This window comes from Mesobacterium hydrothermale (assembly GCF_035818635.1).
Lineage (GTDB): Bacteria > Pseudomonadota > Alphaproteobacteria > Rhodobacterales > Rhodobacteraceae > Mesobacterium_A > Mesobacterium_A hydrothermale.
This window is the reverse complement of the sequence record NZ_JAYLLH010000002.1, coordinates 165517-221921: the sequence shown is the minus strand read 5'-3', so window position 1 is coordinate 221921 and position 56405 is coordinate 165517. Positions and strand designations below refer to the sequence as shown.

Here is a 56405-nt window from a genome sequence, read left to right as displayed (position 1 = left end):
GCAACATGCGCCTAGCGCTGCCCAATGCCGCCTTCATCGGCTTCACCGGCACGCCGCTTTTCAAGCAGGACGAGATTACCAAGCGCATCTTCGGCGAATATGTCTCGCGCTACGACTTCAAGCGGTCCGAGGAGGACGGGGCAACCGTCAAGCTGGTCTACGAGAACCGGGGCGAAAAGCTGGGTGTCGGCAAGACGGATCTGAACGAACGGATTGCCGAGAAGATCGAGGAGGTGGAACTCGACCCCGATCAGGCGGCGCTCCTCGATAAGCTGCTCGGGAAGGACTACGAGGTCATCACCGCCGATGAGCGGCTCGACAAGATCGCAGCCGATTTCGTGGATCACTGCGCAACGAGGTGGGAATCCGGAAAATCCCTTTTTGTTTGCATCGACAAGATCACCTGCGCCCGGATGCACCAGATGATCGTCCCGCGATGGCGGGCGAAAGCCGCAGAAGTCAGGGCGGCGGCCGATACCAAGCAAGCCCAGGCGGATAACACGGCCGACGAAAGCATGCGCGCTGTCCTCGAGGAGGAAGCGCAAGAATTGGATGCGCAGGCAACGTGGCTCGAGGAAACCATAGTCGAGATCATTATCAGCGAAGCGCAGAACGAGGTCGCGGACTTCAAGAAGTGGGGGTTCGACATCATCCCGCACCGTGCCCTGATGAAGCAGGGCTTCGATATCGGGAATGGCGAGCGCATCGATGTCGAGACGGCCTTCAAGAACCCCAAACACCCGTTCCGCGTCGCAATAGTCTGTGCGATGTGGCTGACCGGCTTCGACGTGGAATGTCTGTCGACGCTCTATATCGACAAGCCGATGAAGGCGCACACGCTCATGCAGGCCATAGCGCGCGCGAACAGGGTGTATCCTGGCAAGGACTTTGGCCTGATTGTCGACTATAATGGCATGCTAGCCAGCCTGCGGGCCGCGCTGGCTCAGTACGCGCTAGGCGATGATGGCACAGGCGGAGAAGAGATCATCGCCCCCATTGAGGAGAGGGTGCAGGCCCTCCTTGAAGCTATCGAGGCGACCGAGGCCCATTTGCGCGGCATCGGTTTCGATCCAAGCGTGCTACTCGGTTCGAAAGGCTTTATGCGCATCAAGAGTTTGAAGGACGCCGTGGAAGCCGTCTATTCGACGGACGAGGCCAAGCGGCGTTTCGAGATTCTCGCACGGCAGGTTTTCATCCGCTTCAAGGCGCTGCTGATGGAGCCCAGCGCCTGGGCATACGCCGAACGACACGACAACATCGAGGCAATCTACAAGAAGCTGACCGAGCGGCGCGACACGGCTGACGTCACAGAGCTGTTGAGGGAATTGCACCGGATCGTCAACGAAGCCATCCGGACGCAGGCGCCAGGAGACGACCAAGCCGAGGGACTGACCTTCGACCTCAGTCAGATCGATCTTGAGAAGCTACGCGATGAATTCGCAAAGAAGGTCAGACGCAAAGCGACCGCCCTTCAGGACATCCGAGACATCGTTGAACAGAAACTCGCCGAGATGCTGGCGCGCAATCCCGCAAGGATGGACTATCAGGTGAAGTACGAGGCGATCATCGCCGACTACAATCGGGAGAAAGACCGGACCACCATCGAGGAAACTTTCCGTCGACTGGTCGAGCTCGTGAACAGTCTGGACGAGGAACAGAAGCGCGCAACGAAGGAGGGGCTTGGCGAGGACGAACTCGCGCTCTTCGACCTGCTGCTCAAGGATAACCTGGACAAGACGTCTCGCGAACGGGTGAAGCAGGCGAGCCGCGACCTTCTGGCCTCCATAAAGACGCGCTTGGCCGAACTGGATCGCTTCTGGGAGAAAGAACAGACCAAGGCAGACGTCGAGGTATTCATTTTGGACGAGGTCTTCGCAAGTCTACCGTCACCTCCGTTCACGCCCGATGAAAAGAAAGCACTCGCCGAAAGCGTCTACGCCCACGTTTGGCAACAGGCCGTGAATGGTGGCTTCGCACAGGCGGCATAGGACCATTCGCTGATCGTTCGATCCGGGTTCCAGCAGCTTGGCGAACGGAACTACAAACCGCGCGCAGTACGCGTGCAATTTAAATCTCATGATTACAATAACATGGCGCTCTGAACCGGACTGTGCGCGGTTAACAGGTCTGGAGAATATCGGCCCTGAGAGAACGCATACGCGTGCTTCGCGGCTTAGCCCGGTTAACAGCCTATCCCGCACAACCCTCTAGGAAAACGGAAAAATCCGGCCGGAGCCGGATCGGGAGAACGCTTTCGCTGGGGCAAGTGGCGGAGGGGAAGGGACCGGAATCGGACGTTCTCTGGCATCTCATCCACGGCGAGAAGTTTTCCGATTTGGATTTGCATTCAATCGTCAGCGACGAGAGCCATGAGCACCGTGACGGGTTGAATTCTCCCAAACAGGACGCTTCCACCGGCAATGTCACGGATAAACGTTGTGGCTTCCGAATAGTTCAAACGGGCCATCGAGAGTGATCTTTCCAAAGCGGCCACCTGACCCTGCCAGAGTTCGACTGGACCAGCATCGGGTGGTGATTGCCTACGACGCTCCAAAGCCAGCTCTCTGTTTCTGATTTCTGCCTGAAAATGGGCGCTTACTTGCAGCGCGAAGACTGCAAGTTCTTGTCGAACATTATTCAAGACCGACGCCTTGTGCTGCTCCACCCGCGCTGCAATCTCAGCCACCTGTCGAGACCGGATCAAATTCACAACCTCCTGCTTCTCGAGAGGTACAAACGGAGTCCGCCCCTTGGCCAACGCGTTGTTGGTTGATGGGGTTATTGGCTCAAGGCACAGGTCCACGTCATCTTCTGCCAAGTCTTGCCAGCAGTCGCGTGCCTTTCGAGAGCCAACACGAATGAGCTTCGCTGGCGCTGCGATCCTCACCTTGCGCTGGAGTGCGCAAAACAGGGATTGGAGCGCATTCCGGTCGACGGTGAGTGCTCGTTTCTGCGCATCTGTCGGCGCGGATTCGAGGATCTCCTTTGCTTTGGATGTCCAAAGTTGTGGAAGCAGTTCATCCGGAAACGGATCAATCTGCGCTACCGAAATGAGCGCCAGTGGACCGATCCCTCTTGCTGGGTGCCCTTCAGGCAACCTGACGCTCGTCTGCACAACCGTCCTTGCCGTTCCGAAACCATTGAAACATGCGGCTGTGTAGCCTGCGACCAGACCATCGTGCAGTTCTTCGCCGTGATCCAAAAAGCGCAGTGGGCGTCCAGATCTTTCGCCATCTCCGGAACGCTCCCCATCGTCTGTGAAAACGGCCTTCCGAGGTGGCGCTGAGATGTCTGCTCGACGGTAGATGAATGGGACGTGCCCCGACATCCAGTTCTCTCGGGACGCGCCAGGTAGAGCGAAAGGGCTATCGCCCGCACGCCCTCTTTCGCCGACACCATGATACCAGATCGTCTGAAATCCGTAGTCGTCGACCTTGTCACGTCGATGGCCGACGTCGAAATCTCTGGAAGCGGTTATTGACTTCAGCCATGCACCGATTGCTCGCTCTTCTCGCCGTACTGGTGTATCCGTTTTGTGCGCCAGTTCAGAAAGCATCGCCGGCGCTGGACAAGGCTTCTGACGCCACCGTTCGAATTCATCAGCTGCCTGTTGATGTGTGAAAGGATTTGCTTCTTTGAAACGAGAAGGCATTCCCGTGCCGTTTCCCGTAAGTGGAGCAAGCGAAAGGGTTGCCCTGCGCCCGATGGCAGCACGCCCCAGCACTGTCTGAAGCTCAGCCAGTTCTGAGGGTGAAAGTGGTGGCAGCGGGGCGTCGAATACGCCAAGTGCCGCGACCGTGTCTGCAATTGCGGCTTCCTGAGATCCTTCGATCAGGATGCGCCAGATATCGAAAATTCGTCTCGAGCCTTTTCGGTCGCCCGTAAGGCCAATACGGTCCACCCGGCCGATCAGCTGGTCGATAGCATCAATTCCCCAAGGCAAAGAAAAAAAGATGATCCCTTCGGCCACATGGTGAAGATTGAGCCCTGCTTGCACCCAGTCGCCGACGAGTAGAAGGCGGCTCTCGCCGGACAGCAACGGTGCAAGCGTTTCCTGGATTTCGCGAAGATTGGTGACCCCTTCGACCTCCGTCGCTGCAGGGCGCCGTAGCACCGAGATGCCATCTGAGAGGAAAGGGAAGTACCTTGGAAGTGCTGCGCCCAGCATGTCTATGGTTGGATTGTCTCCACAGACAATGATGAATGCGCGATCCTGATCATGGCACCATTGCTCCGAAAGGATGTCGAGCAAGGCCTCGAGGCGACTGTCACCGGGATCTTCGAGTGACTTGATGCGTGCGGCTTCTGCCAGCTGAGCGAGAGCCCCTCCCCGTGTTGCAAGTTCTGTCAGAACCGTCCGCGCCGCTCTCGCGCTGCGCTGCAGGGCCCGTGCAGCTGTCCAGGCAGGTCCCTGGATGCCTTCGGCTGGATCTGCGTCCCCAAGCACCAAGGCAGCGATCTCATGCCGCATTCGCTCGGAAGCAAGTGGTTGCAGCCGAACCTCATGATTGCGTCTCTGCGGCAGATATTCGCCCCATTCGGAACGACCGTTCCTTATGATGCGCCGTGATGCTGCCGACTGCATGAAGCCTCGGGCCCAGTCTTCAGGGCTATCCGATCCGTCAAGAGCCGCAACTGCCGCCTCCTCGCGCTCTTGCAGAACGGCAGCTACGCTACGACCCTCCAGCCGCGCAAGCGCGGCAGCCCCCGGCTCGATCATTCGCAAGATCGGTTCGCGCCAAACAGGATCGCCAAGTCTTGGAGTGGCGGATAGAACAAGAACTTGCCGAAACTCGTCAGCTGCCTGCAAAATGACTTGAATCGCATCTCGCGGCATCGTTTGGGGCTCGTCAACAATCAAGAGATCGAACACAGCAGGATCCGCGCTTATTGTTCGCGTGCCCTGTCCAGGACGTGTCATCAGATCGCGCGGGCGCGCCAGCGTGACTGGCGACAGTTCGTCGTGAATACCATCTCCGATCGAACCGGCGATAGCAGGCATCACGTGGCCTCGGATCCAGCATTCCTCCTGCCACTGCGCCAACAGATTGTCTGGTGCAATCACGAGGGTTCGGTGTGCGGAATGTTGCCAGCGCAGGGCATTCACGATCATCAATGCCTGCACTGTCTTGCCGAGTCCCACTTCGTCCGAAATCAAGTGACGAATGTGGGCGTCTCCAAGGACCCGGCGCACAGTTGCAATCTGGTAGGGCAAGGGATCAGCGGCGACCCCGAGGGCGCCACCCAGACCAATATCGAGAGCCGAAACCCTTCGCCGCAACGCCTGCACGCAATTCACGAATCTTAGGTAGTGGTCCATCAGATGGCACTCTCAATCGGCAGGTCTCCAAGCGCGAGTTTGCGTCGAAGCGCAACGTAACGAACGGCTCTACTGGTTCGGACATCCGAAAGTCCCTTTGCCACGAACTCTCGCCAACCTTCGGTTTCCACCATTGCCTTAGGCGAAAGCCACAGCTGCAACATGGTTCGGATTTCAGAACGTCCGAGCCAACGGAGCCCGGGTCGTCTGGAGGCGTCAACATGGGTAGAATCAAGAAGATCGACCAGGTCGTCCTCCGTAAGCTCGCTATAAAAGGGCTTGATAAGTGCCGACCACCTCGCCTCCGGCAGAATGAACGGGCGGAACATCGGAAGCAGCGGGATTTCGCGCGAGCGTTCCAGCGCATCGCGCCATGAGTCTGCGGGACGGGCCATGTCCACTTCGTCGAAGGCTTCAATACCGTCCGCTTCCAATTTCTGTCGCAAGTCTTCATATGCATCGATCACCGCAAGATCGAGCTCTCCGGCCAGATCTTCAGTCCACTGCAACAGCGCTTCCGAGATGTCCGGTACAGCCTCTCGAAGGCGGACGACCAATCGCTCTCGCAGAAACTCCTGATCGTGGGCAGTCTCAATGTTCGGCAAGTCCTCGCCGGAGACCAAGCCAAGGGCGTCGGCACAACGAAGTAGCGCGCCATGCGGGGAAAGAATCGAGAGATCGATACCTGCTTCCAACCTGCGCCATCTCGCTCCGCAAAGCTGCTCGATCAACGCGGCTTCAAGCTCCTCGACCACCGACCTTCGTTGCCAGTTTCCAAGAAGGTCATTCGCTTCTGCAAGTTGCCACGCAACATTTGCGCGGGCCAATTCGATGATTCCAACGCCATTCTCGCTCGACGTCGGTTCCCGAAGTAATGCAGGAAGTGACACTCTCCTGCGGTCTCCCAAGCGAAGCCGAGTGGACTCCGATCCAGAAAGGATCAGGCCCGCCGTCAGCGCCTCGTGGTCGGCCGCATCCGGCAGTACCAGCCGGGTTCCTCCCGAACTGCGGTCACCTGCTGCCCCGAGAAGAGGCGCAACGACCGTCGCGGTGATCGAAGGGATCGCTCCTGCGTCTTCGCCGCTCCTTGTCCACTCGCCCGTCTCCCCGTCATAACGTATCTCGCGGCGAACTGGTGGAAGCGAAAACACCTTCTCCAGAAGACCCTCGGCTTCGACATGCAGTCGCAAGCCGTTTTCGTTTGCTCGCTGCCCAGCCAACTTTGTCTGGATTTCACGCAGCACCGAAGAACGTCCCGCTAACCTCGCCGGAAGGCGGTCGATCACACCTTGGACCACGAGCGCCGGCTCGTTCGGGGAAACCACTCGAATGCGGATCGGAACAGCCTCAAGCGCAAGGGGAGCAGTCACTCTGATCTCAAGTCGGCCTGTCTCGAGATCGGAGACATTTGCGTTGGCCGGCAACAATTTCACCATGGCCGGTTCAATGTCCGGCGGCTCTACTACTTCGAACTCCAGCCTGTCGTGTTCTCGACCTTCGACCGGTTCGATCACATGAAGACCAACGTCAGGTCTGATTGCCTTCCAGTCGGTGCCGCCGATACTCAGAGGATCGCCTGAGGTCACCGCTCCATTGAGAAGGAATTCAGTGTCCGCCACTCCCCGCTGCGAAACCAGAATCGGAAAGTCTTCAATGAACCTGTTTGAAGCCCCGGGCGCAGGCAAACCAGTAATCCTGAGAGTTGGAACGCGGTCTGCTATCAAGAACCCGCGGCGACGCAGGAACTCGATATCCGAGGGGTTGGATGTTTCGAGGGTCCGCGTTTCGACGCTATTGTCATCACCTGCTTGAATGAGCTGTAGAATCCTGGATTCGGGTTGAAGCTTTTCGCCTGGAAAAACAGCGTGAGCTGCAAGGCCATTGGACTCAACAGCGAAATACTCCGGTTCAAGCGGTTGCAAACGTTCCAAAGTGGTCTGTGCAATTCCCTCATCAAGATCGACAGCGTCGTCGCGGCGCAACGGAGATATCGGGAAAGGAGCAATGTTCTTCAGGACGATTTCACCACCGGCAAGGAATGCGCGAAGCGAGATCACATGAATCCCGTCAACCGCCCGTATGCGGTCACCATGTATGCGCAAAGCGGCGATCACTTCATCTCGCAGCTGGGCCGGCAACGTTGGCCCACGAATACCCAGATGTCTTGGCTCGCCATCCCTCAGCGCAAGAACAAAGCGGGATGCCGCAATCTGGGTTAGGCGTGCCGTTCTTCTTGCGACCGTCTTCCTAGCCTCAGTGATTGCTCGAAGCGCACCCCAATCCTTTCGGATATCCCGATCGACTCGCGCGAGAAAGCTCCCAGACAGCCAGCCTTCCGACTCAAGGGCAAGCAGCCTGCGAATAACCTCGAGGGCAACGTCCCCCTGAAGGAGCCAGTTCTCGAAGCGGCGACTTGCATGCCCCGCCGCAAGCGCTCTCAGGTATTCGAGCAGCCGGTCCGTATCATCGGCTGAGACTCCTGCCCTGACAGCACGTCTGAGGGCGTCTGAGAGCCAGGGCTGAATCTCAAGAGGCACCACGGAGTTGCCGATCGGCCATGAGATATGGGGGAAATGGCGTTCCCAAGGGCTGTCGCCGGGTCGCGCGAGGCGAAGCTTGTTATGTCCGAGCTCGAACAGCCGAGACAGACCGGAACGGAATGCAGGCCCCGCCTCTACCCCGAGTTCTTGAGAGAGTACCGGCCAGAAATCGGTTCCTGTGCCCCGGTATCGGTACCCCACCTCCGTTGCAGCCACCAGCAACGGAAGATAGTTCCACGACCACACTGCTCCCGCGAGTTGCGGATCCTCCTCAATCTGTCGCGAGACCGACCTTCTCAGCACTTCCAGCGCTGGCTCGTCAAGCCCGTGCTCGATAGCAAAGACCGGCAGTTGGCCCCGTGTCTGAGCAAGGCCGACAAAGCGCTTGGCAAGTACCTGATGTTGGTCGGTCAGCACATTCGCACCATACATCTTTCCATCCGAGTTCGCACAACGTCACGGAACACGATCACCACAGGGACAGTCCGAGGCAATCATCGCAAGGTTGACTACTAACTATCGGAACGTCAATCATAATTGGGAGGTGTATAGAGAGGTGCTGTGTGACTTCTGAAACTGCGCTTGCGCCCGGCCGGTACATGCCAGACGTACCGGCCGACGGCAGCACAAGAGCCATCGCAGATCTGGTCCGGCGCATCGTCCATGCGCGCCGTGGGCTCAGCCGCGCCGAAGCTGTGAATTGGGTTTTGCAGTTTCTGGATGACGTGGACCGCGCTGACGCCACGGCCCGAGTAAACGGAGTGATCGACTTGCTGTGCGAGTTGCAGGACATTGGCCACGGCACGATGCGCGACGAGCGAGTTCTGGTCAGCCTGCCGGAGCGTCGGGTTGCACTGCCGGACGGCATGATCGTGGCCCTCGGCGATCATGGCATCTCCGTCGGAACAGGTTCCGAAAAACTGTTTCCGGAAGTCACTGGAGGCACGACCGAGAGTCTGGTCGAGGTTCTAGCGTCATTTGATGAGTCCGAGTCCCTGATTGGCCACCAGGCAATCGAGCCTTTCGGGCGGTGGACTGGAGACGGCAAGATGCCTGCTCCACTGCGCAAGGCACTTTCGCTCAGCGGAACCTTCGATCCAGTCGAGCAGAAATGGTCGATAAGTGAAGAGAACACCTCCTTCCTGAATGAGTGGTTCGGCCTCGCCCCCCTCGCTTTTTCAGATCTGGACGCTGTGCCCGATGAGACCCAGCTTCGCGTGGCGAAGTCTCCTGCTGGTCTGAGAATGGTGGTCGAGGCTGGCCCCGGGAGCGGCAAGACCCATGTGGCATGCGAACGTGTCATCTCCCTTGTGGAGGGAGAGGGGCTCGCCGCATCGCGCATCCTGCTACTCAGCTTTACGCGCATCGCGGTTGCGGAACTTCGGGACCGGATCGGTCGCCGCCTGGGCGAATTACCGAACGCCGCGGCGCTGCAAGTCAGGACGTTCGACTCTTTCGCGGCGCGCCTGCTTGCAAATGCCGGTTTGGGTTTTTCAGGCAGCCATGACGCCAGCATTCGGGCTGCGACAAGACTGATGCGATCGGACAACCCGCTCGTTGCAGATGCACTTGGTCAGCTGGAACACGTGATTATTGATGAAGCGCAGGATCTCGTCGGCGACCGCAAGGAGATGTGCGAGGCGCTTCTTGCGTTGCTCCATCCCACCTGCGGAATAACGGTCTTCGGAGATTTCGCACAATCGATCTACGGTTACCAGCGCAGGGGCTCTTCGGGTTCCACGTTGCTCGCAGAAGTCGCGAAGAGCTCGGATTACGCTTGCGATCAACTTGGGCGCGACCACCGCACCCGGACGGAAGCTCTGAAGGAAATGTTCTCCTCTGTTCGCGAGACATTGAGAGGTGATCCAGTGGGTTCACGGGAAGGCTACTTTCGTGTTCGAGATCAGATCAGGAGCGCTGCGGTTGAGAATGACATCAAGAGCTTTACGGTACATCCCTCTACAACAGTCGGTCTTATCCTGACGCGTAGCCGTCGCGGCCTCTTCACTGCCGCTGAACAAATGCGCGCGGCTGGCAGACACTTCCGGCTCCGCCTGCCCGACCGCCCAATCAGGATCGAGCCATGGATTGGCGCACTTCTGGGCGGTCTTCCGCCTACAACCCGTATGTCGCAAAATGACTTTCGTTCACTCCATGAGGCACTGAGCCCGGCGCCATGGCGGAACGTTGAGGAGTGCTGGGAGATCCTGCTCGATCTGGATGCTTCGGGTCGAGATATGATTTCTGTTGCCAACATCGCCGAAGGTCTTGAGGATCCGCCCCTCGAGCTCATCAGCAACCACGAGGGAAGTTCGGGACCTTTGCTCTCGACGATCCATGCGATCAAGGGGAGAGAGGCTGAGAGGGTCATGCTGCTGCTCACGCGGGCACCATCCGGCGACCGTGTGGACTGGGCGGAGGAAGCCCGCATCCTTTATGTTGGAGCAACCCGCGCAAGCTCGGAACTGCGGACAGGGTGGATCAGCCCCAGAAAATTCTACAAGATCGGGGATCCGGAGCGCTACTGGGCCGCGCATCCCGACCATAGGATGATCGAGATCGGACTTGAGGGAGATCTCGTCGACTGGGCCGAGTTCGTGCGTTCGGGCCATGTCGTCAATGAGGCGGAAGCAATCTCGTGCATTTGGCGTGCATCGATCGATGAACCGATAGTGGCGGCCTATCCTGATACAGACGGACGTCTGGTTCTGAGGATCGGAGATCAGGACGGAGCTGCGATCGGGTGCCTGTCGCATGACTTCATCGACTTGGTCCAGGCGCTACGAAAGGTCGATCGGGATTCCGCGCTTCCAGAAGTCGTCGCGGGAATTTCTGTCGTTGGCGCGACTACGATTGTTGTGCCCGGGCGGTCCGGAGAGGCCCCGCGCCTTGCGCTCATGCCACTCCTCGGCGGCTTTGGCAGCATTCCTCGTTGAGCGATAATTCTTGTTTCTGGAGAACGTAAATGATTGATGCGCGCGACACGATCCTGGAACGGATGAAGGTTGATCTCATCGGCCCGGAGGAGTCGAATGAACTGATTTCGGATCGGCCGACTGATCGATATCTGACCGGAATCCTGTTCCCGCCTCGCACGACGATTTCGCCGGAAGATGACGACGAAGCGAGCGATGCTGACGATGCGGATGCGGTGGGGACCGCGCTGGATGGGGTTAAGGCAGCTTCAGCATTCCGACCAAGTTCGGCTGGTCTTTCCTTTGCCATCCGACCGAGCGGTTCGGCGCCCAGACTGCGGGTTCGGGTGGATGGGGCTCGTTACAGGCCCGAAAGCGCGGCCGAAGACAGCGCCGGTTCATCGAGGAAGCGGGTGCAGAGCTGGCGGCGAGATCCTCAATTTGCCGAGGTTTCACTAGAACTCGCGGAACTGCGCGAGCAAGCGGCGCCCGTCGTCAGCCTTGCAAGCCGCGGGCTTGCCGGAACGTCCTTGCACTGCCGCATCGCCCCTTGGGGTGACATTCTGCTCGTGACGCTTGCGGTGACAAACGACGCGAGGCCAACCGAAACAAGAAGTCGCGCAGCCAACGAGGAAGCAGCGCTTTTTCAGTTTTCGCTGAGTGTAGAATGCGAAGCCGATTGCAAGTTCGTTCCAAAGCCGGACAGGGCTGGATTGGCGAGCGACGAAGACGATGCCCGGGCGGCCGCCTTGCTGTATCGGGACGTCCAGCAATTCGCAGTGGGTCACACCTGTTCCGCGATGTGGGACGAGCCCGTTGATGGGACGGTATATCAGGTGAGGACCAGCTGGTTTCCGGAAGCCACCGTCCATGTCGTCAGCGCTGAAGGCGATATCGAGTTTCGGCAGGGCGAAGCTCGGTTGCCGCTTGCGGCGTCATGGCTTGCATCCGAAGACGCCCCCAGTCTCATCGCAGGGCTGAAATCGTTCGTTGCCGCCTACACAAAATGGGTTGCGAGGATGGAAGGTGCAGCGCTCGACATGCCGCAGGAGCACGTCAAACAGGCACATGTGCATATGCAGCGCTGCCGAACCGCTGAACAGCGGATGCGATCTGGCATTGCGCTCCTAGAGTCATCACCCGAGGTGCTAACCGCTTTCAGGCTCGCGAACACCGCTCTCGCGCTTCAGTACTCATGGCGCATCAATCCAACGCCTCCCGAACTGATCTGGCGCCCGTTTCAGCTCGGTTTCGCACTCCTGTGTCTGGAGTCGATTGCGAACCCCGACTCCTGTGATCGCGAGACGATGGATCTGCTTTGGTTCCCTACCGGTGGTGGAAAGACCGAGGCCTACCTTCTACTGACAGCTTTCACGATCTTCCTGCGTCGTCTCCGCGCAGCGGGGAACCCGAGCGGCGCGGGCGTGACAACGTTCATGCGCTACACCCTCAGACTTCTGACCATCCAGCAGTTCGAGCGCGCAGCTGCTTTGATCTGTGCCTGCGAGATGGTCAGCCGAGGCAAGGTCAAGCTGCAGAATATCGACCTTCCTGCACACTTCGCGACGGACATGCCAATTTCCTTGGGACTTTGGGTAGGAGAAGGTGCCACGCCAAACAACGTGTCGCAGGCAGCGCAGGTACTCGATACCGAAGCGGACAGCTCGCCGGCCCAGTTACGCAGTTGCCCATGCTGTCATGAAGTTCTCGACTGGAAAATCTCGTCGGACAAGAGCCGTGTAGAGGTACGCTGCCTCAACAAGTCATGCGATCTGGAGCGGGAACTGGCATTGCTCCCGGTCTGGACTGTTGACGAGGACATCTACCGAGAGCAACCTACATTGTTGATCTCCACGGTCGACAAGTACGCGCAGATAACAAGAAACCAGAAAACCGGCTGCCTTTTTGGCATCGGAACGCTGGCGGATCCTCCGGAGCTGGTGATCCAGGATGAGCTCCACCTGATATCAGGGCCGTTGGGCAGCCTGGCCGGGCTCTACGAGACCGCGATCGATGAAATGTGTCGCTCAAATGCGGGCGTGAGGGCCAAGATCATCGGCTCAACGGCAACAATCCGCAGAGCTGACGACCAGATCAAGGCTCTGTTTGACCGCAGATCTTTTCAATTTCCCCCGCCCGGGCTGGATCACACCAATTCGGGTTTCGCGATCGAGAATCGTGATGTTCCGGGCCGTCGCTATGTAGCCTTATCGACCGTTGGTCGCTCGGCCAAATTCACTCAACAGGCTGTCGCGGCATCTCTGCTCCAGGCAGCTACCGACGCGACGCTACCGGCAGACAGGCGCGACGGATACTGGACCCTCGTCAATTACTTCAATTCGCTCAGAGAGCTGGGTGGCGCACTCGTTCTCATGCGCGACGACGTTGCGCGCAGTATCCGGGACTATACTGCGCGGAGGCCGGGTGAGGTCGAGCGCGACGCCGGGACACAGATCGAACTCACCAGTCGTGTTCGTTCCAGCGATATTCCCAAGTACCTCAAGGATCTGGAGCGTCCGTGGAACGATCCCGACCATGTCGACATCGTTCTGGCGAGCAACATGATCTCGGTCGGGATGGATGTTTCACGGCTGGGCCTGATGGTCGTCAATGGTCAGCCAAAGACGATTGCCGAGTATATCCAAGCCACTAGCCGGGTTGGCAGAAGCCAGCAGGCACCCGGGCTTGTGATCACCTTGTTCAATGCGGCCAAGTCCCGCGATCGCAGTCGTTACGAAACCTTTGCCAGTTGGCATCGCAGTCTCTACCGCGATGTCGAGGCAACAAGCGTGACTCCCTTCGCCCCGCGTGCGCGCGATCGTGCACTTCATGCTCCCTATGTCGCATTGGTGCGCCATCTGGTTGATGGGATGGAGAACCCGGGCGCAATCGAACACCATCAAAGGGAGGCTGAAACACTCCTGGAAACTGTAATTGCCCGCATCAAGCGGATTGATCCGGCAGAGGCAGATGCTGCGCGCGCGCAACTCAACTCGTTCCTTGATGACTGGTTCGACCGACAGGGTCTGAAGAACTATTGGAACGACTATGGAGAAGCTCTTCTGACTTCGGCGGAAGCGGCAGCGGAGCGCAGGAACAGGGCTCGCTTTGCCGGGCAGAAGCCGACCCCGAACTCATTGCGTTCCGTTGAAGCATCGGCATCTTATGTTCTTTTGGCAGGCGGATCGTACAAGGGAGCAGCACAATGAAATCGATCGGAAAAATTCGCCGGAGTCAGGTTCTGACAGGCAATGGCCCCGGTGCGATAATTGACTTCAGAGGCGAGAACGGTGCGCCGGTTTCCGTGGTGGCGGCTGGTCTTGAGGCCTGGGATCAACTGGCCATCAGGAAGGGGCTTCTGAACGATCAACGCATTCATCATGAGCCACTCCAGGCGAGGCTCCAGGTGAACGGGTTCCGGTTACCTCCCGTCGGAGACGAAAAAGTTGGCAGGGAACAGCGACCACGCCTTTTGCCCGCCTACAGGTTCCCGGATTGGCATGTCTGTCCGAAATGTAACCACCTGCAGCGTAGCCGCTTCTGGAGTTCCGAGATCGGGAAACCCGAGCTTTGGTGCACTTCCTGCAGTTCCGGGCGAGGCAAGCGCATGAAGAAGGCATACGTAGTGCCGGTTCGCTTCATCGTGACGTGTCCGGCTGGCCATCTTCAGGAATTTCCCTGGATGTCATGGCCGAAGCATGCTGACTCCTGCTCCCGGAAGAAGCCTCTCAAGCTCATAGGGGAAGGAGCCGGGTTGAAGGGGCTCAAGGTCCATTGCACCGAATGCGAGGCCGAACGCGATCTGGATGGAGCCTTGTCGCCTAGCGGGTTGGGCCAGATTTCATGCGAGGGCAGATCTCCGTGGCTCAAAAAGCAGTCCGAACCCTGCAACCATAAGCCCATTGCCATTCAGCGCGGTGCATCGAACGCCTATTTCCCCGTGATGGAATCTGCGCTCGACGTGCCGCCATTCGGCGGTTCCTTCCGGGATATGTTGGAGGAATTTTGGCCGGACATCATTGCGCTGGATGACAGGGCGCAACTTCCCGACTTCGTACGGAAACGAATCCTTCCCAGATGGCCTGAGCCTGACACCAAACCGGAAGATCTGACCGCGCGGATACTGACCCTGCTGACAATGCTGGACAACAAGACCGGCGACCTGCGTCCCAACGAGCACCTGATGCTTTGCTCGGGTGGCCCGGACGGAGAAGAGTTCCCGGAGTTCCAGATCTCGCCTCAGGTGATCCCGAGCGATTTGAAGGGCGTTCTGGACCGTGTAGTCTCGGTCGAGAGGTTGCGCGAGGTCCGAGCTCTCAAGGCATTCACTCGTCTCAGTCCGTTGGAGGCCGCCGACGACAGCACTTTCGTGGCACCGCTGTCCGAGAAGAAGTTGAACTGGCTTCCGGCCATCGAGGTCCGCGGGGAAGGCATATTCGTCAACTTCGACGAGACTGCCATACGTTCATGGGAGAATGACCCGAACGTAGTCGAGAGGGCTGCAAAGGCGCATCAGGCCGCCGAGCGTGCATGGCAAGACCACAATGGCAGCGATCGCCCATTCCCCATGACGATCTCGGCGAGGTTTCTATTGGTACACACTACGGCCCACGCGCTGTCGGAGCGACTGTCACTCGACAGCGGGTACTCGACAGCATCCATCCGAGAGAGGTTGTACGTCTCGCCAGATCTTGGCGGGATGTGCGGATTTCTTCTGTACACGTCCGCACCCGACTCCGATGGAACACTGGGCGGGTTGTCACGAAAGGGACGCTCCAGCGAGATTGGCCCGATCCTGCTCTCCGCACTTCGGGATCTGGAGTGGTGCTCTTCAGATCCGCTTTGCAGTAGCGGCATCCTTTCGCTTTCCGAAGGCTCTGGGTCCGCAGCCTGTCACTGCTGCACCTTTCTCCCAGAAACCTCATGTGAGCATTTCAACCGCCACCTCGATCGCGGCATGCTGATCGGAACACCAGAGAACCCTGAACTTGGCTTCTTTCGCAAACTTCTGGGTGGAGGGTCCTGAAGATGGCACGGATGTATCCAAGGGAACTGCCACGTCATGTTCTTGAAAATCCGAAACTGTCTTCGGAGGTCCGCGTCTATGAACGCATCAGGGACAAACTGCCAAGGGATTACAACTGCTACTATTCGCGCTCCTGGCATGAAGCGGATCGCGATGGAGCCGAGTTCGACGGAGAAGCGGATTTCATCGTCGCGCATGCGGAACACGGGTTGCTGTTCCTCGAGGTAAAGGGCGGGAGGGTGAGCTGCCGTGAAGCCGATGGACAGTGGCTCAGTGAGGACCGTGACGGGTTCAAGTTCCGCATCAAGAACCCGATATCCCAGGCGCGGAGCAGCAAACACCATTTCCTGAAGCGCCTCAAAGCAAGCCGGGCGCTGAAGGGGCGTTTCATCAGAGCACGCCATGGCGCGATCCTTCCAGGCAGTGTCCGTCCGCAGCGGGCGTTGGCAGCGGATGCGCCGCTCGAAATCATCGCGTTCGGGAACGACATGGAATCCCTAGATCGCTGGATTGTCCGTCGGATGACCGAAGGCGACGACCATGGCGAAAGCGCTTTGGGGTTGGATGGCCTGAGAGCGCTGGAAGAGCTACTTGCAAGCCATTTCGAACTCAGGGCCCACATCGGACTAAGCCTTGCCGACGATGCCAGAACCATCGAGCGACTGACGAGCGAACAGGCGTGGATCCTCGACTCGCTCGCGGATAACAAGGAAATGGCGATTTCAGGGGGCGCAGGCAGTGGAAAGACAGTGCTAGCCGTTGAAAAGGCCACCAGGTCGGCAGCTGACGGGCGACGTACGCTTCTGACATGCTACAACGCGCCGCTAGCGGCCCATCTTCGAACGGTCTGTCAGGGTAATGAAGGCCTAGTGGTAGCCAGTTTCCATTCACTTTGCCGAGGCCTCGCACAAAAGGCTGGCATCGAACTGCCCTCGGATGGCGACCAATCGGTGTTCGACCACCTACTTCCCGAAGCGCTTGTGGATGCTGTCAGTAACATCCCCGATCTCGGCTTTGACACTGTCATCATTGATGAGGGGCAGGACTTCCGAGATTCCTGGTTGCACGCGCTGCGTCTCACCATCAACGAGCCGGATACCGGCGAATTCTATGTATTCTACGACGACAATCAGCGCCTGTTTTCTCCGGAAAAGGGGTTCATGGATGCTCTCCCCGCATCGTCCATCGCGCTGACACGGAATCTTCGAAACACGCGGCGGATTCATGATCTGATGACAAAATGGTATCAGGGCCGGCGAAGCATCCCTGCAGGACCTGAGGGGGAGCCGGTTGGGTCCATAGTGTGTCGCAAGGGCGAAATGGCTCCAGCGCGACTGAACGAACGGATAGCACAGCTTGTACGCTCAGGCCAAGTCAAGCCGGGACAGATTGCGGTGCTCTCTGGGACGGGTGACGCTCTAGCTGCGCTTGGCGAGAGAATCGCCGGAAATGCGACCTGTCGTGCGGATGGTGTGCGACCTGATCATATCGTCCTTGATACGGTCCGACGCTTCAAGGGTCTGTCACGTCCTTGCGTCTTCCTGATCGGGATCGAGGGCCTCACCGATCCCGAACTGATCTATGTTGCGACAAGCCGCGCAAATGTCTTGCTTGAACTCGTCGGGACAGCTGATGACATCGCGCGCCTGAAGCAAGAAGTTCAGCCCGTCGGACAGTGAAGGCCCCCCAAACAGGTTAGGTCTATCCACAGTCGAACAGGTCGTTTCGCATCGGGGCCACATCGGCCGATGACATATCCGGCTCCCCAGGATCAGTGCAGTTCTATGCGGAATTGATGCCTGAAATGGCATTCAACACGACGTCTGCGATCTGGCGTGCCAGAAAGGGCGGCACTGCGTTCCCGACCTGGACGTACTGCTGGGTCCGGTTGCCCATGAACAGGTAATCGTCGGGGAATGTCTGCAAGCGCGCAGCTTCACGTACCGTCAGGCTGCGGCACTGTAAAGGATCAGGATGTATGAAGTAGTGACCATCTTTCGAGATATGGCTGGTCACCGTGGTTGATGGCTCATCAGCTAGCTGGACTCTGAAACGATCGTTGAACTTTCCGCTATGCCAATTGCGATGATCCGGAATCAGCACGAGCGGAAAGTCGGCGGCTTTGGGGCTGTAGCCGCGGACGGCCCCAAACACGGAGGCGAAGAGGTAGCGACCAAGATCAGACGCCATATGTCCACGCGTTTCATGCTGGGCGATTGCGCGAAGTTCCGGACGCTCGAGCCAACGAAGCAGTTCATCGTTCGAGTCGCCGTAGCCCTCGCCAATCCGTGTGTCCTTGCGCCTGACCGGGGCTTCCGCCGCCATGCGCCTCGAAACGGAAGAGAATGCCTCGCGGAGCGGTTCGCACTCTTCATCGGTGTAAATGCGCGACAGTATTCTCGCAGCCTCGACAACCTCCTGCCGCCAGTCTGCCGCGCTGTCCGCCCCTCGACTGATGCCACTTCGCAGGCGCGGCATCGTACCAATCGCGTCACTGACCGTTCGCGTCCGCTCGGAGACGGCCATGCTGACGCCCGCCGTTCTGGCGGCCAGATCAGACCGTATTCCGACGATGATTACCCGGTGACGCCGCTGCGGAACACCGAACTCTTCAGCACGTACAACGAAGTCCGAGGGCCGCATCGCCTCCTGCAGGCAGGCCTTCCCGTCTGCGATCCGAATGGCCCGCAGCTCGTATTGATGGCCATGGCCACCGCCGAGGGAGGTAAGGTCCTCCATCAACATCTCGAACACGAGCCTGCTTTCGACCGTCGAGGACAGCATGCCCTTCACGTTCTCCATCACGAAGGCTGCCGGCCTGAGCTTGTCGAGCACCCGAATGTACTCGCGGAACAGGTAGTGCCGTTCATCCTCCTCCGGCACATAACCAACCTTGCCCCTGGATCGGGCCCGACCCACGAGGGAGTACGCCTGACACGGCGGGCCCCCGATCAGGATCGTGTCGTCGTACCCCGACTTCAGTTTCTCGATGGCGGCATCGATCTCTGTTGCCGCGGCCTTAGTGCCGAGCTCGAGACCGCGGGCCTCCTCGACGGCCAACCGCCATGCACCCGCATCGACTTCCGACCAGTCCGGTTCAGGAATTTCTCCCGCATGGAAATCGATGAACTGTTTCGGCAATCTGCCACGACGTGACCGGTACTCGCGCAGAAACGCGCGCAGCGTCAGCGTCAGGTGAGCCGATGCCTCTTTCTCGACCGAGATGCCGATCCGGAACGGTGAGTGTCCGTCCGCGACGAGGGATGCAAACCCCTCACCCAGTCCGCCGGGCCCGGCGAAAAGATCAACAATGCCGAAAGTCGAAGGCAAATCAGGCTCCTGACGATTTTCATCCAGCCGGTGTATACTAGGTTCAGAGGCGAAAGCCAGGATGCATATGACAGATATCGTGGATCAGCAGACCCGGTCCCGCATGATGGCAGGAATCAGGGGAAAGGACACGAAGCCCGAGCTTGTGCTAAGGCGGGCGTTGCATGCGCGCGGTTTTCGCTTCCGTCTGCATCCGAAAAATGTCCACGGGCGACCAGACCTCGTTCTGCCGAAGTATCGCGCCGTCGTCTTCGTCCATGGCTGTTTCTGGCATCGTCATCAAGGGTGCCGCCACACCACCACCCCATCCACCCGCTACGAGTTCTGGCAGGCCAAGTTCACCTCGAATGTCGCTCGGGGCGCAGCTGTTCGCACGAGGCTTCTGGAAGACGGGTGGCGCGTTGCAACGGTGTGGGAATGCGCGCTCAGGAAACCGGATCAGATTGCCGCGTCTGTAGACAGACTTTCCGCATGGCTACGATCCGAGGAATACCAGATCGAAATCGGCGACACATAGGTGCAGTAGCCCTGACACGCCCCTTGACCAGCTCCCTTCTCACCCCACCTTCGCCCCCCAGAACGACGTATGATCCGCCGCGAAATATCCGTCCTCCGCGCGGAAATACCCCTGCAGTTCGACGGTATCGCCGGCGGTGAGCGGCACCATGGTCTGCAGCCAGAGCGCCGTGGCGAGCGACTTGTGGGCGCTGGAGACTTCGCCGAAGGAGCCCCGGATTTCGGTCGTGCCGTTCAGGACCAGCCGCCCGCGCATCCGGGCCGAGGTGCTGGCATTGACCTTGTAGAGAAGGCTCGCACCGAAGAGGTAGGTGCCGGCGACCGGCGCGGTGAAGAGGTTGGTTGCGGGGTCGAACCCGCCCTGATCGTTGGCCTCGACGGTGTTGATCCCGATCTTCGTCCAGGTGGTGAGCGCGACGTAATTGTCGTAGTTGGTATAGGCCTTGAAGCGCGGGCTTTGCGGCTGGTCGACGATGCCGGTGGCGCAGTCGATGATCAGCGCGTCGCGCCAGGCAGTTCCGTCGGGGCTTACCTTCAGGCTGAGGTCGTCGGAGCCAAGGAGCCCGAGTTCTGCCCGGCCGGAAAATCCCGACTGAAACAGGAAAGACAGAACCCCGGCAGCAGTTTCCTTGTTGAGCGTGACGCGCAGATCGCCGTTGCCGCCTTCGACTGCCGTGAGCGCGGTCCAGAGCGCCCCGTTCAGCTTGGCGGAGAAAGGGTTGGCGGCGTCGGCGGTGGTGCCGAGACCCAGCCGGGTGAGGCCTTGCAGCGCGTCTGGCGTGACGCCGATCCAGGACGTGCCATCAAAAACCAGCAGCACCGCCTCGTCCTCGATCCAGACCCGCCAGCCCGTTTGCGGCGCGAGCCGCACCCACGCCCCGCCAGAAAACAGCGCCACGTCACCGTCCCAGCCGGCCCACGCCCCGGTCGCACCGGTGGCGACGATGTAGCGGTCGCCCTCAGCGGGGCTCGCCGGCGGCGCGGTCAGATCCCGATCCTTCACGGAAAGCTGGACGAGGCCATCGAGCCGGTCGAGGGCTTCGTTGTGGGTGACATGCTTCTGCGCCTGCGCGGCGGCGATATAGGGAAGCGCGAGGTTCGGGGTGGTCATGAGGGCCTCATGCGATGGTGACGGTTGTCTCGGCCGGTGTGCCGCGTCCGAGAGGTGCCGAGAGCTGGACCACGCGGATGGTCAGGGCGGTGCCCGGCATGAGCGCCGTGCCCCAGTCGGCGACCTGATCGGCGGCGGTGTAGGTGACGGACGATATGGCCGCCGTCAGCGTCCGCTTCACGCTCGCGCCGTCCAGGATGTCGATCTCCAAGGCTTCCGGCTGGTCGAGGAGCGGCACCTCGGTGGCCTCCCAGCTGTCGGCCGCCGGATCACGGGAGCGGCGGGTCCAGGAGAGGGTGATATCGCCCGACGGCTCGGAACGTGCCCCGAGATGCACCGGCGCAAACGGGCGGAGCGACGCGCCCGATGGCGTAAAGGTCAAAATCGTGTAACTCGGGTCCGACACGGGCCGCGTTGCGGGCCCCACGGCGAGGTTCCACGGCAGGCCGATCTCGCCTGTTGTGAACGGTAGCTCTGTGACGGCCGTGTCCAGCACCACGACCCACGCCCCGGCGGGCGCCGGATTGCCGATGGCGGCTTCGGTGCCGCGCTGGCCGCGCAGGAGTGTGCTCAGGCGATAGCGGCCGGGGGCGATGAGGGTGACGTCACGGGCCTGGAGGATTTCCCAGGTTCCCGGCGCGCTTTCGACAGCGAAGGCGTTGCTGCCTGCGAACAGCTGCAGGTCGGTGATGCTTTCGAGCTGGCCCCAGGGAAGGTCGATTTCGAGCACCGAACCCCGGTCCCACTGCCAAGCGGGTCCGGCGGGAAGATCGGCGGCCAGCGTTCCGATCCGCGCCCGGCGGGTGATGGTGGCGAAGCTCGCCCAGCCCGAGGTCTCGGGGCTGCGCAGAACCGCTACACTGCCCGGCCAGGGATCGGCGTCGATGGCAATGAGCGGGCGCGGCGGGGTGTGTGCGCTGGTCAGCTGCGGCAGATCGAGGATCGCCACCTGCGGCGAACCGAGCGGCACGGAGCGGGTCACGGCGGCGGCGCGCTGCGCCCCGGGCGGCAGGTCGTAGACCTCGCGATCCTGGCGGGTGGCCTCGATGCGGCGGGCAATCCCGTCGGCGATGCGGGTGAGGCGGAACTCGGTGGCGGTGCCGTCGCTGAATATCACCACGTCGCCCGGATCGAGGGCGAGGCGCGAGGGCGGCAGGGCAAAGCTCGCCCGCTCGCGGCCCGTCCAGGTCTCCATGAGCGCCCGGCGGCATCGACGCTCGGCTTCCTCCGGCGCGACCGCGACAGGGAAGCTCTCGGCAGTCACCCGCACCGCGCCGGTGGTGATGCGGCGGGCCTCGACGAGGGCGCTGTCATAATCCTCGTCGGCGCGGGCCACGCTCCAGCGCAGGACCTGGGGCAGCTCGGTCTCCTGACCGCGCGTCCGTTCGATGTCCTCGCCATTGCCAGCCACGAGATCGTCGGGCGTGATGGTGGCCACCGGCGCGGTCCCTCGCATTCGGAAGCGTATGGTGCCTTCGCTCTCGACGGCATCGAAGCCGAAGTGGCGCGCGAGCATCGAGATCGTCGCACGAGGGCTTTCGATGGCCGGGATCACGAGCCCCTCGACCACGCCCCAGAGGCCGGAGACGTCGATGTGCGCGGCGTCCATCCCGGCGGAAAGGCAGAGGTTACGCACCAGCGCCGCAAGCGACACCGCGCCGAGCCGGCCGGTGAGCCAATGGCCGAGTTTCCAGTTCGCGCCGTCGGACCAGACGTCGGTGAGCGCCGGAAAGAAGGGATGCGGGCGGGCGTCCCAGGACCAGGCGGCACATTCCGAGGTATCGACCATCGGTAGGCCGGTGACCGTGTAGACCGGGTTGTTCGCCGAGTCGGACCAATAGAGCGCCGTCGCCTCGAGATATGCCCGCTGGATCGCGTCGTCCCGCCACCCCCGCGCAAAATACGGCGCCGCGCTTTCCGACGACTTCGGGTCGTAGAAGACGTTCGGCTGGTTCGTGCCCCGGTCGATGGCCGGGCAGCCGAACTCGGTAAAACGGATGGGCTTGGACTGCGGTACCCAGTCGGAGGGTTGCAGCAGCGCGTTGCCGCCGGGCCGGTCATGGTGGCTGTTCGACCACCAGCCGCGCAGGTCCTTGGGGCGAAAGATCCATGGCGCGTCGGGCACCTGTCGCATGACCGGCTGATCGTACATCAGGAGTGGGTTCGGGCAAGGTACGGGCCAGCCGGTCGTGGGCTCGCCTGTGATGTTGGTCGCGCCCGAGCCGGAGGCGCCGTAGCTGCCCGAGCCCGATCCGGCCCAGGCCGCAAGCTGGCCGTCGGTCGTCGATGCCGCGCCCATGGGGATGCCATCGCACCACAGGCGGATCGTTCCGGTCGCAAGCGTGACGTCCCAGACCAGCTCATGTTCGTTGCCATCGAACGGCATGGACGAGACCGGAATGTCGAGGAACGCAGCCTCGGCATTCGGCCCGGTCACGCTGCCCTGTCCGACACGGTAGCGAAAGATGGTGCCGCCGTCGCGCAGGCAGAGCAGCATGCCAGTGCCGCTGCCGCCGCGCTCGAAAAGCACGCCATCAGTCGGATTGGCGGGAAGCGGTACCCGTGCGGAGAAGGCTGCATCTGATTTGCGCGTCGCCTCGCCGCCGAAATCGGCGTCGGTCAGCGTCGCCCCGCTGGTCTCGGCGAAGCTGCGGGCCGGGGTCATGGCCACGAAGAGCTCGGCCCCATCGGTGATCGGCGTGCGGAACTGCGCCGAGCGGTCGGCATCGCTGGCATAGAACCAGTCGAACCCCTCACCGCCTTCGATGTTGGCTTGCAGATAGGCGCGGTCGTAGATGGCGGGCCAGCCGGCCTGCGCGTCGAGATGCTCGAAGCCGTCCCGCCAGTCGGACAGCGGCATGTAATTGTCGATGCCGATGAAATCGATCTCCGCGTGCGTCCAGAGCGGATCAAGGTGGAAGAACACGTCACCCGAGCCATCGGCGGGCTGGTGGCCAAAGTATTCCGACCAGTCGGCCGCGTAGCTGATCTTTGTCGAAGAACCGAGGACTGCGCGGACATCGGCCGCGAGGCTCTGGAGCTGCCCAACCGCCGGATAGGTCGCGGCGCCGTCGCGGATCGTGGTCAGCCCGCGCAGCTCGGAGCCGATCAGGAAGGTGTCGACCCCGCCCGCTGCCGCGCAGAGGTGGGCGTAGTGCAGGATCATCCGCCGCCAGCCCCAGTCGGCGCCGCCGGTCCAGGAGACAGTCTCGCCAGAGACGGCAAAGTCCGAAACCCGCGCATTGCCGAAGAACGCCGCGACCTGGCTGGCCGCCGCGCCGGTCTTGTCCACCGTGCCAGCAAAGCCTGCTGCCGGCGAACAGGTGATCCGCCCGCGCCATGGCAGCGCCGGCTGGCCGAGGGTGGCGGCGTTGTCGCTGTAGGGATCCGGCAGCGTGTTCCCCTCGGGCACGTCCAAGAGGATGAAGGGATAAAAGGTGACGCGATACCCCCGCGCCTTGAGCTCCTTGATCGCCTGCACCACCGCTTTGTCATTCGGCGTGCCGCCGAAGACGGGCCGCCCCTCGGCATCTGTGGAAACGAGATGCGCCACGGCCCGGTTCACGCCGTTGACCTGCCAGACCTGCGGGGTGGTGGTCTTGGTGGCTGTCTCGACGCCGGGGCGGATGGTGCAGTTGCCCGCGCGCAGGTCGTTGCCGAACCAGCTTACCACCAGCGACACGCTCTCCACCGCCGGGGCCAACGCTTCGAGCCGGTCCAGCGAGACCAGGAAATCCGCTTGGGTAGTCTCGGCGTGCGCGTTCTCGGGCGTGGTCTTCGCGCCTTCGGTCCGCATCACCGGTTCCGTGGCATAGACGAACTCGCCCGCGCCGGGGATCATGGTAACGGCGCGGATCGCGCCCTCGGCGGTGTCGGGGTCGGCGAGCGGTCGCAAGACCTCGAAGGACAGCTGCGGGATGCGGTTGCCGAACGGCGTGAGGTCGAGCTCTTCGAATACTACGTAAGCCGTGCCGCGATAGGCCGGTGCGCCCTCGGCGCCCATCTTCGCGGCGATGAACGGGTCGGCGGCCTGCGCCTCGCCGCCCGGATACCAGCGCCAGGTGGCGGTCGAGGTATCGAGCAACTCGCCATCGGCCCAGATGCGACCGATGCCGGTGATCGGGCCTTGGCAGAGCGCGACGGCGAAGGAGGCCGAATAGCTGTATTCTGTGGTGGTCACCTTCGGCCCGCCGCCCTTGCCGCCGCCTTGCGTGCTGGTGCTGACATGTTCGGTGAAATCCGTGGCCCAGATGATGTTGCCGCCAAGGCGCATGCGGCCGAAGACGCGGGGGATCGTCGTTCCTTCGGTGGCGGAGGTCACCCGCAGGCTGTCCAGCCTTGCGCCCTCATAGCGCTGGTCGGGCTGGATGGAACCCACGATCCAGCTGTCGACAACGGAACCGGCCATGGTCCCGATCGCCCCGCCGATTGTGGCGGCGGAAATGCCAAGGATGCCGCCGCCGATCGAGGCGCCGATGGCCTGACCGGCCAGACCGAGCACGAGGGTCGCCATCAGCGCCTCCGGGGTTGCGGGTAGAGAAAGGTGAAGGCGACGCGCCGCCGCCAGGACCGGTTGAAAGGTTCCTCGATCACGCCCAGCCGTTCGCGGGCGTGAATCATCGTGCCCGTGTCGGTGAGGATACCGACATGCTTGGCAATGGCGCGCTCGCGCATGCGGAACATCAGAAGCGCGCCGGGTGGCGGATCATGCCTCCCCACCTCGATCATGCAGCCGCGCGCGCCCTCGGCCAGCACTTCGCACGGCCCGGCCTCTCCCCAATCGCGAGAATAGGGCGGGATCGGGAACGGCTCAGGCCCCAAAACTTCGCGCCAGACGCCGCGCGCGAGGCCGAGGCAGTCGCAGCCCACGCCCCTCACGCTCTGCTGGTCGTGATAGGGCGTGCCGAGCCAGGACCGCGCCGCCGCGATCACCTTCGCCGGCGCAACGGGGCGACGGATGAAGCCCGCGCTCACAGCACGCTCCCGTCATTCGCCTTCCCTTGGGAGGCGTAGCGCAGCACGGTGTCGTTTCCTGGGATATGCGGAAAGCCCCGGAAGTTGGCGGTGTTGCCGAAGCGATCGCGGCAGGTGCCGAAGGCCTTGTCGCAGCCGGCGCGGATGGTGAAGGCGTCGTTCGCGGCAATGGGGCTCGCGGGCGGTTCCAGCAGCGTGATGACCGCCTCGCCGGTGCTCGCCACCTCGTGGCGTTTCACCTCCACTGTCCGGCCAGTATTGGTGCCCGTATCCCAGGTCAGCGTTCCAAAGGTGAAGAGCCCCGTGCCAAAGCCAGAAAGCCCCGCCACAGAAAACGCCCGGTCTCGCAGCAGCACCGCCACGGAACCGCTGCCCTTCCAGGCCGGGTTCTCGAGGTCGATCCCGCAGCGCCCGTCACCCAGCACAGCATCACACCCGGCCTGGAAACTCCGCCCCACCGGCTGGTCGAGCACGTGGGCGAGCGAGCGCATCTCGGCGGTGAAGGCCACCCGCCCGCGCCGAATCTCGCCGATGGCGCCGCGTCGCATGAGCACACGCTGGCTGGTGTCGGCCCAGTTCACCCGCCAGACCTCGACCGCAGCGCCGTCCCAGAGCCCCGCGGCAATGTCGGCCTCGGTGATGACGCCCGAGCGCAGCACGCCTTCGGCATCCTGCGCGTCCACCGCCAAATCGCCCGAAGCGCGCAGTTCCGAGGCCGCAAATCCGCTCTCGGGCTCGAAGCTGGTAGCATCGAAGGAAAGCGCCTGATCATGATCGGTGAAGCCAAACACCTGGCCATCCGCCCGCGTGATCCGCCAGCACCAGGCGAGCGTCGTGGTGCCCTCGTCGAGATGCGCCTGCAGGGCTGGCGAGAGGGATTTCATCGGCAGGTTCCCGTCATGCGGTCATCGAGATCGGCGATCCAGTCGGCCCATGCCGGCGGAACCTCCGTGACGGTCTCTACAGGCGGCCGTGCCAGTCGGGCTTCGGCGTAGGAGATGCAGCCCGCATTACCAGCGCCCGTCGTTGCGGCGCAGCCGCTGAGCAGTATCATCGCCGCCGGCGCGGCCATCGCGAACCGCATCGCGGCCACGTTCGACCTTCCCGATTGTCTCTTCCATGGCATCGCATTCGGCCTCCCGTTTGCCCTGACGCTTTCCTTCCACCCGCCCCCAGGCCCGGCCGAGGACAACGCCCCCGACCGCGCCCAGAGCGGCGACCAGCCAGATCAGGAACTCAGTCATCGCCGCGGAACCCGCGCTCGATCCGGTCACGCAGGCCAATGAGACCGAGGCCGAGGAAAACGAGGCCAGCGGGCGAGGCGTCGCCGGAGCCAGCGAGCAGAGCCACGAGGCGGGAAAGTTCGCCAACCGGGCCCGTGGTGGGCAGCGTGACGGAGGCGATGCCGGTGAGAATGGCAAGGCATCCCGCCCACCATGTCAGGGATTTGGGTCGGATGTAGCGCATGGATCAGGCCTTCGGGATCAGGTTGGAGAACAAGGCGATCAGCCGTGCGAGCCAGCTGGTCGGCGGATCGGGAATGGCGGGCTTGGCGGGGCGCAGCAGTTCCAGCGCCTCATCCTCGGTCAGGCGACGGATCGGCCGCGAGAAATCCACGCGTCCCGTGCGGTCCACGGACCAGACCGGGATCGGGCCTTCCGGATAGCGGCCATCGCGGAACAGGTCGCGCTCGGCCTCCCGGCGCGGAATGATCGAAGCAGGCTTGCGCCAGTTCAGGAACGCGTCGGCAGCTGCGACGCGATTGCCGGCGTTGAGATGCCGGGTCAGCGCCGCGCGCGCGATCCCGCCGGTATTGTAGTGAAACGAGACCAGCGCATCGAACTCGTGCGGCTTGAGCGGCACGGTCACGGCGCGCAGGACGTCAGCCTCAAAGCGGGCAAGATCGGCGCGGAAGACCCGAAACGCCTCGCGGATCCCGGCTTGCGTGTCGGCGGGCATCCCGCGCGGCATCAGCGCCGGATCGGGCGGCCCGGCGGCGGCGGTGTGGCCGATGCCGAAAGTCCAGGTGCCGGTGGAATCGCGATAGGGCCCGGGCACGATGCCCTCGTGCCGGGCAAGGGCCATGAGGCCCCGGTCTGTCATGTGCATGGGGTTACCTCAGGAGCGAAAGGATCAGGATCAGCGCGGCGACCGCGAGGCCGATGCGCAGACGGTGGGCGAAGGCACCGCGCGGGTCGTCGGGCAGGCGCCGCAGGCCACGCAGGACACGGACGAGTTCAGTCATCGCTGCCCTCCCGTGCCTGGCGAAGGCGCGCCAGCACCAGCTCGATCACGGCCGGGCCGAAGACCCCGACGAGATAGGCGGCGGAACCCGCTGCCCCGCCCGCGGGGATCGCCTGCGGCGGCAGACCCAGCCAGCTGGTGATGACGGCCATGGAGAGGCTTCCCATGCCGGCCGCAATCAGCCCGCCGAGCAGGATGTGGCGCAGCGCATCGCGCAGCCGCATCTTCGTGGTCAGCGCGTTGGTGGCGCCGCCAAGCGCGCCCCATATGGCAAGGATCGCTGCGGTCGTTTCGGCAAGGTCGCGCAGCACCGTTGCGACGAAGCCGGAATTTTCGTTCATCGCCGGATTTCCAGGAGCGGGATGGAGGTGATGGAGCCGAGGCGTTCGAGATCGAGGGTGACGTCGAGTGTGTCGGTGTCGAAGCGGACGGGGACGTCGAACTCGAAGCCGGCGGTGATGGTGGCACCAGAAGCCGGAGCGGTAGTGAAAGTGACGAGGCCGGTGGTTGTGTCGACCGACCAGCCGCCTGCCTGTTCCACGCCATCGACAGCCACCGTAACGCTTCCGACCACCGGCTTGGTGATGGCCCGGGTCCAGACATGCGCGCCCGACGCGTAGGCCTTCACCAGCTGGAATGCCGTCGTCGTGCCGTCCCCGGTGCCGATGACCTGGTCGGTCGCCGAAGGCGCCTGCGACGGCAGGCACGACTTGAAGTCCGCCCAGTCCCTAAAGCGGAAGCCGTAGAGCCGCCCGTTGCGGGCCTCGAAGAAGGCAACCACAGCCGCCAGATCGTCCGCACGGCGAATGCCGTAGGCGACGTCATAGCGCCGGCGCGAGTTCGCCCAGCTGGCGTTGCGCTCCTCGTCGCCCGAGGCGAGCTCGACGATTTGCGTGCGCCGTTCCGGCCCACCCCGGGCGGCGCGGCTGATGTTGTCGGGAAACCGCACTTCGTGAAACGCCATCAGAGCCCCCGTCTGCCCAGCGACACCGCCCGGGCAATGTCGGCCGCGACTTGCGTGCGCGATTGCCGGAAGCTTTCCGCGTCGCGGGTGTTGATGTTGATGGTGACACCGCCGCCGGCGCCATAGCTCTGCGCCTCGCGGCGCGACAGCACCCGCTCGCCCCGCTGCAGGATTGCGGGCACCTCGTCAGGGCGCAGGCCGGCCCAGGTGGGACCGCCCACTGCGCCACCGGCATGCATCCGGGGTGCCCCAGCGAAAGCCATGGCCGGGACCATGCGCGACGGCGCCGGCTCGCCAACCACACCGCCCGCGTGGAAGACCCCGGCAAGGAGCCCGCCCGCGCCGCCAAGGATGCCGCCGAGGGCGCCCGCGAGCGGGCCGAGGATGAACCGCCGGGCGGCGAGCCGCGCCAGGTCGGCGATCAGCGAAGTCACCAAATCACGGAAATCCAGCTTGCCGGACTTCACGAACTCCGCCACCGCGTCCTCGGCGCTGCGGAACGCGCCCACGAGGCTCTGGCCGATATCGGCGCCGATGTCGCGGGCCTTGGCGGCGTAATCGGCCAGCGTCGCGGTGACGGCCGCCCAGCCCGTTGCAGCCTGCTCAGCCCCATCGGCGTTGGCGGCCCCGGCCGCGCGTCCTGCCTGACCCGCGGCATCCAGCGCCTCCATCACGCGGTCGGCCGCCGCCCTCGCCTCGTCAAGCGCATCCGCACCGTCCTCGCCGCTTGCGCGCATGGCGGCCCGTAGCGCATCCACCGCCGCGCGCACGCCGTCGAAGGCATGGGCGCGGGTATCCGCTGCGCGGTTGCGAAGGGTATCGGCCTGGTGGCCGGCATTGCTGGCGGCGTGTTCCAAGTAGGACGCGTAGCTCTGCGCCCCGAAGACGTCGATCCGGGCATCCGCCCCGATGCGCTCCGAGACCGCGTTGAAGGTCGGGCCGATCTGGGCGAGGAAGTCGGCCCATTTTTGCGAGAGAAACGCCATGAGCCGCAGCCAGATCGCCTCGATGTCCGCGCGCATCGCCCGGAAATCATCGACGAAGGAGGTGACGGTCACCTTGATCCCGTCCCAGACCGCTTTCGCGACATTGCCCATGAGTTCGAGCGCCTCGCCAAAGCCGCCGGCGCCACGCACGAGCTGCGTGAACTGGTAGATGAGTTCGCCCGCGCCGACGATCAGGGCGCCGATGCCGGTGCGGATGAGCGCCCCGCGCAGGACCACGAGCGCCGTGGCGAGGCCCCGCACGGACAGCGCGGCAGCGGCCAGCCCGGCGACCCAGCGGCTGGCAAGGAAGGCAGCGAACGTCGCGGCATAGGTGGTCAGGCGGCCGATATTGTCGAAGAGCCCGGCAATGGCCTGGCCGAGCGGTCCGGTGCGGCTGGCGAGTGTCGCCATGGCGTCGGCCACCGCCTCGAGCGTCGGTGCCGCGGCAACGGCAAGCTGGTTCGAGAGCCCGCGCCAGATCAGCCCGAGCCGCGAGATGGCGTCATTGGTGCGCTCGATCTGGTCGGCATCCGTCTCGGAGACCACGACCCCGAAGGCCCGTACGTCCTCCGTCGCCTGGCGCAGAGTTGCCGTGTCGATCCGGCTCATGGCGATGGAGCCTTCCTCGCCGAAGAGCTGGCCCGCGACCGCCGCGCGCTCGGCGGCGGGCACGAAGTTCTCGATCGCCGCGTTGATCGCGCCCACTCGCTCGTCGAGCGGCAAGGCCAGTAGGTCGGAGGCAGACAACCCGAGCCGCTCAAGAGCCTGCGCCGCAGGGCCGGTTCCTGCGGCAGCCTGGCTCAGACGACGGGTCAGATCCTTCGTCGCCTGCTCGATGCCGGACATGGACACGCCCGCCAACTCGCCGGCGCGCTCCAGCGTCTGGATCGAGGCGACGGTGGTGCCGAGCGACTGTGCGAGCTTGGCCTGCGCGTCGACCGTTTGCAGGCCGGACCGCACCATGGCGACACCGGCGGCCGTGGCAGCGGCGACGGCGGCAGCAGCTGCCACCCGCACCCGGCGCGCGAAGCCCGCGAGCCTTGCGTTGGCCGCTTCCATTTCTCGGCTCAAACGTCCGAAACCACTGGCGCCGGCCTCGCCGACACCCTTTAACTCGGCGCGCACCTGCCGCCCGCCGACCGCGGCGAGGCGGACGCTAACCCTCTTTTCCGCCATGCGCGTGTTCCATCTGTTCGTTGAGCTTGGCCACCATCACCGCTTCGATGACGGGCAGCAGTTCGGCCATGGCAGCGGGCGGCACGCCGAGGGCGTCGCCGAGCGCGAGCGCGGCGCTCAAGTCCCAGCCGATTACAGCACCAGGCAGCACGCGAAGCTGGCCGCCGAGGCGGCCGACCAGGTCCCAGACCTGCCAGCCCTCATGCGTGAGCGGCCGGTTCAGCCGCGTAGGGCAGTCCGGGCAGGCTTTGTCGCGGCCCTCGTAGGGCTGGCAGGCCTCGCAGTATCGCTCGCCCCCGCCGAAGGACCACTCGGCGAGAGCGCGGAGGCGTTTTTTTCCTGCTCCAGCAAGAGGCCTTTGGAGACGTAGGTCAGCTGGAAGGCCTCGAAGATCGGCCAGATGTCGAGCAGCGCGTCGATGGCCTCGGGGCTGGGGTCGATGGGATTGCCGTCGGCGTCCCCGATGCCCTCCCAGGCGAGCACCGCGCGGCGGGCCAGCGCCTTGGCGAAAGCGACGGCGCGTTCCTCGTCGGAAGCCCCTTCAGGGACAGCCTCCACGGCCGGATCGCTTCGCGTTGCCACCATCAGCGCGGTGGTCAGCGGGCGCAGCTGAACCCGGACGCCGGGGGCGAGGTCGTGCCAGCGGGGTTCGTTGGAAAGATCGAGGGTCAGCATCAGTAATTCACCACCTGATTCTTGAGGACGATTGTGCACATCTGCCCGGCCACGGAATCGGTGGCGGCCTGCCAGTCGAAGCTCGCCTGGATGCCCTGTGGTCCCTGGATTTCGACCCGGGGGCGCGGGAGGTAGACCGCGTGGGCGGTAATCGTCAGACTGACGTTGGCCGAGATAGTCCAGGAGAACTCCAGCGATGCGGCCGTCCCGTTCAGCGCCTGGTCCATCAGCGTGGTATCGGCAAAGCGCACGTCGATCTTGCCGGTGAGCGCGGCAATCGAGGGATCGGCCCCGTCGATGCGGCCATCGTTGCGGATGGTCTCGATGCGCTCGACATTGTTCGCATAGGTCAGGTCCGCCGAGACGATGTTGCCAAGCGCGGTGCCGTTGCGCTTGATCGCCCCGTTGAAATGGCCGAAGCGTTGCAGGGCGTAGCTCGTGGGCGTGCCGGCCGCCGTGGCGGTGGCGACAGTCTCGCCTTGCGCGACCAGCTTCACGTCCGCCGTCAGCAACCCCGAACGCTGCATCTGCAGGCTCAACTGATCCAGCACGCAGCCCGTGTACATGGCAAAGCGCGGGATTTCCGGCATGGCCACCTCGATCGCCATGCTCGGCAGTGTCCACGAGCCGGACTTGAAGGTGTGGGTCTTGTTCGTGGTGCCGGTGGTGGTCGACGCACCGAACGCCGCCTTCAGCCAGAAGCCGAAGGCCTCGGCGTCGAGCGGCACGGTGATGTCGCCGTCCGCCGTCACCGCATCCTTGATCGGCGCCAGCGGATCGCGGCCATAGCCGAGAAGTTCCGAGGCCAGCAGCGGCTGTTCGGCTCCGAGCGAGGCGCTGGCGAAGGGCATCTGCATGAAGCCCGAGGCCGGCGCGGTGCCATAGGTCGTCTCGAACGCGGCCGCGAGTTGCGACCGCGCCCCCTGGGCGCGTGCCATTTTGTTCTCCTATGATTTGGGGTCAGGCCAAGGGATCGGCCGTGGTGTAGTGTAGGATCACCGGAATGACCGCCGCCTTCACGCTCGCCGCCCCCTCGATGGGCAGATCGACCGGCCGCGGCGCTTCTGCCTCGAACCAGTCGCAGAGACCGCCCAGCGTTCGGTCAGCGGCAAGCGCCGTGCCGATGCTCGCGCAGAGCGTGTCGAAGGCCGCATCACGGTCGGCGCCTTGAGCCACCGCCTCGATCTCCGCCCGGTGTTCATAGTGGTAGGCGAGCGGCGACAGTGTCACCTCCGGCTCCCCCGGTTCGCCATCGCGGAGGATCACGAGGCCCTCGGCCGGCACGCGCTCGGGCAGCACTTCGCCACGGAGCGCGGTGGCTGGCAGCGCCGAGAGCCGCGCGTGCAGCGCGGCGAGGATGGTTTCGCGAAGGATGCGCATCGTCTATGCTAACTCAAACAAGGCAAATGAGGACTGGATCGTTGAAGTTTGAGAGCTGCGGGCCGTTTCACTTTCCGAGAGAGCGGACGGGTCATTGGAGGAAAGAATTCTGGCAACACGTCGAGGACTATTGGGAAGGCCTTAGCAAAGCCCTAGGTTGCTACGCCTTCTGCATCGACAACGGTCGGAAGGTCCAACCATGGTACGTCGGCAAAACACTTGCTCAGGGAGGGTTTCAGGATGAGGTGTTCACTCCCCATAAGCTGGATCATTACTCTGCAATATTGGCTCCGGGCAATGCAGAAAAATCCTACCGTCGTGGAAAGCCCTGTATACTTCTTTTCCCACTAATTACCGATACATGGCGCCTTTCGAAAAATCGCAGTGGTTCTGACGATTACGTCGAGTGGCTAGAAACAACCCTTATTGGTATGGCGTTGTCGAAAAACCCTGAAATCGCAAATACCAGCAAGACGCGGTTCCACCGAGAAGTGTACGTGCATGGGATCATCGGAGAGCAGTTCCAAGGGCGGCCAAGTAACAGCGCGAAGTTTGCCAAGCGGGCTTTTCTGTCAATCTAAATCAACCAATTAGCCGTTCTTCCACCCAGCTCGCCACGATCAGCCCCGGCACGCCGTCGAGCGCCCGCTCGGCGTCGCGGTCGAGGTTCAGCCGTTTAGGCAGCTTCACCTGTGGCACCAGCAGGAAGACCGGTACAGTGGCGCGGCCGCGTCCGGCCCTGGAGCGGGAGGCCACGCCGAGGCCCTTGGTGTTGAGCCGACCGTCGGCGATCAGCAGGCTGGGACCGCGTCGGCGATAGACAAAGCGCAGGCGCATTCCCCTCCGCCGTTCCCATTCGCCGGGCGTCAGCTTTGCCCCGCGCCGCCCCTTGCCGGCGGCGGGCAGCGGGATCGCCAGCCAGAAGCCGTCGCGCGAGCGGATCAGCGGGCCGGTGTCATGGGCGCCGACGATGACCGGGGCCTTGGACCACACGAGCGCGGCCGCGTTCAGGCTCTCGCCGGCCTTCGGGTAGGTCTGGCTCCGGATCGAATTCGCCAGCCGCCGGCCCAGCCCGGCGCCCGTGATCTGCCCGCGCCAGGCGGTCTTGAGCCCGGTCCCGGCCTCGCGCATGGCGGCGGTGACGGCCTTCTCGCCCGCCTTCACCTCGGCAGCCATGGCGGCGACGAGGTCGGGGGTGACATCCAGTTTCAGCTTCATGCTGGTCGCAGATCGACAGTCCAGACGAGCCGCTCGCGGTCCCGGACGGGCTCGCCCTGGATGAGGAAGGCCTCGCCGTCGATTTCGATCCGGTCGCCGGGACGCGGGGTCGCAACCTCGGACACGCGCAGGTCCACCCTTGTCGTTTCCGACCAGATCCGCGCATCGCCGAAGTCGGTGATGGCATCTGCTTGCCGGGCGACAACGCGCACCAGTGCGGGATTGCCGCCCGCGGAGGTGTAGATCGCCTCGCGCCCGATGTTGGGGTCGTTGAACAGCGCATCCACGACGGCGGAGAACGCCGTCATCAGAAGCTCGCGTTCAGGCGCACCCGGCCGATCACGTCGCCCGCGCCGCCTGCAACCGCTTCGATGGCGACACCGATCAGGGTATTCGCCGTGGCGGTCTTGGTGGCCTCCTTGTTGGTGTTGTCCCAATAGACCTTGTCACCGGCGGACCACGCCTGGGACGCGACCTTCTTGAGATCAAAGACACCGGTGAGAGCGACCTCGACGGTCTCGCCATTGCCGGCGTCCCCGGCGGCCACGCCAAAGATGGAGCCGACGAGCAGGCCATCGCCGGAGGTGACCGCATAAGGCGCGGTGAGCGTGATGGTATTGCCGGGCTGGACGTAGTTCTTCATGTGCGGGATCCTTTTCAAACGGGAATGGGCGGCCCGATTGGACCGCCCGTCAGAAGTGAGATGTCAGGATTGGTCCGGCTCACGCGCCGGGGTTCTTGTAGAGGCCGCGCCAGTCGATGGCCTTGGCGCCGAAGTCGAGGCGGCACTTGATCTCGACGCCGTCCACGTCGAAGCCGTTGCGGGTCTCGATATAGGCACCCTGCTGACCCTCGAGATAGGCGTATTCGATGGTGTCGATCTGGTTCGGGCTCGCCGCCAGGTACCAGGCCGTTGCGCTGGCGGCATCGAGGCGCGGTTCGCTGATCGGGGTGAGCGTGCGGATCGATTGCGGCACCACGCTGGCCGTCGCGGCGGGCACGAGGTTCTGGGCGACCAACTGCTCGGCCTTCAACTCCAGCGCCGCCGGCACGATCAGGTAGGCGGGGCGCACGTTCAGCACCATCTTCTTGTCGAGCCCGGTCTGCTTGGCCATCGCGGCCCGCGCCGTCCCCACGCTGGTTACGTCGAGCGCAGCGCCGGTGCCGGCGAGGTTCTTGTGGGTGGCGTGGAACAGCGCATTGCCATCGGCCATCAAAGGGTTTGCAGTGATGATGCCCCAGACCACGTCGCTTTCCAGCTGGGCGATGGAGTTGCCGTACATCGCCGGGATCCGGGTGAAGGCGTCGAGATCGTCGTTGATCAGCGTCTGGCGGGTGATGGCGACCACGCGGCCATAGGTCTTGACCTTGTAGCTTTCCTTGCTCTCGCCCAACGTGCCGCGCTTGAACTCGCCACTTTCGCCGACTTCCAGCAACTGCGGCGCCTCGCCGAGCTGGACCCGGTGCATGGCCTTGAAGTCGGTGGCGAGCACCTGGCGGCAGAACAGCATGAAGGTGCGGGGATAGGCCTCATAGGCCTGCCGCAGGGTCTTGTTGGTGACCGCCGACAGGATCTCGGGGAAGTCCGAGGTCGAGTGCAACGCGCGCGTGGCCACCTCATCGCGCGAGAGGCCCCGCGTATTGACCCCGGCATTGCCGAGGCTTTCGCGGGCCAGTTCCAGCAGCGTCATGCCGCGATATTGCCGCGCGGCGTCCTCGAGCTCGAAGAGCGTCGGGCTGTAGCGGTGCAGGAGCGCGTTCGCGACGGCCTCGCGGCGGGTGATCGCCTCATCGCGGCCACCGAGCGGGATCGACACCTGGCTGAAGGTGCGGGTTTCTTCGGATTTGGCAGCGACCTGGTCCAGGATCAGGCGGCGCGCCTCGTCGATATCCGTGCCGCGTTTCACCAGATCCTCGGCAAAGCTGCGCTCGAGGTTCAGGCGGCCGGCCAGATCGTAGATGGTGGAGACCCGGTTGCGTTCCGCTTCGCGCGCGCGGGTGGCGACGGCTTCGGCGTCAGGCGCCGGGGTGACCTCAGGCTTCTGCGCTTTCGGCTGGGAACGGGTCTCGACCGCAGCCGTTTGCGGTTCCGTCGCGGGGGTTTTCGGCTCGGGCATGGCGGTGTCCTCGGTCGCGACCGGTTCGGTCGGCTGGGGGGTGGTGCGGGTTGCGGCGTCGGTGGCCGGGGTCTCGGTCTTGTCGCTCATCGGGATGGCTCCTGTGATGGTGGGTTGCACGTCCCGGCGATGGAGGACGCAGTCGTGAAGTGGGGATTGGGCACGGAATCCCGCAGCAGGGTCCGCGCCAACGGGCACGGCGGAGACCTCGAAGGGCGTCCAGTCGACCGCGCGCCAGAGCTCGCGGCCCGACTCGGGCTTCGAGACCTCGAAGCGGTGGACCTGGTATCCGATGGACACAGCGCGGATGTGCCCGGCCTGGATGTCGCGCCAGATCGGTTCGACATCGGCGCGTTCGCTGATGCGCACGAGCGCAATGCCCCGGCCGTTTTCGATCCGGGCCGAGCCCGGCACGACCGAGCCGATCACCGCATCCAGCGTGTCGATCTCGTGCACCTTCAGAAACGGCGCGCCCGCGTTCAGACGGTCCAGCCGCACATGGTCTGGATCGAGGCTCAGTTCTTCGTCATAGGGCTCGCCGAAGAGGGTCGAGCGGCGCACCCGCGCCCCCGCCGACCAGATCACCTCGACGGTGCGGGCCTCGGTATCGGCCGTGTTCGGCGCAAGCTCCGCCATCCGGCGCAGGGCCGGGATTTCGATCATCGTGTCCATGTTGGTTAGTCCTGTTGGTCGGGCTCGGCCTGCGCCGGATCGGTTTCTGGATCCGTGGTGGGTTTGGGGTCAGCCGGTTCGTTTGTCGGGTCGCTTGTCTGCGCGCTGCCGGTCTTGGTGACGCGGCGCGGGTCGCTGTCGAGCACCAGCCCGAGCGCGTCGAGCTTTGCATTGGTCGCGGCGATCTCCGCCAGCACAGCGTCGGGATTGCGGCCCTGTTGGGCGATCACCTCGGCCAGCGTCATGGTGCCCGAGCGGATCGACAAGAGGTTCGCCATCGCGTCCTTCTGCGGATCGACCGCTTCGAACTTCGGCGGCGACCATTCGACCGGCACATCCGGCGTCGGGATCCGGCCCGCCGCCCATGCGGCCTCGGTGAACCAGCGCCAGACCGGCGCGCAGAGCATCGGGATGAAGAGCTGCCATTGCACGGCGTCGATCATCCGGCGGAACTCGACCAGCCCCGCGCGGATCGAGGAGTAGTTGACCTGGCTGAGATCCCCGGTGAGCAGCTCGTAAGGCACGCGGAAGCCGGCCGAGATCGTGTGCAGGCTGGCCCGCTTGTAGTCTCCGTAGCCGCCGGTGGCCGAAGGTTGATTGAAGCGGATGTCCTTGCCGCCGCGCGCATAGGCGATCAGCCCCGGCTCGAACTGTTCCACCCGGTTGCCATCGGCATCGACAACGGCGGGCGCGATACCCTGCTGGGCTTCGTCGTCGCCAAACACGATGGCGGTAACACAGGCCTCGGTCTTTTTGCGGACGATTTCGGCCACCTCGTAATCGTCGAGATCGCGCAAACTGCGGATCACTGGCGCGCCCCAGGGAACGCCGCGTGCCTGCGTGCGCTGTTTTTCATAGACATGGGCAATGTCGATCGCCGGGACCGGGCGGCTGTTGGTGCCACCGCGCAACGCGCCATAGGCGTCGCCCGGATGTTCGGCATGCAGCCAATAGGCCCGGCGCTTGCCGATCGCGTCGAACTCGATGCCCTGCACGAGGCGGCCATTGCCGATGGATCCGGTTTTGGTGGCGTCGAGAAAGTCGGCCTCGAGCACCTGCAATTGCAGCGGCACCGGCAGCCCGTCCGAGGATCGGCGCAGGCGTCGGCGCACCAGAACCTCGCCCGCCTCGACCATCTCGCGGCAGATCAGCGTCTGCAGCCCGTAGAAGTCGAGCTGGCCATCGGCGTCTGCGGCCTCCGACCAGCGGGCAAAGAGCGCGTCTACCGTGCGGTCCAGCTTGTCATCGCCGCTGGCCGCGCGCGGCATGATGCCGGCCCCGACGATGTTGTTGACCAACACCGCCACGGCCTTGGCCGCATGCGGGTTGTTGCGCACCAGATCACGCATCCGGTCGCGCAGCAGCGCCCCGGCGATGCTGATCTCGGTGTCGGCGGAACTGCCCGGCGCGCGCCAGCCCTCGGTGCGCCGCCCCTTGGCCGCGCCGTCATAGCCCCGCGCCAAGGTGTCGAAGGCTTGCCTGGCGAGGACACGGCGGGCCGCCGTGCGGGGCGCCACGGTGGCGATGGCCCTATCGAACCAATTGGTTGCCATTATCGATCCCCGCGCGAGAAGCCCGCGAGACCGGCCACCGGCAGAGGCTGGGTGATCCCAGCAATCGCCCGCTCGATGGTCCGGATGCGCGCCAGCAGATCCTCGGCCGAGCCATAATCGACGGATTTGCCGTCATAGCTGACCCGCGTTGTGCCACTGGCATAGGCGCGGCGCAGTGCCGACAGCTCGGTTTCCGTCCAATCCATGCCCTTCGCTCCCGCTCAGTGCGTTCGTTCCCTTGCGACGCTCCACTGGAGCCTCGCATCCGCTACGCGGACCGGTCCTCACTCAAAACCATCCTCCGCGTCGTCCTAGCCAGTCGGATCGGCGTTTTCCTTGCGACGTCTGCGCCTGCCTGTTGATCTGCCCCGCGGGATCCGCGGAAGGATCAGCGACCCCAAGCTGATCCTCGAGGTCGCGCCATTTCTCCTCAGACCAGCGATCCGCGCCGGCGATCCAGGCGGCGGCGCGGGCGTAGACCCGGCAGTCCAGCGCCTCGTTGCGTTCGCGGAGCTTCTGCCATTCCAGCCGGGCAAAGCCGCGTTTCGTTCGGATCGTCACCAACTGCTCGGCGACGAACTGCTTCAGCCACTCGTTCTCGACCCAATGCGGCAGATGAACCGTGCCGGCCGGGAACGCCGCCCCCTTGGCCAGATCCTCGTCGGTGGGCCGCGAGAGGCGCAGGAAGCGATAGGTCTCGGCCTTGAAGGTTGACACCGCCACGGTCCAGAGCCGCGCGCCCCGGCGCAGGCGCTTGCCGCCTTCTGTCGCGTCCACGTAAGTCGGCCCGGACACCGGGCTGGCGCGATTAAACCCCTCGACGCCCTTCACAGGCGCGACCTGCGCAAAGCCTTGGGCCCGCGCCCAACCATAGACCGCCGGGGCCTCGTAGCCCGTATCGATGGCCAGCCGCGCGATCTTCAGATGCGCGCCACGTTCGTGCGGCCAGGTGCGGCCGAGCAATACCGTCAGGTCGCCCCAGGCATCCTGCCGGTCCGGCCCGCCTTCGATAACGATATGATCGACGAGCCAGCTTTCCAGCCCACGGCCCCAGGCCCAGACATCGACCTCGATCCGGTCCTTCTGAACGTCGGCCCCGGCGGTGAGGAACAGCCCACCCGCCGGGACAATGCCCGGTTTCCAGCGCTCGCGGCGGTCGTAAAGACGCTGCCAGTCGGGTGCCTCGCCGGTCTCGACCCATGTCTCGCCGAGGATCGTGTTGCGGAACGCCTTGATCGCCTCGTCCGACCCCTGCGCCGCCTCCCAGGCCCGCACGATCCGCTCCCAGCTCAACCAGCCGATGGGCGAATAGAGCGCCGAGAGGTGATAGCCGACGGTATTGGGATCGGCCGCCGTGGCGGTCGGACGCCATTCGCCAGCCTGCAATATGGCCGTCTTGTGATGTTCCGCGATGGGCTGCTCGCAGCCCTCGCAGTGATATTCCGCCGTTTCCGGCTGTCCCTTCTGACAACGCAGCCGCTCGAACTTCAGCCACTGCATCTGCCCGCAATGCGGACATGGCACGAAGAAGCGGCGCTGGTCCGATGCCTCGAACTCGCGCTCGATGCGCGACAGTCCCCGGATCGTCGGGGTCGAGACCAGGAACACCTTGCGCCGATGGGCAAAGGTCAGCGACCGGGCCTCGGCCAGCGTGACCGGATCGCCTTCCTCGTCGGCAGAAGCCGGATAGGCATCGACCTCGTCGAGAAAGATGTAGCGCGCCGGCGTGGACCGCAGCCCGACCGCCGAATTCGCCCCGGTCATGATCAGGATCCCGCCCGCGAATTCCTTGGACAGCATGGTGTTGCCGGCGTCCCGCGAGCGCGCCGGTTTGACCCGTTCGCGCAGTTCCGGGCTTTCGTCGATCAGCGGGTCGATCCGCTGGCGCGAGTTCCGTTTTGCCAGTTCCACCGTCGGCTGGACCGCCAGCATCGGGCCCGGCGCCTGGTGGATGGCGAACCCGATCCAGTTGTTGCCAGCTTCCGTCGCCCCGACCTGCGCGGCCTTCATGAACACGATCCGCTGCGTCGGGTCTCCGGGCGACAGCCGATCCATGATCTCGCCCATGTAGGGCGTGCGGGCCGTGCGATATCGCCCCGGTTCGGCCGAAGCGCGGCCCGAAAGCATCCGGTGCCGATCCGCCCACTCCGACACCGTCAGGTCCGGATCCGGTTTGAGGCCTTCACCCCAGGCGCGCAGGATCGCCGCCGCGCCATCGAAATCTTCACCGGAGATCGGGTTTGACCTCGGCGAGTTCGTCGAGCTGGGCACGGACATGTTTCTCCAGAACTTTCTGCATCTTGGCGGGGTCGACGCCCAAGTCAGCCGCCATCAGAGCCGCGGCGCGCGCGGGCCAGTTGACCCAGACATCGCGCTCCTGCCGCGCCAGTCGGAAGACCAGCGCCAGCGCGCGGGCCCGGTCGATCAATTCGCCTTTCAGCTTTTGCAGCCGGATGCGCCGCTCCTGCGCCTTCAGCACTTCGTTCGCCGTCTTGGCCTGCAGAAAGGTGGTGCCGCTGCCGACCGGCGGCGCGGCCATCCCCTGTTCCTTGAGCGTCTCGCCAACGGCGGACACCGCCGCTTCCGATACGGGCTTCAGCTTCGGCTGCGGGGGTTTCCGCGTCTTCGACGGATCGGTCGACTGCGCGCGCAGGGCATCGCTGGCCTCCGCGTCGATGCTGCCATCTTCGTGCAGGACCAGCCGCCCCGTCGCCTTGGCCTTCTGGATCGCACCGCGCGACAGACCGACACGGGCGGCATACTGGCGCTCGCTCAAACCCTCCATGGCGCGCTCCGATTATCATGCAAAATCATGTGCTTATGTTGTTGATAAGCCTCCCCTTCAGAGCGAACGTGTCATCACAGGGACGATGCAACTCACCATGGAGCCCGCCATGACCCTCGCCGAACGCTACAACACCGAAGCCCGCCGCCTGCTGCCGCACATGGCCGATGACCTCGCGGTCGACCCTGCCATCGACCGCGCCAGCGAGATCGACGAGATCGTCTTCCGCCGCAGCGAGTTTCTCGGCGGCATGGCCTGCGCCATCCTCGCCATGATCAAGCGGACAAAGTGAGGAGAATACGAATGACCCGCCTCAACCCGCAAACCACACCCCGCCATGAACTGCGCGCCGAGAAGGCCCGGCGCAACCACGGTGAGCCCGGTTCCGCCACCGGTTCGAGGAACCGGGCGAACGCGCTCGCCGCCTTCATTGGCAAAAAGGTCGAGATCGACGAGATGCTGGCCCGCTTGCAGGCGCTCAGCGACGATCATTTCAACTGCCACCCCGACGAGGTGGGTTGGGCTATGGTCGGGACCCTCGAACACTACGCCAGCCTGCTGAAGCGCATCACCGACAGCGCCTTCGGTGAAGACGAATACGCCGAGTGATCTCCGGCTCGGCCGGAACTCCTGCCCGCCCACTGGCGGGCTTGGGGTCGTGGGAGGGCCCCGACAGTCGTAGCCCCGAACACGGAGATCCCAAATGACCAAGCTATCCGATACCCAACTCGTGATCCTCAGCGTCGCCGCGCAGCGTAACGACCGCAACGTCCTGCCGCTGCCTGGCAGCTTGCGCGGAGGTGCGGCGCAGAAAGTGATCGGCACGCTCATGAAGCGCGGGCTGATCGCCGAAACCGTGACCGACCAACGCGCGAAGGCCGATCCTGCGCTCAATCGGATCTGGCGCAACGACGAAGACGGTCGCGCCATCCTGCTGCACATCACCGACGCGGGTCTCGCGGCCATCGGTATCGAGCCGGAGCAAACGGACATCAACCCCGCGCCCGAGGCGCGCACACCGCGCACCGGCACGAAACAGGCGAAGTTGATCGAGATGCTCCGCGCCGAGGACGGCGCCACCATCGACGAGATCGCCATGGCGCTTCAATGGCGGTCCCACACGATTCGAGGCGCGCTTGCCGGAGCGCTGAAGAAGCGGCTCGGGCTGACGATCACCTCCGAGAAGGTCGAAGGCAGAGGCCGCGTTTACGCTATCCGCGACTGACTGCCGCTGCTTCGATGTCCTGTTGCCGCCGCCCAATGTCGGGCGGCGGTTCTTCATTACGTGCCCCGGATTCGGATCGCCTCGAACAGGCGACGCAGGGCGAAGGACCGCACCAGCGAGACGCCGACGAAAGCGAGGCCGATGGTCAGATGCTCCGCCAGGCCCGTCTCGATCCCAAACCACGGGAACACGACGAGCTGAGTGGCGATGGCCAGAACATAGCCGACGACGACGTTCGTTGCCGCCTCGACCAACGACATGGTGCGGCTCTGTTTCATGCCACGTCCTCATCCATCGGCCAGCAATTCAGCCGCCAAAGCTCGAAGCGCATGCGCGGCAACCAGCGGGACCACGCCGTTGCCACAGAGCCGAAGGCGGTCCACCCGGTTGGCCAGCCCATCAGCGCCTCGACGAATGCTGGGTTCAGCGTCCGGGACGATTTCGAGGTATCGCTCCCAACCGTGGGCGTCATAAGGACCTGGCGGCCAAGCAGGCCATTCACTGGCGTGTTCGCCAACGTCGTCGCCCCGTCCTTGTGATCCCGCGCCGTCGGCGTCATCCACATCCGGCTGACGCCGGTCAGGTCGGCCGCCTTTCGCTTGCCCGCGCTCGGCTTGTTCCCGTCGCTCGCCATCGGGGTCGGCCAGCGGGCGAGCACCTCGGTCCGGTTGCCGCCGCTCGAGCGGGTCCCCGAGCAGGCGCGCGGGGTCGGCCAGTTGGTCGCGCTCGCGGTGGGCGAGGATGAAGATCCGTTCGCGCCTGTGCGGCGCGCCGACTTCCGCCGCCGTGAAGAGGCCTGCCGCAAGGCGGTAGCCCATGCCGACCAATCCTCCGGCGACTTCGGGAAAGCCGAGGCGGAGATGATGGGCGACGTTCTCGAGGAAGACGAAGGGCGGCTCGACCTCGCCGACGATGCGGGCGACATGCGGCCAGAGGTGGCGCGGGTCGTCCGCGCCCCGGCGCTTGCCCGCGACCGAGAACGGCTGGCACGGATATCCCGCAGTGATGATGTCCACCGCCCCGCGCCACGGGCGGCCGTCGAAGCTGGCAACGTCGTCCCAGACAGGCGCGCAATCCAGGGCCGCCTCTTCCATCCGGGCCACGAGAATGGCCGCGGCGTAGGTTTCCCGTTCGACATGGCCCACAGTTCGATATCCGGGCAAGGCGATGGCGAGCCCGAGGTCGAGCCCGCCTGCGCCGGAGCAGAGCGAGAGCCCGAACAGGTCTCCGGCTCCGGCAGACAGGCCGGCGGAAGGTAGAGCCAGGTCATGCATTGCCTCAGGCTGCGGGCTTCTGTTCGGATTGGGCGGTGTCTGCCGGGGCCTTTTTCAGCCGCTCGGCTTTCACCTGCGCGAAAGTCTGTCCATCGCCATCGAGGATCGCATCGCGGCCGGTCCCGGCCTGCCAGCGCTCAACGGCGACGTCGACATAGGCCGGGCTGATCTCCATGGCGTAGACGCGGCGGCCGTTGGCTTCGCCGGCCATGATCTGCGAGCCGGAGCCGGAGAAGGGCTCGTAGCAGAGCCCGCCGCGAGCCACGTGCTGGCGCATCGGGATGCCGAACGCATCGAGTGGTTTCGGCGTCGGGTGGTCGGGCCGCTCGTCCTTCGCGAAGGACGGCATTTCCCAAGTGGACGGCAAGGTTTCCTCGGCCACCTTCGGCGGGCGGTTCGGGCGGCGCCAGCCCATGAAACAGGGCTCGTGCTTCCAGAGGTAATGCGAGCGGGTCAGCACACCTCGGTCCTTCACCCAGATGATCTGCTGGTGCACGAAGGCCCCAGCCTTTTCCCAGCAGGCCTCCAGCATCGCCTGGCGACGCGAGGCGTGCCAGCAGTACCGGGCCGCATCCTCGGTGATGGCTTCCGCCACCGCCGCCGCGATGAACCCGTCGTAGAGCTCGGCGCCCTGCGAACTGTCATCCCAGGTCGTGCCGTAGGAGGCGGACCAGTCCTTGTTGCGGGTCGGATGGTTCGAGCCGTCGTAGTCCACCAGATACGGCGGGTCGGTCGCGAACAGGATCGCGCGCTCGCCGTTCATCAGGCGGCGGACGTCCGTCTCGCTGGTGCTGTCTCCACACAGCAGCCGATGATCCCCGAGGATCCACAGATCGCCCGTCCGCGACACGGGGTTGCGGGGCGGTTCGGGGATGGTCACCGGAGGCACCGAGCCCCCGGCGCCACCTTCTTCTTCACCGCCCCCGTCCGGATCGAGGGCCAGCAGCTTGTCGAGTTCGCCGTCCGAGAAGCCCACGAGCGACAAGTCGTAATCGTCGGCCAGCAGATCCTGCAACTCGGCCGAGAGCAGCGCCTCGTCCCATGTTCCGAGTTCGGTCAATTTATTGTCGGCCAGACGATAGGCCCGCCGCTGCGCCTCGGTCAGGTGGCCCAGCACGATCACCGGTGCCTCGGTCAGTCCGAGCTGCGTCGCGGCCAGAACCCGGCCGTGGCCGGCGATCAACTCCCCGTCCTCGCCGACGAGGCACGGCACGGTCCAGCCGAACTCGGCCATGCTGGCGGCGATCTTCGCGACTTGGGTATCCCCATGCACCTTCGCGTTCTTCGCGTAGGGCTGGAGCTTGGCCAGCGGCCAGGTTTCGATCCGCTCGGGGGCGAAGCTCAGCGTCATGGGCAGTGTTCCGTGAGTGGTGGTGGATTCCGGCGGGGTGGATTCCGAATGCCGCGCTGGACTCCTCGCGGGATCCAGCGGCGTCCGGGGTATCCGGACGGAAGGCCAGTGTTTATTGGGTTTTTACCGGGTTCGGGTGGATCCGGATTCCGGGTGGCTTCCCAAAAATCCGGCCCTGTCGCTGGCGATTTTGCGCGCTGCGCCCCCCCGTATACGTTTGTGGCCCAGAAGGACCCGTGAAGTCAGTGGGTTAGCCGATTGGACCCTAGCTGGACCCTTGGTTGGACCCCGGGGTCCAGCGCCGCAGTCCGTACCGCACGCGCCTCTCCCGAGCATATCCAATTTGTAGCCTCTCGGCCGGAAACTGTAACACTTTGCGATGTCTCACTGAAAATTCTGTCACAGGACGATTTTTCTTGACAGGTTGTTCGCGTTCTCAACCACGAAACGCCGTGACCGCTTCGAGGGCGGCACGCGACCATTGAGTCGCCAGGTGATCAGCGCGAGACCGTATTGCCAATGGCGGTTGGCCGCCGGGCGGCTCAGCCCCATCTCCCAGCAGATCGGTTTCCACGCCGTTCGTTCGGCGCGTAGCCAGACGATTCGGGCATCGTCCCGTTCCAGCCAACGCAGCCAGAGCAAAGCCTCTTCGGCTTCAGAGATCTGGCGCGGTCCCGGCCGGGGCCGACGCATCTGTGGCTCCTGACCGACCTTGTCCGCGAAGCTGTGAAAATACTCGGGCCAGGCGTTGAAAAAACCCTGCGGCATGACGCCGGGCAAGGTGCGAAAGACGTCGGCCGCGCTCTCCAGCCGGTCCTCCACGCGCGCTGTGGTCCACTCAGTCATGGCGCGCCTCCGGTTCCCGTTTGCCATAGAGGCGCTCGCCAAGCTGACGGACCAACTCGCGTTCCGGCCAGGTGAGGCGATTGTCATCGACGGAGACAGCCAGAACACCCTGTTCTTTCCAGCCATCCCGTTTGACCTGATCGGGGCTGCGGCGGGTGCCTCCAAAGCCGCGAGGGGCGAAGCGCATGCGGCTCATGCCACGCCTCCTTCGGTCTCGATCGCCCAGTGCAGGATCGCGATGGCATCAGCCTCGTTGTCATCAGCCGGGCTGAAGCCGCGTGCCTTGGCGGCGGCGATCATGGCCGCCTTGTTGGCGTTGCCCTTGCCAGTGGCGTGGCGCTTGATCGTCCCGACAGGCACGCCTTGGTAAGGCACGCCGCGCATCTCGGCCCATGCGGTCAGCGTGGCCATCAGGCCGCCATAGACATGCGCCGCATCAGTCCCTGCGTGGCGCCGGACTTCCTCGAACCAGATCGCTGCGATGGGGCCGGACAACCCCTCCAACTCGCCCAGCCAGTTCGTGAACCGCAGGTATCGCATCCCACCACCGTCATAGCGGCCGGGTTTGAACGAAGCCGTCCCGCTGGTGACAAGGCCGTCCGCGGAGCGTAGCGCCCATCCGGTTGTGGTCCCGAGATCCAGGGCAAGGATGGTCCCCGACAAAGCCATCGTCTGGTGTTCGCACACGGTTTCAATTTGCCTGTTCGACATTGTCATCTCCATTGCTGCTCGAAAGGTGAAAGGTGCGGGGCAGATCGGCCCGTGCGCGGATACCCCACGACGTATGGGACGGGGCCAAACCTGCTGGTTGGCCCCCATACGTAGTATGGGGGCTTTCCACACTAACTCCTCTTTTTCGGGTAACACGCTGATCAAGAACGAAAAACGAGGAGTTCGGAGGAGTTGGGGAGGAGTTCGGCCACTAACTCCTCTTGTGGGGTAAGTTGTTGATTTCATTGAGACAGGAGTTAGGGAGGACATAGGAGTTAGGCCTCACTCTTAGGAGTTAGTGAGCCCAGATCGTCCTCTGAAACCGTCTCGGGATAGACCCAAACGGCCGGGTTCTCGACGTCCATGCAGACCCCGGAGTTGGGGCATTTGTAGTGGCTGGGAAGGACGGGATCGGCGTTTTCGAAGACCTCTCCGGTCTCCTGATCGACACGCTCTTCAGGGCGAAACCGCATCCCATTGACGCACAGATATCCGAAGCGGGATCTGACCTTCGGATAGCCAAAGGCGCTGCCATCGCGCAGGAATTTCACATGGCCTTTGGTGGCCAACACGCTCAACCGTTCGCGGATCGTGTATTTGCTGCCAAGCCCGCCCTGGTTCTCGAAAGCCTCGGCGAACTGCATGGTCGTGTAGAGATGGCCGCCGGCGGCCTCCTCAAACAGAAGGTCCAAGATGACATCCCGCTTGCGATTGCGTTCGGCGTCGTGCTTTGCCCCGACCTCTTTGCGCACCAGCCGCTCGTTCATCGGGTTTATCTCAACCCATTTACCGCCGATCTTGTCGATCAGCTTGCCATGCAGCGCGGGACCATTTCGGAGCTCAATTTCCAGCTTGCGTTCTGGGGCTTCTTCATCGGGTCGGTGCAGGATCAGGCCGGAGGTGTAGAAGCCGCGCAGCGCACTTGCGCCGGAGAGCGCGAGGAAGGGATCGTCCTTCACCTGTTGCTTGCTGAGCTTCTTGGTGTGGTGGACCAGGATCACCCCGCAGTCGGCGTCGATATGGTCGCGCAGCACCTCGACGCGTTCCTTTAGGAAGAACATCATGGCGGTGTTGTCATTCTCGCCTCCCCCATCGGGTCCGCCGTCGAAGAGATTGCGGATCGGGTCGACGCAGAGGATGTTGGGCGGCGCGTCGGGGAACGCGGTCTGGACAGCACGCGCCACGCGGACGCTGCCCTCATTGTCGAGCAGCATCTTCAGCTTGGGCGTGGCGACGAAGGTGTCGCGCGCGGCGGCCAGCACCTTTGGTGGCAGCGCGATCTGCTTCAGACGTTCGCGCAGATAGTGATACTGGATCTCGGCCTGCAGATAGAAGACCCGCAGCGGCCGTGGCGGCGTGAAGCCGAGGAACGGCACGCCTGCCGCCATGTGCACGAGCCAGGAGATCAGCAGGTCGCTTTTGCCCACCTTGGGCGCGCCACCCAGCACCAAGAGCCCGCCGGGCGTCAGCACGCGCGGAGCAATGATGTCCTCCGGCATGGGGCTCTGGTCGTCCAGCAACGCGCCCAGCGTGAAGGCGGGCATGTCCTGTGGCCCCGGTGCGCCGGAGACCAGCCGGATCAGCGGCGGTCCGTATTTCTCAACATGCCGCTCCCAAAGACGCTCGGACTCGCGCTTGAGCCGCTCGATCGGCCATTGCGGCCGCAGCATCGCGGCGTTGTAGCCGCAGATGCCTTCCCAGCCTTCGTCTTTTGTCATCCGGCCTTCGTGGACCATGCGTATGAAATGGCCGATCGCGGCGGATGCTCCCTCGAAGCGAGACCAATCGTCTTGCGCGCCCTCACGCACTGGCGTCACCAGCACCTCGTCCAAGGCGGGCTTGTCGGAATGGGTAAACTCGGGCTGCAGCGACACGCCCGGCGCAGGCGGCATGTCAGCGACTGCTTCGATGAACTCGGCCAGATCGCGTTCGAGGCCGGCGTTCACCTCGACAATACGCACCTGCGTTTTCAGGCTGTTCTTGTAATAGACAGAGCCCGCCACGCGGATGGGCTGGTGGGCCGAGCGGAAATGCATGTCACCGCCGACCTTGGCGGCAATGTCACCGCGCAGACGGCAGACACGGGCGATGTCTTCACCTTCCGCAGGCTCGGTCAGCATCCACCAGACGTGAGCTTTCCGCTGGCCCTCGGGCGTTACGCCGCCGCTTTCCACCACCATGGTCGGCGCGCCGAGGTGGCGTTCGAGGTGCGCACGCTTGGCAGCGATGTCGCCGGTGTCGAGATCGACCACGACGGTTTGCATCTGCAGGATTTCCGCTGCCTTGGCCTGGCCGGACGCGGCCACGGTGCCGGGGATCACGTAGACCGCTGCTCCCTCGCGCGAGGCCCATGTTGCGAAGGTCGCCATCTTCTCGGGGGCGGCCCGGTCCGCCTCGAGCCAGATGTTATGCGGGCGGCCGTCGATGCCCTGACCCTTGTCGATAAAGCTTCGGACCGGGATCAGGCCATCGCAGTAGCCAAAGACGACCTGCATGAACTGGGCGATCTGCTCGGGGTCCGGCTCATCGCCGAACACGTCAATCTGCGGTGCCGCGTCGTTGAAATCGCGCCACGGGTTGAAGTGTACGACATTCTCTTTGGGCGCATCGGCCACCATATCGTCGCGCATGGACGCGTCCTCGTCGGGATCGATCGGCTCATCGGTCATTTGGCGAGGCCCCAGCACCGCTCGGCATGGGCGCAGAAGCGGCATTCAAAGAAGTCGCGGTTAGAGGCGATGCGCGGCAGCAGTTCACCGGCGTCGGCGGCTTGCAGGATCCGCACGGCGCGGTCGGACATGCGCTGCGCCAGATCGGCATCGAAGGGGACAAGCTCGTGGTGGAGCTCTGCCGTATCCTTGTTGATCGCCGTGAACAACGCCGGTGCGGTCGAAATCCCTGGCACCGCAGGCTCCATATAGGCCTGATAGATCGCGATCTGGGCGGCATAGACGCGCTTGGAAACCGTGACCCCGTCCTTGACGCAGGCGCGCCAGTTCTTGGCGTTCATGGTCTTGCATTCCCAAAGCGCCGGGGCGCGCAGACCAAGGGCTGCCGGGGCATCGGCGATGATCCCATCGACATGGCCCCTGATGCGACCGCCCGCGACGGAGAACCCGAACTGGCCGCCATCTGGCCGGTTGCCCTTGCGCGTGTATAGGTCGAACCCGGCGCCGCGCAGCCAGCGGATCGCCAGATCCTCGAGCTGGTGACCGATAGCGAAGATGCGCAGCGTCTGGCCGCTGAACGCCGCGCCTTCATCTACTGGCGCACCGGCAAATTCGAACTGAAGCGCGCGTTCGCAGGCATGCCCAAGGCGAGAGGCGCCGAGATAGGTCCGAGGCGGTGTGGCCTCGCGCTCGGAAATTAGGGCCGCGTCAACGAGCGCGTTGATCCGCTCGGCTATGGAGGGGCGGTGATTGAAGTCCAATGTCAAAACGGGATCTCCGGCGCGTTTGATTTGGCAATGTCGGCCATGGCCTCGCGGAAACCCTCGACTGCCTCCTCGATCAGGGCGCGCACCTGCGCCTCTGTCAGGTCCGCAAGTGCGGTCTGCCAGCCGATTTCCTCCATCAGGAGTGCCACGCGTTTCATGGTGGCAGTGATGGCAGCGCGTTCCTCTTCGGTCAGATCAACCATGGCAAAACGCTCCCGCGCCAAACGCGTCCAGAAGCCTTGGCAGGGCATCGAGCAGAACCAGACCGATGGCCGGGGCTGTTTCGATCGGACCGGATCGCGCCAGCCAAAACCACGCGTGGGTTGCCGGCAGACAGCACAGAGCGTGCCACGAGGATGCCAGAGAATACGCCGCTCCTCGGCTGTGATAGAGGCTGAAGGTTTCATGGGTCATGCCGCTCTCCGTTCGGATCCGGCCACCGCGTTCACGGCGGCCTGGATGGCGCGTTTGTTGAAGCCGAAGGTCATCAGGGCAGAAGCGCGATAGCGCGTCAGGCCGAAGTCGTGCCGGCACTCGGGCGGCAGGTATTTCAGCTGCTTGTCCGTCGGTGGCTGGCGCAGCCACGACTTGGTCTTGAAGGCGCTTTCGTCGCTCTCGTGGGTGTTCAGCCAATCATCGGCCTGTGCGAGGCAGACGGTGCGTTCGCCGACGCCCAAAAGACGTGGCCGCTCGCCCTTGGCCCCGCCGATGGCGTACCAGACCCCGTCCATCCAGAAGATGCCGCCCCAGGCCGTGAAACCCGTGGCCATCAGCGCATCGTCCGTCCCGAAGAGATTGACCCATGCGAAGCTCGAGCGTTTCAGCAGGTCGATCTCGGTCATGACAAAGCCCGAGAGCGGGGCAGCGTCGGCGCCGGTCTCGCCTTCGTCCTGCAGCAAGACTTCGCCACAGAGCGGGCATTCGGTGGCGGCGAGCGGGATCTCCGCCGCGCAGGCCGGGCAGGATTTGGACGGGGCGTCACCGGTGGCGATCTTGCCGTCCAGATCGACATCCTGTTCCAGCGTGCCGTGGATCAGGCTCGAGGTCCCGAAATCCAGCACCACGCAGTCGGTCTTGACGATGCCGGGGTGTTCCTCGGGATCGACCGTGCGCAACCCGCGCCCGACCATCTGGATCATGGTGGATTTGTAGGAGCTGGGCCGCAGCAGCACGACGCAAGACGTGGGTGGGTGATCCCAACCTTCCGTCAACACGGCGACGTTGACGATCACGCGGATGACGCCTGCCGTGTAGTCGGCAAGGATGGACTTGCGGGCCTCGGCCGCCAAGTCGCCATGGATCAGCTCGGCGGAAATACCAGCCGCCTTGAACGCCTCGGTCACATGGTCCGCATGGGCGACTGTTGAACAGTACACGACGGTCTGCCTGTCGCCTGCCTTCTCACGCCAATGGCGGATCACCTCGTCGGTGACCGGCGCGCGGTCCATGATGTCCGCCACCTCGGTCATGTCGAAATCCGCGCTGGTCTTGCAGACCGATTTCAATTCCTCCTGCACGCCAACATCGATGACGAAGGTGCGCGGCGGCACGAGGTGACCCGACGCGATCAACTCGCCCAGACGCACCTGGTCGGCGACATTGTCGAAGACCTCGCGCAGTCCTTTCTTGTCGCCCCGGGTCGGTGTTGCCGTCACACCGAAGATCCGTGCATCCGGGTTGGCATCACGCACCCGGTCGATGATGCGTCGGTAGCTGTCCGCCACCGCGTGATGCGCCTCGTCGATCACAAGCAGGTCGAGGCGCGGCATGTCGGCCAGGTTCGGGGCCCGAGCCAGCGTCGGCACCATGGCGAAGGTGACGTCGCCGCCCCAGGACTTTTCGGTGGCATCGATCACCGAGGTGGACACCTCCGGCACCACGCGCTGGAACTTGGCGCGGTTCTGCGCCGTCAGTTCGTCTCGATGCGCCAACACGCAAGCTTTGGCGCCATCACCGAGCATCGCGCCGGTGACCGCCGAGAGCATGATCGTTTTGCCCGCGCCGGTGGGAGCCACACCAAGCGTGTTGCCGTGCTGGCCGAGTGCAGCAACACTGCGCTCGACAAAGGTCTTCTGGCGGGGACGCAGGCGCATGCTCGATCCCCCTTACTGCGCCCAGCTGGGCCGCCCGGGGGCACCGGGGTTGGCTGCTGACTGGTTGGATTGGGGCGCGGCGGCGGTATCCTGCTGCGGGGCATTGCCGCTGAACTGAAGCGGCGCCGTGCCCATGATCTGCGCATAGTCACGGTGATCGGGCGTCACCGCGCTGCGGATCTCGTTTTTGTCGTCACCGCTGGCATCGGCGCCGATATCGATGCGGGCGACGAACTCGATCCCATCCAGATCGGCGAAACCGTTGATCCTCCGCGCGGCCTGCGCTTCCGGCGACATGTCCTTGTCGGAAATCCCGCGCGCCGAGTTCAGCATTCCGCGTACCAGGCTGCGGCCCATATTGGCCCAGTCAGGCCCCTTGGGGCTATGCAGTCCAATCAGCGTGAAGATCTTGCGCCGGGCATATTGCCCCTCGGTCACGGTGAACTCGCCGTTGAGGTACACCGCGCCGGTGGAGCCGCGCGTGGCATAGCCGCCAGTCCAGCCCTGCGAGGCGTCGTCGAAGCCGCCGGGGCGGATGGTCAGGCGCACCTTGGCCAGTGTGCCCTTGGGGATGAGGTTGGTATTGCTCTGCGCGTCGTTGAAATCGTTCCAGGAACCCATGGGGAACCTCCTTTTCTGGTCAGGATTGCGGTTGGGATTGGTCGGCACCGGCCGGTTCGGCAGGCGGCGGAGCGTAGGTCAGGCGATCCGTTGGCGGGGTCGCGGGCGTCCGAATTTTCGCCATCAGGCGGCCGAGATGGGGCTCTTCGACTTGGGTGAGCCGACCGGAGCGATCCTTCGCCGGAAAGCCCCAGGGATTGATCGTGTGGCAAACAAAGGCGCGGTAGGGATCGCCGCCGTCAGACGGCAACTCTGCCATCGTGATCACCTCATCGACGATCCCCGGCAGTTCCAGCCCGGTCTTCGAGCCGTCGATCTGCGGCTGGAAGATCTTGCGATTGAAGTCGTCGAGCTTCTCGTCGAGGATCCCGACGAACCAGACATTCTTGGCCCGCGTGTGCTGCAGATGGGTGAGCCAGCCGATCATCTCGCGGCCATGGAGCCCGTAGGCACCGCGCACATCGGGCTTACCGGTCTTCTCCGACAGCGCTTCGGGCTGGCCCTTGCACCAGCCGAAACATAGCCGCCCGGCGACGGTGATCGAGTCCACGAAGATGGTGTCGTAGCGATCGAGTTCTGCCGGATCACCGAAGCGGTCGCAGACAGCGGCATAGTGCGCCGGGCTGTAAGGCTGCTCATCCCGCAAAGCCGGGTTGGGCCCACCGATGAACACCGCGAAATCCCGGCATTCCGTCCAGGTGCGCGGCCGGATGCTGTCACCCGTCCAGCCCTCGATCGCAAGATCGCCCGCTTCAAGATCCATGAACAGAGTACGCTCTGGATCGAGGGTCCAGAGCAGGCTGGTTTTGCCAATTCCGCTCTTGCCGAAGATGCAGCCTTTGATGCCGCGTGGCTCAGACAGACGTTCGTCGGCGCTGATGATCGGGAGGCTCATTGCTGCCCTCCCTGCGCCTGAAGCTCGATTTTCAGCGTGCCGGGGCGCACGGTGCGTGCGGGCTCAAAGCCCTGACGGATCGCCTCGGGCCAGGCCGCGAATTTACGCTCGGGCACCTTGTAGGCCAGATCGACATATTCGGCGGGATCGTCACCGGCATCGCGGATGCGCGCGACAATGTCGGCCAACTGGTCCTGATCCCAATCCACCCGCTTCGGCAGATCAGCGACCACGGTGAAATCACCATCGTCAAACCGGATTGTTCCGGCGTCCTTACCAGCGGCCAAGCGCTCTTCGGTGGCGCGGCTGGCGTAGCGCACGGTCAGCGCACTATCGAGCCGGGCCTTGGCCGATTTGACCAACTTCAGGCGCTCATCAATCTCGCGCTGCAGGGTGGCCAGCAATTCAACCGGCAAATCGGCGATCTCGGCCGCGCTCAGCTGAGGTAGATCATCCGGTGTGGGTGTGTTCTCGGGGAATGGCATGAAAGGGTCTCCGTGATCGGTGAAAAAGGATTGGAATGCGGACATCACGCGGCCTCCTGTTCGGCGAGCAACAACTCGGGCAGCGAGACGGCAGCGGCTTTCGGCTTGGGCCGGGCGACGGCGATGTAGGCGAACTGATCGGGCCCCACGCGCTCCTGCACCAGATGCACAAGCCCCTGTTCGGCAGTCCAAAATGCCCGCCCAGCCAGCTTGCAAAGTTCGCTGCGGCCCTGATCGTCGAGCCGAGAAAACAGCGCGAAAGTGTCGAGCACGAGAAAGCCGCAGTGATACTCAAGCCGGTCACCGGGAGCGGCCTGCGCCACCCAGGCACAGAATTCGATCTCGCTGAGAGGGTGACGACTGCGAACCGTGATGCTGGGTATGATATCCATGAACATGATCTCCTTTTCAGGCCTCTACCCACGCCCCGACGAACTCGTCCCAGGCAGAGCCACGGGCGGGTCGGTGTCATCGGGCGAGGCAGTGTCGGGGTTGGCACCGTCGGCATAGATGGCGATAAGCGTGGTCCCATCCTGATGGGTGCCAGCCTTCTCGATGCGGTAGGTGCGGTGGTTTTTCAGGATTTCCGGCAGCTCCCAGCGGCGGTAGAGGCCGGGGATGCGCTTGAGGTCTGCGGACAAGAGGTCGGCTTTGCGGATCATGCGGATCGACTTTCGGTTTGAGTGGGGCGCGCGGTGGCGTCTGAATGGGAAAAGCCACCGCGCAGCAGGGATCGGGACACCCGATCAGCGAAATTCTTGCAGGGTATCGCGCAGACGCCGGGTCGCCCGCTGATAGCGTTTGCGCGTGGCCGCCTCAGACAGCCCCAACTCCGATGCGACTTCGGCCTGCGAGAACCCGTCGACGGCCACACGGATCACCAGATCAGCATCCTTGCCGATGATGCGGACGAGATCGCGGTGGAGCAGTGCGGGACTTGCGATGGCTGACGCTTCACCGTCAGTCGGGATTTCGTCGGGATCGGTATCACTACGGAGGCTCTGGTGCCGGTCCTCGCGTTGGCGCGTTCTGATCAGGTCGCGCTCGATGTTCCGCAGGATGGTTGCCGCGATCCAGTTGACCCGCTGCAGATCCAGACCCCGAATGGCCTCGGACGCCCTGGCCAGGATTTCGGATGCAACCTCGTCGCCGGTGCCGATCCTGCGCCACATCGATCTGCGCCGAACGGCATCCAGCCCCGGCCAGAGCGCCAGCAGCATCAGCGTCAGGGCACAATCGGAGGTCGCGTCGCCAGACTGTGCGGCCCCGACCAGTGCTACCAGAAACCGGTTTTTCTCATTCGGGCCGCAGCTACCAACGTGCAGCGTATCCAGCAATGCAGCCGGATCAGCGAAACGCGCGAGCGTTTCGCTGTTGCGCCGAAGGGCTTCGAAGTTCCTTTGAAAATTAAGAGTTGAAGATGACAACATGAGGTGATCACGGATCTCGTGCCACGCGATGGACATTGGACGCCTGCCTTGCGGCCAGGCGTCCAGCGCCTTGTCGTGGCCAGGTCAGGACGTCGTGCGTCTCTGCGATTTCAGGAAATTGGTGAGATGCGCGCCTCAGCGCGCGGGTGATTGCGCCTGGTTCAGCGTGCCGCAGCCGCGGCATGTAGCCTGAACCGGAAAGCCCACGAAATACTCGTGGCCCCGCGCGAAACGCAGGTGCATGCGGCCGTCCCGGCAGACGCCGAGCAGCTTGTCACAGCGCGTGCAGCGCCATTCAGAATTCAAAGGGGTGGGTTTTGATTTTTGGCCACCGGTCCAGCTGATCTTAGCTGGCTGGCGGGAAGAGATGGGAGTCGGCATGGAAGTGCTCCTCTGACTGAGTGAGCACTCCTATTGGACACGAGAATCGGAGTTCGTCAGACCCCGAAACGGAGCCGGATCGGAGTTGACCTCAGATCGCGATCTCCCACCACTTACGTTTCGGAGATCGGACGAAGTCTGCCTTGAGCTTTTTC

54 protein-coding genes and 2 pseudogenes (2 of these 56 only partly in view) are annotated in these 56405 nt (G+C 63.8%); 10 read left to right on the top strand and 46 right to left on the bottom strand.

What is annotated here, in order from left to right:
- A protein-coding gene (locus tag VK792_RS02535; protein ID WP_326295829.1) for a type I restriction endonuclease subunit R crosses the window boundary here: on the top strand, positions 1 to 1988 show its 3' portion. 394 nt of this gene lie to the left of the window's left edge; only the last 1988 of its 2382 coding nucleotides appear in the window; its start codon lies beyond the left edge, outside the window; the stop codon is at positions 1986 to 1988.
- A 359-nt stretch (positions 1989 to 2347) separates the two neighbouring features.
- Here VK792_RS02535 and VK792_RS02530 read toward each other — a convergent pair whose 3' ends face one another.
- Entirely contained in the window at positions 2348 to 5320 is a 2973-nt protein-coding gene (locus VK792_RS02530; protein WP_326295775.1) for an SNF2-related protein, read from the bottom strand.
- Positions 5320 to 8292 carry a hypothetical protein gene (locus VK792_RS02525; RefSeq protein WP_326295774.1) on the bottom strand — a complete coding sequence of 991 codons (2973 nt, stop codon included), beginning with the start codon at positions 8290 to 8292 and terminating at the stop codon, positions 5320 to 5322. Before VK792_RS02525 ends, VK792_RS02530 begins: the two co-directional genes overlap by 1 nt.
- A 167-nt stretch (positions 8293 to 8459) precedes the next feature.
- Between VK792_RS02525 and VK792_RS02520 the strand changes: the two genes are divergently transcribed.
- The 4 genes from VK792_RS02520 to VK792_RS02505 are packed head-to-tail and all read left to right on the top strand — an operon-like array spanning position 8460 to position 17480.
- Positions 8460 to 10796: a UvrD-helicase domain-containing protein gene (locus VK792_RS02520; RefSeq protein ID WP_326295773.1), complete on the top strand. Its 2337-nt coding sequence runs from the start codon at positions 8460 to 8462 to the stop codon at positions 10794 to 10796.
- 29 nt (positions 10797 to 10825) lie between these two features.
- Positions 10826 to 13984 (top strand): helicase-related protein, encoded by a 3159-nt coding sequence (locus VK792_RS02515; RefSeq protein WP_326295772.1) that lies wholly within the window; start codon positions 10826 to 10828, stop codon positions 13982 to 13984.
- Positions 13981 to 15801 (top strand): DUF1998 domain-containing protein, encoded by a 1821-nt coding sequence (locus tag VK792_RS02510; protein ID WP_326295771.1) that lies wholly within the window; start codon positions 13981 to 13983, stop codon positions 15799 to 15801. The genes VK792_RS02515 and VK792_RS02510 overlap by 4 nt, the downstream gene beginning before the upstream one ends.
- Positions 15802 to 15803: 2 nt before the next feature.
- Positions 15804 to 17480 carry an NERD domain-containing protein gene (locus VK792_RS02505; RefSeq protein ID WP_326295770.1) on the top strand — a complete coding sequence of 559 codons (1677 nt, stop codon included), beginning with the start codon at positions 15804 to 15806 and terminating at the stop codon, positions 17478 to 17480.
- 103 nt (positions 17481 to 17583) lie between these two features.
- On the opposite strand, the gene VK792_RS02500 is transcribed toward VK792_RS02505, so the two are convergent.
- Positions 17584 to 19131 carry a DNA cytosine methyltransferase gene (locus tag VK792_RS02500; RefSeq protein ID WP_326295769.1) on the bottom strand — a complete coding sequence of 516 codons (1548 nt, stop codon included), beginning with the start codon at positions 19129 to 19131 and terminating at the stop codon, positions 17584 to 17586.
- Between the two features lie 67 nt (positions 19132 to 19198).
- Here VK792_RS02500 and VK792_RS02495 point away from each other — a divergent pair, with 67 nt between their 5' ends.
- A complete protein-coding gene (locus tag VK792_RS02495) occupies positions 19199 to 19648 on the top strand; it encodes a very short patch repair endonuclease (protein WP_326295768.1) in 450 nt (149 codons plus the stop codon).
- 39 nt (positions 19649 to 19687) lie between these two features.
- On the opposite strand, the gene VK792_RS02490 is transcribed toward VK792_RS02495, so the two are convergent.
- From VK792_RS02490 to VK792_RS02420, 16 genes and pseudogenes are all read right to left on the bottom strand, one after another.
- Positions 19688 to 20758 carry a DUF2793 domain-containing protein gene (locus tag VK792_RS02490; RefSeq protein WP_326295767.1) on the bottom strand — a complete coding sequence of 357 codons (1071 nt, stop codon included), beginning with the start codon at positions 20756 to 20758 and terminating at the stop codon, positions 19688 to 19690.
- A 7-nt stretch (positions 20759 to 20765) separates the two neighbouring features.
- Positions 20766 to 22874: pseudogene (locus tag VK792_RS19545) on the bottom strand (baseplate megatron protein TIM-barrel domain-containing protein); the annotation flags it as partial.
- A gap of 564 nt (positions 22875 to 23438) precedes the next feature.
- Positions 23439 to 25271: pseudogene (locus VK792_RS19540) on the bottom strand (baseplate multidomain protein megatron); the annotation flags it as partial.
- Positions 25271 to 25732, bottom strand: coding sequence for an NlpC/P60 family protein (locus VK792_RS02480; RefSeq protein WP_326295765.1), 462 nt, complete (start codon positions 25730 to 25732; stop codon positions 25271 to 25273). The gene VK792_RS02480 and the pseudogene VK792_RS19540, both read right to left, overlap by 1 nt.
- Positions 25729 to 26616 carry a phage/gene transfer agent baseplate hub protein gene (locus tag VK792_RS02475; RefSeq protein ID WP_326295764.1) on the bottom strand — a complete coding sequence of 296 codons (888 nt, stop codon included), beginning with the start codon at positions 26614 to 26616 and terminating at the stop codon, positions 25729 to 25731. Before VK792_RS02475 ends, VK792_RS02480 begins: the two co-directional genes overlap by 4 nt.
- 126 nt (positions 26617 to 26742) lie before the next feature.
- On the bottom strand, positions 26743 to 26976 hold the full coding sequence (locus tag VK792_RS02470; RefSeq protein ID WP_326295763.1) for a hypothetical protein: 234 nt from the start codon (positions 26974 to 26976) through the stop codon (positions 26743 to 26745).
- A complete protein-coding gene (locus VK792_RS02465; RefSeq protein ID WP_326295762.1) occupies positions 26969 to 27199 on the bottom strand; it encodes a hypothetical protein in 231 nt (76 codons plus the stop codon). Before VK792_RS02465 ends, VK792_RS02470 begins: the two co-directional genes overlap by 8 nt.
- Before the next feature lie 3 nt (positions 27200 to 27202).
- Positions 27203 to 27817, bottom strand: coding sequence for a lysozyme (locus tag VK792_RS02460; RefSeq protein ID WP_326295761.1), 615 nt, complete (start codon positions 27815 to 27817; stop codon positions 27203 to 27205).
- A gap of 28 nt (positions 27818 to 27845) precedes the next feature.
- Entirely contained in the window at positions 27846 to 27977 is a 132-nt protein-coding gene (locus VK792_RS02455; protein ID WP_326295760.1) for a hypothetical protein, read from the bottom strand.
- Positions 27970 to 28317: a Clp protease/crotonase-like domain-containing protein gene (locus VK792_RS02450; RefSeq protein WP_326295759.1), complete on the bottom strand. Its 348-nt coding sequence runs from the start codon at positions 28315 to 28317 to the stop codon at positions 27970 to 27972. Before VK792_RS02450 ends, VK792_RS02455 begins: the two co-directional genes overlap by 8 nt.
- Positions 28314 to 28940, bottom strand: coding sequence for a DUF2460 domain-containing protein (locus VK792_RS02445; RefSeq protein ID WP_326295758.1), 627 nt, complete (start codon positions 28938 to 28940; stop codon positions 28314 to 28316). Before VK792_RS02445 ends, VK792_RS02450 begins: the two co-directional genes overlap by 4 nt.
- On the bottom strand, positions 28940 to 31102 hold the full coding sequence (locus VK792_RS02440) for a phage tail tape measure C-terminal domain-containing protein (RefSeq protein WP_326295757.1): 2163 nt from the start codon (positions 31100 to 31102) through the stop codon (positions 28940 to 28942). Before VK792_RS02440 ends, VK792_RS02445 begins: the two co-directional genes overlap by 1 nt.
- Positions 31083 to 31223, bottom strand: a complete 141-nt coding sequence (locus tag VK792_RS02435; RefSeq protein WP_326295756.1) for a DUF7697 family protein — start codon at positions 31221 to 31223, stop codon at positions 31083 to 31085. Before VK792_RS02435 ends, VK792_RS02440 begins: the two co-directional genes overlap by 20 nt.
- Before the next feature lie 98 nt (positions 31224 to 31321).
- Entirely contained in the window at positions 31322 to 31777 is a 456-nt protein-coding gene (locus VK792_RS02430) for a phage-derived protein YdaY family protein (RefSeq protein WP_326295755.1), read from the bottom strand.
- Complete coding sequence (locus tag VK792_RS02425) at positions 31777 to 32715, bottom strand: phage tail tube protein (protein ID WP_326295754.1); 939 nt, start codon at positions 32713 to 32715, stop codon at positions 31777 to 31779. Before VK792_RS02425 ends, VK792_RS02430 begins: the two co-directional genes overlap by 1 nt.
- A gap of 22 nt (positions 32716 to 32737) precedes the next feature.
- Positions 32738 to 33157 (bottom strand): acyl-CoA transferase, encoded by a 420-nt coding sequence (locus VK792_RS02420; protein ID WP_326295753.1) that lies wholly within the window; start codon positions 33155 to 33157, stop codon positions 32738 to 32740.
- A 41-nt stretch (positions 33158 to 33198) separates the two neighbouring features.
- Here VK792_RS02420 and VK792_RS02415 point away from each other — a divergent pair, with 41 nt between their 5' ends.
- Entirely contained in the window at positions 33199 to 33738 is a 540-nt protein-coding gene (locus tag VK792_RS02415; RefSeq protein ID WP_326295752.1) for a hypothetical protein, read from the top strand.
- Between the two features lies 1 nt (position 33739).
- On the opposite strand, the gene VK792_RS02410 is transcribed toward VK792_RS02415, so the two are convergent.
- The 8 genes from VK792_RS02410 to VK792_RS02375 form a co-directional block, all read right to left on the bottom strand.
- Positions 33740 to 34375, bottom strand: coding sequence for a DUF6441 family protein (locus VK792_RS02410; RefSeq protein WP_326295751.1), 636 nt, complete (start codon positions 34373 to 34375; stop codon positions 33740 to 33742).
- The gene (locus VK792_RS02405; protein ID WP_326295750.1) at positions 34372 to 34683 is read right to left on the bottom strand and encodes a head-tail joining protein; all 312 of its coding nucleotides are present in this window, start codon (positions 34681 to 34683) and stop codon (positions 34372 to 34374) included. The genes VK792_RS02410 and VK792_RS02405 overlap by 4 nt, the downstream gene beginning before the upstream one ends.
- Positions 34683 to 35018 carry a DUF2190 family protein gene (locus VK792_RS02400; protein WP_326295749.1) on the bottom strand — a complete coding sequence of 112 codons (336 nt, stop codon included), beginning with the start codon at positions 35016 to 35018 and terminating at the stop codon, positions 34683 to 34685. The genes VK792_RS02405 and VK792_RS02400 overlap by 1 nt, the downstream gene beginning before the upstream one ends.
- A gap of 79 nt (positions 35019 to 35097) precedes the next feature.
- Positions 35098 to 37164, bottom strand: coding sequence for a prohead protease/major capsid protein fusion protein (locus VK792_RS02395; RefSeq protein WP_326295748.1), 2067 nt, complete (start codon positions 37162 to 37164; stop codon positions 35098 to 35100).
- A 5-nt stretch (positions 37165 to 37169) separates the two neighbouring features.
- Positions 37170 to 38717: a phage portal protein gene (locus VK792_RS02390; protein ID WP_326295747.1), complete on the bottom strand. Its 1548-nt coding sequence runs from the start codon at positions 38715 to 38717 to the stop codon at positions 37170 to 37172.
- A complete protein-coding gene (locus tag VK792_RS02385) occupies positions 38717 to 38923 on the bottom strand; it encodes a phage head-tail joining protein (RefSeq protein WP_326295746.1) in 207 nt (68 codons plus the stop codon). Before VK792_RS02385 ends, VK792_RS02390 begins: the two co-directional genes overlap by 1 nt.
- Positions 38924 to 39005: 82 nt before the next feature.
- Positions 39006 to 40994 carry a phage terminase large subunit family protein gene (locus tag VK792_RS02380; protein ID WP_326295745.1) on the bottom strand — a complete coding sequence of 663 codons (1989 nt, stop codon included), beginning with the start codon at positions 40992 to 40994 and terminating at the stop codon, positions 39006 to 39008.
- Positions 40942 to 41502 (bottom strand): hypothetical protein, encoded by a 561-nt coding sequence (locus VK792_RS02375; protein WP_326295744.1) that lies wholly within the window; start codon positions 41500 to 41502, stop codon positions 40942 to 40944. The genes VK792_RS02380 and VK792_RS02375 overlap by 53 nt, the downstream gene beginning before the upstream one ends.
- Before the next feature lie 109 nt (positions 41503 to 41611).
- Between VK792_RS02375 and VK792_RS02370 the strand changes: the two genes are divergently transcribed.
- From VK792_RS02370 to VK792_RS02360, 3 genes are all read left to right on the top strand, one after another.
- Complete coding sequence (locus tag VK792_RS02370) at positions 41612 to 41794, top strand: hypothetical protein (protein ID WP_326295743.1); 183 nt, start codon at positions 41612 to 41614, stop codon at positions 41792 to 41794.
- Between the two features lie 11 nt (positions 41795 to 41805).
- Entirely contained in the window at positions 41806 to 42111 is a 306-nt protein-coding gene (locus VK792_RS02365) for a hypothetical protein (protein WP_326295742.1), read from the top strand.
- 94 nt (positions 42112 to 42205) lie between these two features.
- Entirely contained in the window at positions 42206 to 42727 is a 522-nt protein-coding gene (locus VK792_RS02360; RefSeq protein WP_326295741.1) for a DUF3489 domain-containing protein, read from the top strand.
- Between the two features lie 56 nt (positions 42728 to 42783).
- Here VK792_RS02360 and VK792_RS02355 read toward each other — a convergent pair whose 3' ends face one another.
- The 19 genes from VK792_RS02355 to VK792_RS02265 all read right to left on the bottom strand — a co-directional run.
- The gene (locus VK792_RS02355; protein ID WP_326295740.1) at positions 42784 to 43005 is read right to left on the bottom strand and encodes a DUF7220 family protein; all 222 of its coding nucleotides are present in this window, start codon (positions 43003 to 43005) and stop codon (positions 42784 to 42786) included.
- Positions 43006 to 43014: 9 nt separating this feature from the next.
- Positions 43015 to 44001 carry a DNA cytosine methyltransferase gene (locus VK792_RS02350; RefSeq protein ID WP_326295739.1) on the bottom strand — a complete coding sequence of 329 codons (987 nt, stop codon included), beginning with the start codon at positions 43999 to 44001 and terminating at the stop codon, positions 43015 to 43017.
- Between the two features lie 4 nt (positions 44002 to 44005).
- Positions 44006 to 45352 (bottom strand): site-specific DNA-methyltransferase, encoded by a 1347-nt coding sequence (locus VK792_RS02345; RefSeq protein ID WP_326295738.1) that lies wholly within the window; start codon positions 45350 to 45352, stop codon positions 44006 to 44008.
- Positions 45353 to 45751: 399 nt separating this feature from the next.
- Positions 45752 to 46198 (bottom strand): DUF6362 family protein, encoded by a 447-nt coding sequence (locus tag VK792_RS02340; protein WP_326295737.1) that lies wholly within the window; start codon positions 46196 to 46198, stop codon positions 45752 to 45754.
- Positions 46191 to 46394, bottom strand: coding sequence for a hypothetical protein (locus tag VK792_RS02335; RefSeq protein WP_435404819.1), 204 nt, complete (start codon positions 46392 to 46394; stop codon positions 46191 to 46193). The genes VK792_RS02340 and VK792_RS02335 overlap by 8 nt, the downstream gene beginning before the upstream one ends.
- Positions 46391 to 46909, bottom strand: coding sequence for a hypothetical protein (locus tag VK792_RS02330; protein WP_326295736.1), 519 nt, complete (start codon positions 46907 to 46909; stop codon positions 46391 to 46393). Before VK792_RS02330 ends, VK792_RS02335 begins: the two co-directional genes overlap by 4 nt.
- A gap of 275 nt (positions 46910 to 47184) precedes the next feature.
- A complete protein-coding gene (locus VK792_RS02325) occupies positions 47185 to 49578 on the bottom strand; it encodes an AAA family ATPase (protein WP_326295735.1) in 2394 nt (797 codons plus the stop codon).
- The gene (locus tag VK792_RS02320; RefSeq protein ID WP_353962932.1) at positions 49575 to 50345 is read right to left on the bottom strand and encodes a hypothetical protein; all 771 of its coding nucleotides are present in this window, start codon (positions 50343 to 50345) and stop codon (positions 49575 to 49577) included. The genes VK792_RS02325 and VK792_RS02320 overlap by 4 nt, the downstream gene beginning before the upstream one ends.
- Entirely contained in the window at positions 50342 to 50548 is a 207-nt protein-coding gene (locus VK792_RS02315; RefSeq protein ID WP_326295733.1) for a DUF6511 domain-containing protein, read from the bottom strand. Before VK792_RS02315 ends, VK792_RS02320 begins: the two co-directional genes overlap by 4 nt.
- Positions 50541 to 50759, bottom strand: coding sequence for a hypothetical protein (locus tag VK792_RS02310; protein ID WP_326295732.1), 219 nt, complete (start codon positions 50757 to 50759; stop codon positions 50541 to 50543). Before VK792_RS02310 ends, VK792_RS02315 begins: the two co-directional genes overlap by 8 nt.
- Positions 50756 to 52438: a DEAD/DEAH box helicase gene (locus VK792_RS02305; RefSeq protein WP_326295731.1), complete on the bottom strand. Its 1683-nt coding sequence runs from the start codon at positions 52436 to 52438 to the stop codon at positions 50756 to 50758. The genes VK792_RS02310 and VK792_RS02305 overlap by 4 nt, the downstream gene beginning before the upstream one ends.
- A 12-nt stretch (positions 52439 to 52450) precedes the next feature.
- Positions 52451 to 53059 (bottom strand): hypothetical protein, encoded by a 609-nt coding sequence (locus VK792_RS02300; protein ID WP_326295730.1) that lies wholly within the window; start codon positions 53057 to 53059, stop codon positions 52451 to 52453.
- 19 nt (positions 53060 to 53078) lie between these two features.
- Positions 53079 to 53954: an ATP-binding protein gene (locus VK792_RS02295; protein WP_326295729.1), complete on the bottom strand. Its 876-nt coding sequence runs from the start codon at positions 53952 to 53954 to the stop codon at positions 53079 to 53081.
- Positions 53951 to 54439 (bottom strand): hypothetical protein, encoded by a 489-nt coding sequence (locus VK792_RS02290; protein WP_326295728.1) that lies wholly within the window; start codon positions 54437 to 54439, stop codon positions 53951 to 53953. The genes VK792_RS02295 and VK792_RS02290 overlap by 4 nt, the downstream gene beginning before the upstream one ends.
- A 44-nt stretch (positions 54440 to 54483) precedes the next feature.
- Positions 54484 to 54831: a hypothetical protein gene (locus VK792_RS02285; protein WP_326295727.1), complete on the bottom strand. Its 348-nt coding sequence runs from the start codon at positions 54829 to 54831 to the stop codon at positions 54484 to 54486.
- A gap of 24 nt (positions 54832 to 54855) precedes the next feature.
- A complete protein-coding gene (locus tag VK792_RS02280) occupies positions 54856 to 55101 on the bottom strand; it encodes a hypothetical protein (protein ID WP_326295726.1) in 246 nt (81 codons plus the stop codon).
- A gap of 84 nt (positions 55102 to 55185) precedes the next feature.
- Positions 55186 to 55905, bottom strand: coding sequence for an RNA polymerase sigma factor (locus VK792_RS02275; RefSeq protein WP_326295725.1), 720 nt, complete (start codon positions 55903 to 55905; stop codon positions 55186 to 55188).
- Positions 55906 to 56004: 99 nt separating this feature from the next.
- Entirely contained in the window at positions 56005 to 56250 is a 246-nt protein-coding gene (locus VK792_RS02270) for a hypothetical protein (RefSeq protein ID WP_326295724.1), read from the bottom strand.
- A 91-nt stretch (positions 56251 to 56341) separates the two neighbouring features.
- Positions 56342 to 56405, bottom strand: the 3' end of a protein-coding gene (locus tag VK792_RS02265; RefSeq protein ID WP_326295723.1) for a hypothetical protein. Its footprint extends 2111 nt past the window's final position; 64 of the gene's 2175 nt are visible here — the last part of the coding sequence; the start codon falls outside the window, past its right edge; its stop codon occupies positions 56342 to 56344.

Bases quoted from the DNA above. Each gene is read 5' to 3' on its own strand.
- VK792_RS02530 (WP_326295775.1), bottom strand. From the start codon at position 5,320: ATGGACCACTACCTAAGATTCGTGAATTGCGTGCAGGCGTTGCGGCGA.
- VK792_RS02525 (WP_326295774.1), bottom strand. From the start codon at position 8,292: ATGTATGGTGCGAATGTGCTGACCGACCAACATCAGGTACTTGCCAAG.
- VK792_RS02520 (WP_326295773.1), top strand. From the start codon at position 8,460: ATGCCAGACGTACCGGCCGACGGCAGCACAAGAGCCATCGCAGATCTG.
- VK792_RS02515 (WP_326295772.1), top strand. From the start codon at position 10,826: ATGATTGATGCGCGCGACACGATCCTGGAACGGATGAAGGTTGATCTC.
- VK792_RS02510 (WP_326295771.1), top strand. From the start codon at position 13,981: ATGAAATCGATCGGAAAAATTCGCCGGAGTCAGGTTCTGACAGGCAAT.
- VK792_RS02505 (WP_326295770.1), top strand. From the start codon at position 15,804: ATGGCACGGATGTATCCAAGGGAACTGCCACGTCATGTTCTTGAAAAT.
- VK792_RS02495 (WP_326295768.1), top strand. From the start codon at position 19,199: ATGACAGATATCGTGGATCAGCAGACCCGGTCCCGCATGATGGCAGGA.
- VK792_RS02490 (WP_326295767.1), bottom strand. From the start codon at position 20,758: ATGACCACCCCGAACCTCGCGCTTCCCTATATCGCCGCCGCGCAGGCG.
- VK792_RS02475 (WP_326295764.1), bottom strand. From the start codon at position 26,616: ATGAAATCCCTCTCGCCAGCCCTGCAGGCGCATCTCGACGAGGGCACC.
- VK792_RS02470 (WP_326295763.1), bottom strand. From the start codon at position 26,976: ATGACTGAGTTCCTGATCTGGCTGGTCGCCGCTCTGGGCGCGGTCGGG.
- VK792_RS02465 (WP_326295762.1), bottom strand. From the start codon at position 27,199: ATGCGCTACATCCGACCCAAATCCCTGACATGGTGGGCGGGATGCCTT.
- VK792_RS02460 (WP_326295761.1), bottom strand. From the start codon at position 27,817: ATGGCCCTTGCCCGGCACGAGGGCATCGTGCCCGGGCCCTATCGCGAT.
- VK792_RS02455 (WP_326295760.1), bottom strand. From the start codon at position 27,977: ATGACTGAACTCGTCCGTGTCCTGCGTGGCCTGCGGCGCCTGCCCGAC.
- VK792_RS02450 (WP_326295759.1), bottom strand. From the start codon at position 28,317: ATGAACGAAAATTCCGGCTTCGTCGCAACGGTGCTGCGCGACCTTGCC.
- VK792_RS02445 (WP_326295758.1), bottom strand. From the start codon at position 28,940: ATGGCGTTTCACGAAGTGCGGTTTCCCGACAACATCAGCCGCGCCGCC.
- VK792_RS02440 (WP_326295757.1), bottom strand. From the start codon at position 31,102: ATGGCGGAAAAGAGGGTTAGCGTCCGCCTCGCCGCGGTCGGCGGGCGG.
- VK792_RS02430 (WP_326295755.1), bottom strand. From the start codon at position 31,777: ATGCTGACCCTCGATCTTTCCAACGAACCCCGCTGGCACGACCTCGCC.
- VK792_RS02425 (WP_326295754.1), bottom strand. From the start codon at position 32,715: ATGGCACGCGCCCAGGGGGCGCGGTCGCAACTCGCGGCCGCGTTCGAG.
- VK792_RS02420 (WP_326295753.1), bottom strand. From the start codon at position 33,157: ATGCGCATCCTTCGCGAAACCATCCTCGCCGCGCTGCACGCGCGGCTC.
- VK792_RS02410 (WP_326295751.1), bottom strand. From the start codon at position 34,375: ATGAAGCTGAAACTGGATGTCACCCCCGACCTCGTCGCCGCCATGGCT.
- VK792_RS02405 (WP_326295750.1), bottom strand. From the start codon at position 34,683: ATGACGGCGTTCTCCGCCGTCGTGGATGCGCTGTTCAACGACCCCAAC.
- VK792_RS02400 (WP_326295749.1), bottom strand. From the start codon at position 35,018: ATGAAGAACTACGTCCAGCCCGGCAATACCATCACGCTCACCGCGCCT.
- VK792_RS02395 (WP_326295748.1), bottom strand. From the start codon at position 37,164: ATGGACACGATGATCGAAATCCCGGCCCTGCGCCGGATGGCGGAGCTT.
- VK792_RS02390 (WP_326295747.1), bottom strand. From the start codon at position 38,717: ATGGCAACCAATTGGTTCGATAGGGCCATCGCCACCGTGGCGCCCCGC.
- VK792_RS02385 (WP_326295746.1), bottom strand. From the start codon at position 38,923: ATGGATTGGACGGAAACCGAGCTGTCGGCACTGCGCCGCGCCTATGCC.
- VK792_RS02380 (WP_326295745.1), bottom strand. From the start codon at position 40,994: ATGTCCGTGCCCAGCTCGACGAACTCGCCGAGGTCAAACCCGATCTCC.
- VK792_RS02375 (WP_326295744.1), bottom strand. From the start codon at position 41,502: ATGGAGGGTTTGAGCGAGCGCCAGTATGCCGCCCGTGTCGGTCTGTCG.
- VK792_RS02370 (WP_326295743.1), top strand. From the start codon at position 41,612: ATGACCCTCGCCGAACGCTACAACACCGAAGCCCGCCGCCTGCTGCCG.
- VK792_RS02365 (WP_326295742.1), top strand. From the start codon at position 41,806: ATGACCCGCCTCAACCCGCAAACCACACCCCGCCATGAACTGCGCGCC.
- VK792_RS02360 (WP_326295741.1), top strand. From the start codon at position 42,206: ATGACCAAGCTATCCGATACCCAACTCGTGATCCTCAGCGTCGCCGCG.
- VK792_RS02355 (WP_326295740.1), bottom strand. From the start codon at position 43,005: ATGAAACAGAGCCGCACCATGTCGTTGGTCGAGGCGGCAACGAACGTC.
- VK792_RS02350 (WP_326295739.1), bottom strand. From the start codon at position 44,001: ATGCATGACCTGGCTCTACCTTCCGCCGGCCTGTCTGCCGGAGCCGGA.
- VK792_RS02345 (WP_326295738.1), bottom strand. From the start codon at position 45,352: ATGACGCTGAGCTTCGCCCCCGAGCGGATCGAAACCTGGCCGCTGGCC.
- VK792_RS02340 (WP_326295737.1), bottom strand. From the start codon at position 46,198: ATGACTGAGTGGACCACAGCGCGCGTGGAGGACCGGCTGGAGAGCGCG.
- VK792_RS02335 (WP_435404819.1), bottom strand. From the start codon at position 46,394: ATGAGCCGCATGCGCTTCGCCCCTCGCGGCTTTGGAGGCACCCGCCGC.
- VK792_RS02330 (WP_326295736.1), bottom strand. From the start codon at position 46,909: ATGTCGAACAGGCAAATTGAAACCGTGTGCGAACACCAGACGATGGCT.
- VK792_RS02325 (WP_326295735.1), bottom strand. From the start codon at position 49,578: ATGACCGATGAGCCGATCGATCCCGACGAGGACGCGTCCATGCGCGAC.
- VK792_RS02315 (WP_326295733.1), bottom strand. From the start codon at position 50,548: ATGGTTGATCTGACCGAAGAGGAACGCGCTGCCATCACTGCCACCATG.
- VK792_RS02310 (WP_326295732.1), bottom strand. From the start codon at position 50,759: ATGACCCATGAAACCTTCAGCCTCTATCACAGCCGAGGAGCGGCGTAT.
- VK792_RS02305 (WP_326295731.1), bottom strand. From the start codon at position 52,438: ATGCGCCTGCGTCCCCGCCAGAAGACCTTTGTCGAGCGCAGTGTTGCT.
- VK792_RS02300 (WP_326295730.1), bottom strand. From the start codon at position 53,059: ATGGGTTCCTGGAACGATTTCAACGACGCGCAGAGCAATACCAACCTC.
- VK792_RS02295 (WP_326295729.1), bottom strand. From the start codon at position 53,954: ATGAGCCTCCCGATCATCAGCGCCGACGAACGTCTGTCTGAGCCACGC.
- VK792_RS02290 (WP_326295728.1), bottom strand. From the start codon at position 54,439: ATGCCATTCCCCGAGAACACACCCACACCGGATGATCTACCTCAGCTG.
- VK792_RS02285 (WP_326295727.1), bottom strand. From the start codon at position 54,831: ATGGATATCATACCCAGCATCACGGTTCGCAGTCGTCACCCTCTCAGC.
- VK792_RS02280 (WP_326295726.1), bottom strand. From the start codon at position 55,101: ATGATCCGCAAAGCCGACCTCTTGTCCGCAGACCTCAAGCGCATCCCC.
- VK792_RS02275 (WP_326295725.1), bottom strand. From the start codon at position 55,905: ATGTCCATCGCGTGGCACGAGATCCGTGATCACCTCATGTTGTCATCT.
- VK792_RS02270 (WP_326295724.1), bottom strand. From the start codon at position 56,250: ATGCCGACTCCCATCTCTTCCCGCCAGCCAGCTAAGATCAGCTGGACC.